This is a genomic window from Brachyspira hampsonii (assembly GCF_001746205.1).
In the GTDB taxonomy this organism is placed as follows: Bacteria; Spirochaetota; Brachyspiria; order Brachyspirales; family Brachyspiraceae; genus Brachyspira; species Brachyspira hampsonii_B.
The window spans coordinates 346,027-403,697 of record NZ_MDCO01000012.1; the positions used below are offsets into that span (position 1 = coordinate 346,027).

The following is a 57,671-nucleotide window of genomic DNA, read 5'->3' on the forward strand; positions in this document are numbered from 1 at the left end:
AAAAATTAGGGAGGTTACAAAAATCTCCCTTTTTTATATATTTTTAAGAAAATAATATATTAGACTTGTTTAAAAGTACTTGGCAAATAATTTTACGAGTTTGTTATTTTATGCTAAATTTATAATATTAGTTATTACATAAATTGCATGTGTTATATGTTGTATAATTTATCATTTTAATATATGAGTATGCAGTCTTTCACGTATGTGGGCTGTGCCTGCTTCTTTGGGTCAGCAAAAGAAGTGGGGCTTTACGAAGTACGCAGAGCGGACACGACTGTGTACTTTGTAGGGCTAGCACCCGCAATTATAAATAAAAATAGTTTTGAAACAAGTCTATTGATAAAAAATCAAAAAATAATATAGCATTATTATTAATAGTAGTGTATAATATATAACAAATTTTTTAAATGGATATTATTATGAAATTAAGATTATCAAAAAGAGCATTAAAAGAAGATTTTCAAAGCAGTTTTGTAAAAATTATGCTTGAAGTAGCAGCTAAAGGTGATTTAATATCATTTGCCGGCGGTTTGCCTAATCCCGAATCATTTCCTGTAGAAGAGATTAAAGCAGCAGCAAATAAAGTTTTAGAAACTAAAGGTGCTTATTCTTTGCAATATAACAGTACTGAGGGATACGGACCTTTAAGAGAGTTTATTGCAAATAGATACAAAAAACAAGGTATTGATATAGAAGCTTCAGACATACTTATAGCAAATGGTTCTCAGCAGGCTTTAGATATTATTTCTTCATGTTTGATAGATCCTAATGATGATGTTCTAGTTGAAGATCCGTCTTATTTGGCGGCTTTACAATCATTTCATCTATATAATCCTAATATTCATACTGTCAATTTAAATGAAGATGGAGCAGATGTAGATGAGTTTAAAGATGCTATGAATAAATATAATCATAAGTTTTTTTATTCTGTACCTAATTTCCAAAATCCTACAGGAATAACATATACAAATGCTGTAAGAGAAAAAATATCAGATATCATGAAAGGTAAAGATACATTTTTTGTTGAAGATAATCCTTATGGGGAATTAAGATTTAAAGGAGAACATCAGAAATCTTTTGGTACATATTTAGGAGAGCAGGCTATATTAATGGGTACTTTTTCAAAGACAGTGGCTCCAGGTATGAGATTAGGCTGGATTGCATGCAGACAAAAAGAATTGTATACTAAAATGAAAGATTATAAACAGCTTATAGATTTGCATACAGGAACATTTGCTCAGGTAGTTGTAAGTCAGTATCTTGAAGACAATGATTATGATGCTCATATCAAAAAAATAATAGATTTATACGGCAGGCAATGCAATTATATGCTTGAGGCTATGGATAAATATTTGCCTAAGGATATGCATTGGACTCACCCTGAGGGCGGTATGTTTATATGGGCTACACTTCCTAAAGGAATAGATGCTGTAGAGCTTTCAAGAAAAGCTGCTGATGATGGTGTGGCTGTAGTAGCAGGAGAACCTTTCTATGAGGCTAAGAGAGGTTTAGGTACTTTGAGATTAAATTATACTAATTCTAAACCTGAAGATATTGATAAGGGGATATCTATATTAGCTAAGGTTATTGAAAAAATGAGAAAGTAAAAATAATTTAAATAATATTTTAAAAAAGGCAGTAAATGTAAAATTTACTGTCTTTTTTTATTTTATATAATTATTTTTTAAATTTAAAGTTAGTACTTGTTAACATTATTTTAGTATATTGTACTCTTTTTGTAAAAAAAATGTTTTTTTATTTTACTTTTTTATTGTATTATAGGTTTTATAATCTATATGTCGCCTCTGCATATAAAAAATAAAAAACACTATATTAAAAAAGGAAAAAACATGATAAAAAAATTTACTTCATTATTTATTCTATTTTTATTTATTTTTGCTGGTATTGTATACGGACAAACAGCTAAATCTACTTTAGATGGTATGATGCAGTCTTATAACGGAGAAATGAATGCGTCTGCTACTTATGCTGAGTATGCTAAAAAAACTCAAAATAAAAGTGTTGCTGCTATGTTTAAAGCCGCTTCTGCAGCAGAGGCTTTACATGCTAAGCTTCTAAATGATATGGCTTTATCTTCTAAATTATCTACTAAAGCATTAACAGCTACAATCAATACTGTTAAAGTTGGTACTGATGTTGATAATTTAAAAAGCGGTATAGCAGGTGAAACTTATGAGTATACAAAAATGTATCCAGCTTTCAGCAAAGTTGCTTCACAAGAAAATAATAAAAATGTTTCTGATTTAATGAACAGAATAGCTTCTGTTGAGAAAACTCATGCTGCATTATATAATAAAACTATGCAGGATTTAAATGCTAACAAAACTTTACCTACAGTTTATTATTTATGTCCTGTTTGCGGATATGTTGAAGCAGGTTCAGCTCCAGCTAAATGTCCTTTATGTAATGCTACAGCTAGTTCTTTCCAAGCTTTTAATTAATTAATAACTAATCAAAAATTATTATAGAGGCAAAAGCATTGATAATAATATTATTATCAATGCTTTTTTATTTTATATAATAACAACTTGAAAAAATATTAATAGCCTATATAATATTTTTAATAAATTTTTTAATTGGAGAAATGAGTAAAATGAATTCTATGAATATTATAATAATAGCATGTGCTATTGTAATTATTTTAATTATACTTCTTATTTTGATAAAAAAATCTAAAAGCAAACCTAAAGTTTCATTAACAAGTTCTAAAAGTAAATTTTCATTATCATCATTATTTAATACTTCATCAATCAATGATGAGTTTTTTGCAAGTTTAGAAAATACACTAATAACAGCTGATGCCGGTGTTGAAACTACAAAAGATATTATTTCAAAACTTAGAGATGTTATAGAGAAAGAGAATATAAAGGAGCCTTCTGAAGCTAAAAAACATTTAAGAGAAATTTTAATATCTAAATTCATTTCAAAGAAAATAGAACTTAAAGATAAAACAATACTTTTTATAGTTGGTGTTAATGGGGTAGGTAAGACAACTTCAATAGCAAAGTTAGCCAATATCTTAAAGAAAGATCATAAAGTAATATTAGCGGCAGCAGATACATTCAGAGCGGCAGCTATAGAACAATTAGAAGAGTGGGCTAATAGGCTTTCTGTTACTATAGTTAAAGGACAGCAGGCTGGAGATCCTGCAAGCGTATTATTTTCGGCATTGGATAAAGCCAAGGCTACTAATGCTGATATAGTTATAGTTGATACTGCCGGAAGATTTCATAATCAGGAAAATTTGGTGAGGCAGCTTGAGAAGATGAAAAAAATAGCTACAGAGAGATTTACTGAGTTTAAATTTATACCTATATTGGTATTAGATGCTAATGTAGGACATAATGGAATAGAGCAGGCTAAGGTATTTACTAATGCTTTGGATATACAGGGGGCTATAGTTTCTAAGTTAGACAGCACTGCTAAGGGCGGAGTTGCAATAAGTATAGCTCATTATTTATCACTGCCTATATACTATGGAGGATTTGGAGAGAAAGTTGATGATTTCAGAGAATTTGATGCTGAAAGTTTTGTTGATTCTATATTGCAGTAATTGATAATTATTGGAGTTATATTATGTTATTGACTGTTAAACCTTCAGAAATTTTCGGATCTATTTATATTCAAATGAGTAAGAGTGATGCTCATAGAGCTTTAATAGCATCATCATTAGCTAAAACGCCAAGTATAATAAAGCATTGGATTGACAATGTGAGTGTTGATGTAGAAGTTACAAAAAATGCTGTATCTAATTTTGCTGATTTAGAAGTAATTGATGATTGTCTTAAAGTTTTTCCTAAAAAAGAGTATAAAAAAGAATTGACTATAGATGTTAAAGAGTCAGGAAGCAGTTTAAGATTTTTGATTCCCATAATGTCAGCATTGGGAATAACTTGCACTTTTACAGGGTCTAAAAAATTATTTTCCAGACCTATTAAAGTTTATAAAAAAATATGGAAAGAGGAGGGATTAGAATTTATTCATTTAGAAGACTCCATTAAGATATCAGGTAAATTAAGAGCTTCTAATTTTAAAGTGCTTGGAAATTTAAGCAGTCAGTTTTTAAGCGGACTTTTATTTGCTTTGCCTTTGCTTGATGGGAATTCTAATATTATCATAGACGGAGAATTAGAGTCAGAACCTTATGTTATGATGACTTTAAAAACACTTAAAGCAGCAAATATAGAAACACTAAGGCATGATAATAATATAATAGAGGTATACGGTAATCAGGAATATTCAGGTATTGATTATGAAGTAGAATCAGATTGGTCGCATGCTGCTTTTTTTGCTGCTGCTGGTGCTTTGGGCGGAGAGGCTACATTATATGGGCTTAATAAATATTCTATTCAAGGCGATAAGGAAATACTCAATATATTAAAGTTTATGGGAGCTTCTGTTTCTTATAATGATGATAATTCCATTACAATAAAGAAAGTAAACAGATTAAATGCTCTTGATATAGATATGGCTAATATTCCGGATTTGGGTCCTATAATTACTACACTTGCGGCTACAGCAAAAGGTAAAACCAGATTGTATAATGCCGGAAGATTAAGATATAAAGAAAGCGATAGAATGAGTGATTTGATGGATAGTTTCTTAAAAATAGGAGCGAAGATAGAAGTAACTGAAGATGAAATATTGATAGAGGGAGTTGAAAAACTTACAGGAGGAAATACTACTTCTCATAATGATCATAGAATAGCTATGGCACTTGCGGTGGCTTCTTCTGTTTCAGATGGTAATATAATTATAGATGATGCTGAATCTATAAATAAATCATCTTTTAATTTTATAGAGCAATTTAGAAGCATAGGCGGTAAAATTGAATTATAAACTATACAGTACATTAGTAAGAATTGATAGCTGTATATAATTTGTTACAGGTACAGTTTCTTTTATAACTTTAGAATCTAAAAAGATATTTTGCTGTGTTTCATACCATTTTAGAATCTCTCCTGAACTGCAGGCATTTTTTATATCTGATGATGTAAAAAATATTGCTGTATCTATTTCTTTTTCTATAGATTCTATATTATTTCCTGTAAGTTTTGATGTGAATTCTATTGCTTCATATAGATGATTTTTTCTATAATCCATAGCTTTTAATATTGCTCTTGAAAATTTTTTTACTGTATCTTGATTATTATTTATATATTCTAATGTTGATACAAAACTGCTTGTTAATGCAATTTCATCTATGTAATTTATTATATCTGACAATAGAATATAATCATTTGGAATCTTATCAGTAATTTCTCTTGCATAAGGCTCCCATGTTGATACGGCATCGACTTGCTTGTTTATTAAAGCATTAGCAAGATTGGTAATATTAATATTGGTTAAATTTATATCTTGTAATTTTATATTATTATTTTTTAATGCTATATTAAGCATAGTTTCACCTGAAGTACCCAAGTGAGTTGCTACTATTTTTCTTTTTAAATCAGAAATACTTTTAATTCCAGTCCATTTTCCTGTTATTATTTTTTCGCCTTTGCTTATTGCGTTTGGTATTAATATTTGTACATCTCCATTTATAATCAGAGAATGTGCTGCATGACCTATATATGTAAAATCAAGTTCTTTAGAAATCATAGATAAAATAGCAGCATGTCCATTAAAAAATTCATATAATTCTGCATCCAAATTTTCTTCTTCAAAAAAACCTTTTTCTTTTGCTATTGCAACAGCTGAAGCTCCAGCAAATTCATATAAATATCCTATTCTTATTTTTGTATTTGCAGGTTTATCTTCTTCTTTTGTCTTGCTGCATGATATTAATATAATTATAATAAAAAAAATATAAATAACTTTATTCATAATATATATCCTAATTATATTATAAAAATCAAAATACAATAATATTTATTTTGATTGATTATTAAAATATTTTTTCTTATTTCTAAATCTTAATCTCACTACTCTAAATAATGCTTCTGCTATAATATTTTTAGACATTTTTGATTGTCCGCTTCTTCTTTCATAAAATATTATAGGTTCTTCCTCTACTTTGTAGCCATTACTTTCAAAAGAATAATTCATTTCTATTTGAAAAGAATATCCTGCTGAAAGTATATTATCAAAGTTCATATTTTTTAATACAGATACTCTGAAACATTTAAATCCGCCTGTAATATCCATAATTTTAGATCCCAATACAAATGATGCATATCTATTTCCATAGTATGAAAGGAAAAGTCTTCTTAAAGGCCAATTTACAACACTTATTCCATTGCAATATCTTGATCCTATCACTAAATCTAATTTTTCATTTTCCATTCTTTCTATAAATTTAATTACAAAATCAGGATCATGAGAGAAATCAGCATCCATCTCTATTACATAATCAGGATTGTACTGAAATGAATGTTTAAATCCGGCAATATATGCAGGTCCTAATCCCTCTTTTTTCTCTCTTTTTAATAAATGTACTCTATTATTGGATAAATACTTTTCTACGATATTTGAAGTACCATCAGGACTATTATCATCTACTACTAAAATTTCTATATATTCAGGTAATGATAATACTTTATTAAGCATTTTTTCTATATTATCTTTTTCATTATATGTTGGTAATACTATTATAGCTTTCATTTTATATATAAATTTCTCCTATTTCTTTTTTACTGTTTTTTGTTCTTTTTTAATATTCTTTTTAATATAATTATCTATATTGAACATAATATACTTTACATATCTTATATATGAAGTTCTAGGATCTATTATATTTTTATATGAGAATACCTCATTATTATCTATAGCATAAAATACAATATCTCCAAATAAAATAATGTCATTATCATCTATTGCATTGTCCATTCCCATTAAATTAATTTTTACACCAACAGATATAGATGTGTCTATAATTTTATATCCGACTATATACGAATTTTCATAATCTAATTCCATATCAAGATAATCAATTAAAGTTTTAAAAGTTTTTAGTTTTACTTCTTTATTTCTATATTTGACTATAATGTTTTCTTTTATATCTTCATCTTCAAAAGAGAAATTAATATTCTGCATTTGATTAAAAGGCTGTTTTATTTTTAAATCTTTTAATAATTGCTTAGCTTTTTTTATTTCTTCATTGCTCATTTCTACAGGACTTGCTAATGATAATTTATACTGCTTATTTAATTTATATTCTTCATTATTATCTAATGTTCTTATAGTATTTGATTTCCTATCATATTTCACATGCTTTAATATTTTATCATTCTTATTATATATAGTCCATATAAATATATCTGCTAATATACTCATAATATAATTTTCTGTAAATATTTTTTTCCAATCATCTGCTGACCATTTTTTTCCTGTCATTAATGCTTTGCTTAATCTTGATGTTTGAAATTTATATGTAGCTTTTATATTATTTTTTATACTATAAAATTCATCTAATAAATCTTTATTTATATTATAATATTTATCTATTTTTGATATATATTCTTTTTTATTATTGTCAAATATTTTCTCAATATCTAATTTTTCATTTATATATAAAGTGAAAGAAGAAGAATCATCTTTTAATAATCTTTTTCCCTCTCTATCTATTGCAAAATCAAGTATTATTTTATCAGATAATTTATCTTCAGAAATATCCAATTTTTTTGCAGCAGCTTTAAATGCTAATTTTGAAGTATTTTTTATTTGATAATATTTAAAATGATTTGATATATAGTCAATAAGAATAAGAGAATAAAGACTTCCATTGAAAGCTAATGTTGATATGGCATAATTAGCAAGAGATATCCTTCCTGATTCACACCATTCTTTCAAATTATGAGACACTTTTTCTATTTTATATTCTGGTTCATATACTAAATATGGAATCATTACATATTTATAAGTTGTATTAGCACCTTCAAATATCCATCTTTCATATATACTTTTTATTACATTAATAAAAGAATTAAAATCAAAATATGAAATTATTTTATCTAAATCTTTTATTTTTGTAGGAGATTTAAGTTTTGAATATTCTAAATATATATATTTTATTATAATTATAGGTATAGATTGATTAGAATTTTTACTCTTTACTCCGTATAGTAAAGATTCATCTAAACATAATAAATTCTTTTCAAATTTTTTATCATAGTTCTTATTTACAAAATTAACTATACTATCAATATCTTTAAAACCTGAATTAATTATTTTTTTATTTTTCCATTTTTTTAATATATCTCTAGCCAAATCGCTATTTAAACTTTTTAAATATTCATAAGATTCTTTTTTCTTACGATTAATTATTTTGATTGCAGCTTTTCTAATATTTGAAGATTCACTTTCTAAAAGTAAACATAGTATTTTGCTTGAGCCGAAATCTATTTCTTTACTATAAAGTTCATTTAAAAATGGTATAAAATTTTTACTGTTTTTAGTAATTTTTCTTACGAAATTTTTATTACTGAATAAACTTTCAAAATATTCTGAATTCTTTTTAATAAGAGAATAAAAGAAATTATTAAATTCTATATTTTTTATTTGAACTGCAAACGAATCATAATATGATATCCTATCATTATAAGAATAAAAGAATATATAAGAGATAAGAATATCAGCTAAAGTTACATCGAGATTAATTAAATAATCTAGGCTCTCTTGATATGTTGTTGCAAATCCTTCTTTTCTTATTAAAAGTAAATAAATTAATGCTTTATAACTATTAGTTTTTAATATTATATTAAGAAGTTTTTTAGCTTTTTTTGAGTAATCTGATAATAATAAAATGTAATATATTCTATAATTATTTAATATTGAGCTTTTTATAAATTCTATATCATTATTACTAGGTGCCATTCTTATATGATATGGGGCATAAGGTTTTAAAGCACTGAAATAACCAAATGCTGATTTTTTTACATGGAATTTTTTTATTAGATCATATCTTTTGTCATCTTCATATATTATATCATCACTTATCACTGTAATGCTGTTAGGAGTTCCTATATGTTCTACAATATTATATTTAACATAATATGAGTCATACATTTTATGCATTAGCAAATCTATTTTTTTATCAGCTATTTGTAAATTAGCGATTTTATCTTCATTTTTTAATAAGATTGCTGTTAATATTAGGTATATTCCGCAATTATTGCTGCTTTCTAATTTTTTATATAATGAATAAAAATATTCTTTATCTCTATTATAAGTATAATTAGCTTCTCTTAAGAAGTCCAATGCATATATATCATTTTCTATTATTCCTCTATTGATGATGCATATTTCTTTTTCTAAATTGTATCCTTCATATTTTTTACTGAATAGAGAACTATTAAATTTTTCCATAAATTATTACTCTTTAATTTGCTAGAAATAAGTTTTATTATACTATCATTTAAATAAATAATAAATACTATATCAATTTACATGTTCTTTACAGCTAATTGTCCGCATCCCGCTAATATTTCCTGACCTTGTTTAAATCTTTCAACAACTTCTATTCCATTGTCTTTTAGTATTGATTTAAATCTTAATATAATATCTTTATTCGGTCTTTGTAATTCAGTGGCATGTTCCACAGGATTCATAGGGATAACATTAACTTTGAAAGGAAATTCTTTTTTTAAATTTACAAGTCTGTATGCATCATTAACTGAATCATTAATATCTTTTATAAGAACCCATTCAAAAGTAATCATTCTTTTACCATTTCTGCTGTATCTTTTAAGTATCGCCATAAGATTTTCTATAGGATATCTTTTATTAATAGGCATAATCTTATCTCTGACATCATTTTTTAATGAATGCAAAGAAACAGCTAATCTGCAGTCTAAATCTCTTTCTATTAACTGCTTTATACCGGCAACTTCTCCTGAAGTTGATATTGTAATATGTCTTATTCCTAAATTAAATCCTTTAAATGAATTTATGGTATCTATTGCTTTAAAAAGGTTTTTTGTATTTGCTAAAGGCTCTCCCATACCCATAAATACTATAGAATTTACCTTTTTAGTTACAGCCCTCATAAGTAAAAATTCGGCAAGTATCTCATCAGCGGTAAGATTTCTTGAAAGTCCCATATTTCCCGTAGCACAGAAAGCACATCCATATCCGCATCCTACCTGAGATGATAAGCAGAAAGTTACTCTGTCTTTTTTATTCAATATCACCGATTCTATTTTTTTCTTATCGTATAGAGAAATAAGTAATTTTTGTGTTCCATATTCATCTTCTGATATAGTTTCTATTTTTGAATTATGAATAAAATAATATTCATCTAATAAATTTCTTAAATTCTTAGGTATATTGCTCATATCATCAAAACTTACAGCATATTTTTTATATATCCAATTAAGTATTTGAGATGCATGAAATTTAGGGAAATTATTTTCTATACAGAATTTAGATAATTCATCTTCTGAAACATTCATTATAGATATTTTTTTAGCCATATTATAATAATTAATAACCTTTTTTAATATTATTAAAATAATAATAGCTGATAACATTATTTTTAATAAGCTATCAGCTAATTATTTTTTTTAATTCATTGTATCATAAAATGTATTTTGTGCTTATAACCTATAAGCAATTATTTAACTCCTCAGCAGCTTTTAGTAGGGGAGCTGTCGGAATTACTGCTTGATGAACTAGAACCGCTTTTATTTTTATAATCATTAACATAAAAGCCTTTTCCTTTAAAAATGATACCGCTATTTAAAGATATCATTCTTTTAGCTTCACTTCCGCATTCAGGACATACGGCTTTAGCTTCAGCAGTTATGGATTGAAATTCTTCAAATTCATGTCCGCATTTTTCACATTTATATTCATAGGTAGGCATAATGTTTCCTTTAAAAATTAAATTATAATTTAATACTATATTATTTAAATGAAAATCTGTCAAGTGAATTTATTTCTGCATTTGTTTAAGAGCCATAGATATTGCTTTATTTTTTTCTCCTTGTTCTATACCTTCTTTTATTCCTAATCTTCTTTCTTCTTAAAGCATTATTTGATTACCGTATAGCCAGCTTCTCTTTTAGCATATTCATTCATAATTAATCTATTTTAATAAAGATATTGTATATTTTTTGTACTTCTTATATTATAGGTTTTTCTTTTATTAGAAGAGTTAATAAAGTCGAGCAGTATTAAATTACTGTCTGGCGATGAGAATAAATATCTCACAAAATAGAAAAAATCAATCCAAGATAAAAGTTTATTTCTATTATATTCATCTATGCTAGCATTTTTTAATATTTCTGCAAATCTTTTAATCTCTACAAAATGTATCTGAAAATCACCAAGTCTAAGACTAGGGTTATTAACATCTCCCAAAAAATAAAAAACTTGTGAGCATCTAGTAAATTTATTTACTAGATGATAAAAGCGAGCAAGTTTTTTATATATAAATACATAAAACATTTATGCTCCCTTTTTATATCAGTTTTGCTTCCTATATCTAAATTAAAATTGATAAAACTAATACTAATCATTTGACTTATATTAATATATAAATCACTTTCTTTTAACTCAGAAGTTATATTTTTAGCTATGTAGTATAATATTCTTTTTATAAAATTATTATTTCCAATTAACTGTATTTCAACAAGTATTTTTTTACCATCTTTAGTTTTTGCTTTAACATCGAGAATAGACTCTTTTAAATTCTCATTTTCTGCTAAGTTATAAGGATTAATAATTTCAAGATTACTCACAGATTCAAAACCAACATCATTTAAAACAGCATTAACAATATTTTCTATTTTCTAGTTAATTTCCAATTAATTAAGAGCAGGTAAATACCAAGTTATACCTGTAGTAGTTTCAAAGTATACAGGAATACCGCTTCCTACAAAACCACTAGCTGTTGTATAACCTTGTTTTGTTCCGCTGTTATTAACATCCATCTCAAAGTACCATTCTAAGTCTTGAGTAGGTCTGATATAAAGCTCTGTATAAGCTCCCCAGTATAATTTATGAGCTACAGTAGGATCAATGATACTACCTTTTACTTTTCCGCTTCCAGCAGCTGTATAACCTAAAGAAGGCTCAACATAAAGAGAAACTATATCGCTGTTAGCAGTGATGCCTAATACAGCAGCAACAGTTACCTCATAAGGAATTTGATCCCATTCTGTCTGATTATTACCTCTAGCCCAACCTATACGACTATCTCCAGCTCTTACTTTAAAACCATCACCAACTAAAGCTGTATCAAATGCAACTTTCAAATAAGGATTAACAGTTACATTTCCAACAGGAGTATTTAGGAAATAGAATCTAGTTTCAAAACCAAGTGACTGAGAAAGATAATCAACATCAGTAGCAGAATTTTTATATCCATTTTGTCCATATCTGAAGTATACTCTTATGGCATTGAAAGCATCTATGCCTGTATAGTATCTTATTTGAACATCAGTACTTATACCTAAATAATCTTTTTTAGTGCTAACTGCCTCATTATCAGGATTTTGAGAAGAAGCTATTTGTATAGGAATAGCTATTCTTAAATTGTTGTTTAAAGCATTAATCATAAGTACAGGAGTATGAACACCTAATCTTTGATTTACATAAGTAAAGTTATAACCAAGACCTATACCAAAAGGCTCAGAAGTGTAGCCTATACCAGCAGAAATAGTAGCTGTTAGATCTACATTATCTGCAGCACCTGTTGTAAGTATGTTACCCAAAAGAGTTGAAGCTGCCTGAGATCTAAAACCGAAAGTACCTTTAATAGTACCGTTACCCAAAACAAATCCTAATTGATCCATTCTAGCTCTGCATTGGTTGCCATTAAAATTAGTAATGGTATTTATTCGGATATGGATAAAATTAGTAATGGTATTTATTCGGATATGGATAAAATATTGGAAAAAACTCAATCTAATATTAATTGGATAAGATTATTTGGAATATATAACGATAAAAAATATATATATTTATATTTTTTTGGAATAAAAATAACTATTAATATTGTCAATAAATTAGATAAAATAGCATGGTGGATACCTATAAAAAAATGGCGTGATAACTTTAGAAATAAATTTAATATAGAACAGAATAATATGTAAAGAATACATATACTCGAATAATAATATAATAACAAATAAATTCCAACCTATGTCGCAATACAAAATCGCAGCATAGGTTTATTTTTATATATCAACTAATTATTAAATATTTTACACATTAAATAAATTCATTGTTTTTTAAAGTATTAATTTAAAAAAGGATAAAAAATGAAAACAAATTTAAAAATTATAATTTGCAGTTTATTGGTATTAGCTTCATGCCGTAATTCAAATAATATAAAAGCAGATATTAATATACCTTTGTCTGAGAATGAAAAATTATACGATTATGAAGCAGTATATTTAATGTCAGATGAAGGAGAGTATATAAGTTCTGCTTTGACATATAATACAAATAATTTAGGTACTATTGTTTATACAGATTCCAATCAAAACTCAGTAACATTTAATGTAGAAAGAATAGGGGAGCTTGATGAAGGAAGCATATCAGCTGTTTCTTATGATAATAATACTTTAGAAGGAAATCTTCCAAGTGTATTGTATCCGTTTAATGCAAAAATAGATAATAAAGAAATAACTTTCAAATCAGTAAAAAGCCCTATTACAGGAGCAAGAATAATTGAATATTCATATACAAATGTTTCTCCTAACAGTGATAATATATTTGAATACAAAAACTCCATATTTATATTAAACAATGAAAAAAACTCTGAAATTATAAACAAAATAAATTTAGATATAAATAAAGAGTTTGGTATAACTGATACTGCTTCTTTTAATGATTTAGGAGCTTTATTAGAAAAAGAAAATGTAATAAGCAATAAAATGAATGCTTCTTATGATGAATGGCTAAACTCAGATTATATAGCAAACACATCAGAGGATTCTAGTAAATATGGCATAAATTATTTAAGTGAAAAATTCATTTCAATAAGTAGATTTTTATATGAATATACAGGAGGAGCACATGGAAACTACGCTACAATATACAGTGTTTATTCATTAGAAAATGGAAATAAATTAAAAATAGAAGATTTAATATCTGACTTAAAAAATGAAGACTTACTTAATCTAATAAAAGATAAACTCTTAAAAATAGAAGGAAGAGATGAGAGATCTTATTTTGATTTGAATGAACTTTCATTAGAAAATAATAATTTTTATATTACATCAAACGGTTTAGTATTCACTTGGGGAATATATGAAATAGGACCTTATGCTATAGGGGAAACTAAAGTATTAATATCAACAGAAGAAATCAAACCTTATTTAAAAGACGAGTACAAAACAATATTTGAATAATAAAAATATTTATTTATAAAATTTATAAGAGGGTAGTTATTAGTTTAACTATCCTCTTTATTTTTATATAATCTCAAAGAATTTATTTCTTTAGAATTTTCAATATTTACTTTAATGCTTTTTATTTGTAAAATCTATGATATTATTTTGTATATTCTTTATCATTTATTATTATAGTTTCTGTATCTACGTACTCTAAATTAAAAACTTCCCAATCATCATACCGATTATCCCATAATCTTGAATAATATATTTCTCCTTCTTTTTTCCATTCATATGCCAAGATAATAGGTTCTTCTCTGTATCCGTAATATGTTTCTACGGAATAATAAACATATTTATTTTGATTTGTAAATGAATAGCTTATATACTTATACCATCTTCCACTGTCCGAATAGTAAGCAATTCTTGAATAATTACCCATAAATCTTTCATCTGGAGATGCTCCTAATTTACTTATACCATTTTTAGAATATGGATCTGTTATATCATTATTACTGCATGAAGATAATATAAGTAATAATGTAAATAATAAAATTTTTTTCATAAAATAACTTCTTAAAAAATACTTATTGTACAAATATTATAATAACTTTAAATTTATTAATCAAATGTACTTCCAAGTATAGCCTTTTTTCATTTCTAAAATCTCTTCAACAGTACCTTTAGCAATTATCTCCCCACCGTTAATTCCACCTTCTAATCCTAAATCTATTATATAATCAGCAGCTTTAATAACATCAGGATTATGTTCTATTATGATGACACTATGTCCTTTTTCTACCAATTTGTTTAAAGCTATAAGAAGCTTATTAACATCATCAAAATGAAGTCCTGTAGTAGGTTCGTCCAAAATATAAACTATATGCTCATCACCTTGTTTTTTTGCTAACTCTGTTGCAAGTTTCAAACGCTGCAACTCTCCGCCTGAGAAAGTATCAAGCCTTTGAGAGAGTTTTATATAACCAAGCCCAACCTCACTCATTATTGATAAAGTTTTAGTTATTGATTTGTCAAAGTCAAAAAACTCTATTGCCTCATCAACTGTAAGTTCTAATACTTCGGCTATGTTTAGAGATTTGAATCTTACAGATAAAGTTTCATCATTGTATCTTTTACCTCCGCAAGCCTCACAAACTATTTCCATGTCAGATAAGAAGTGCATAGCTATTTTTCTTATGCCTTTACCTTCGCATATATTGCATCTTCCTTCTTTTCCGTTATATGAGAATCTGCCAGCTGCGAATGCTTTCGCTTTTGCTGCAGGAGTTTTTGCAAATATATTTCTAATTTTATCAAACACTTTACTATAGCTTACTAATGTACTTCTGATGGAACCCACTATTGAAATTTGGTCAACTAATATAGTGTCTGAAACAATGCTAGGTATTTCAGCACTTTCAAATTTAGAGTATTGATTGAGTCTGCGTTTTTTTAGAGCAGGGTAGAGTGTATCTATTATTAAAGATGATTTACCGCTTCCAGATACTCCTGTAACAACAACTATTTTTTTTAAAGGTATATCAACACTAATATTTTTTAAATTGTTTGTGGAAACATTTTTTAATTTTATGCATTCAGTCTCTTCATTTCTTACAGCAGTTTTCTCGAATACTTTTTTTCTCTCGCTTAAATAATCTCCTGTAAGTGAATTATTAGAGTCTAATATATCATCATATTTACCTTCAAAAACTACTTCGCCTCCAAAAGCACCAGCAAAAGGTCCCATATCTATAATATTGTCTGCAGACTTCATAGTATCTCTGTCATGCTCTACTATTACAAGAGTATTTTTTAAATCTCTTAATTCTTTTAATGTATCAAGCAAATGACTTGTATCTCTTGGGTGAAGCCCTACAGTTGGCTCATCTAATACATAAAGCACTCCTGTAAGTTTAGAACCCAACTGACTTGCAAGCCTTATTCTCTGTGCCTCTCCTCCTGAAAGTGTAGCATATTTTCTGCCTAATGATAAATAATTTAATCCTACTTTATCTAAAAAGCTAAGCCTTGTATTTATTTCTTTTACAGCTTCTTTTGATATTGTATTTTCTCTATCTGTTAAAAGTTTAGGAAGTTCATCAAAGAAATTAATTGCACCTTCAACTGTCATAGCACATACTTGGCTTATATTTTTATCCTGTATTGTATATGCTCTCATTACTTCGTTTAATCTTTCTCCATGACAAGAACTGCATTCCTCATCAACAAAAAATTTGCCAAGCGATTTATCTTTCCACTCTGAATAATCTTCGCTTGTAACATCATTATTAGAATGCCAAGAAGTGATAACATTTCCTATAGCATAATCCCCCCCGAAGAATACTGTATCTATAACTTTTTTATCAAGTTCATTAAAAGGAGTTTGATATAAATCTTTTTTTGTTATACCGTTTCTTTTTAATAATCTGAATAATGAATCTGTATAATGCTTGCCATGAGTAGAAAACATATTATGAAGAGAAGTATCTAATGCCCCATCAAATAAAGGCTTTGTACTGTCTTTTATTGCCAAATCTATACTGAATGTAGGCTTACTTCCAAGTCCTTTGCACTCTTCACAGTATCCCCAATGCGAATTAAATGAAAAATGCCTTGGAGTAACTTCAAAATCAAATAATATACCATGCAGAAGACATGCTGGAAACTTTGTATGGAAACTTTCTTTTATAATTATGCCATGTGAGGCCTTTATATGCACCACTCCATTTGACAAATCCATAGCCCTTTCAATAGCATCAGCAATTCTAGCTCTTTTATCCTTTCCAACAACTATTCTGTCAATAACTATACCTACAGAATATATCTCTTCTTTTGATAAAGAATCAATTTCTTCTTCCGTAATATCATCTATAACATAATCATTATTATTAATCTGCATTCTCACATATCCAGCTTCTCTTGTTTTTTCTATAATCTTTTTAATATCTGTTGCATCTTTATCATCAAAAGTAAATCTATGATTAAATGAACTATGATATAAAGGAGAGATTATAATAAGTTTATGTAAGTCCATAGTATCAACTATTTCAGTTGCAAGTATAGAAGGAGTTTCAGCTTTTAGAGTATCTTTATCATTGCAATGCGGACAATGAGGCTTTGAGACTCTTGCAAAAATTAGTCTGAAATAGTCATAAATCTCTGTAACAGTGGCAACAGTAGAGCGTGGATTTCTGCTGACATTTTTTTGATCTATTGCTATGGAAGGTGCAAGTCCTTCTATTTTTTCAACATTAGCATCTTCAAATCTTCCTAAAAATCTCCTTGCATAAGTAGAAAGTGATTCAACAAATCTTCTCTGACCTTCTTTAAATATAGTGTCAAATGCAAGAGAGGTTTTTCCGCTTCCAGATACTCCTGTTATAACATTAATTTTATTTTTTGGTAATGTTAAGCTGATATTTTTAAGATTATGTTTATTAGCACCTTTTATAATAAGAGAAGTATTTTCTTCTTTTTTTGTTTCTTCTGTTTTTATAATTTCTTTTTTCTTTTTTGAAGGCTTTAATATTTCCTTAAGTTCTTTTGCAGTTAGAGATTCTTTTACTTTTATAATATCTTCTGGCTTTCCTTTAGCAACAACTCTGCCTCCTTTATCTCCGCTTAAAGGTCCCATATCTATAATATAATCAGCACATTTAATAACGTCCAAATTATGCTCTACAACTAAAACAGTATTTCCCTTTTCAACAAGTCCGTCTAATGCTTTTAATAATTTTTTTATATCCTCAAAATGAAGTCCTGTAGTAGGTTCATCTAATATATATAAAGTATTTCCTGTAGATATTTTATGAAGTTCGCTTGCTAGTTTTATTCTCTGAGCCTCTCCTCCAGACAAAGTAGTAGAAGGCTGTCCCAATTTTATATAACCAAGTCCTATATCTTCCATTATTTTTAATATTCTTGTTATTGAAGTTATGCCGTCAAAAAAATGAATAGCTTCTGAAACACTCATCTCAAGAACATCATAAATAGTTTTATCCTTGTATTTAACATCCAAAGTTTCTGCATTAAATCTTTTGCCGCCGCATTCCTCACAAGGCACTAATACATTAGATAAAAACTGCATTTCTAACTCTATAACTCCAGCACCCTCACAAGTAGGACATCTTCCTGTTTTCACATTAAATGAGAATCTGCCTTTATCATATCCTCTCATTTTTGCAAGTTTAGTAGCAGCAAATAAATCCCTTATAGGAGATAAAACTTTTGTATAAGTTGCAGGGTTGCTTCTTGGAGTTCTTCCTATAGGAGACTGATCAACTTCTATAACCTTATCAATATTTTCAAGTCCTTCTATTTTTTCATGACTGCCTGCTGTTAAAGTCTTTCCATAAAAATGATTATGCAAAGCACGCATTAAAATATTTTCAACTAAAGTAGATTTACCGCTTCCAGAAAGTCCTGTAACTACGATAAATAATCCCAAAGGAAACTCTACATCTATATTTTTTAGATTAAATTGATTAGCTCCTATTACTTTTAAAAATTTTCCGTTTCCATCTCTTCTTATTTTTGGTATTTCTATATCATCATCGCCGCGTAAATATTTTGCAGTGTAGGATCTGTCAGACTTTAAAAACTCTTCATAATCTCCAATGCCTACAACCTCTCCGCCATTAACTCCAGCATTAGGACCTATATCAATTAAAAAGTCAGACTCCTCCATAGTTTCTTTATCATGCTCTACAACTATAACAGTATTATTTTTATCTCTTAATGTTTTTAATGATTCTATTAATTTTTTATTGTCAGACTGATGAAGTCCTATTGAAGGCTCATCAAGTACATATAATACACCTTCAAGTCCGCTTCCTATTTGAGATGCTAGCCTTATTCTTTGAGATTCTCCGCCTGAAAGAGTAGGGGAGGAACGCTCTACTGTTAAATATGTTAATCCTACTTTTACCAGAAATGTTAATCTGTAAATAATCTCTTTTACTATAGGAGCACCGATTATCTCTTCATTAGGTTTCAATTTTAATTTAGTAAAATAATCGTATAAATCTTCTATAGTCATTGAAGAAAAATCGGCTATAGTCTTACCATTAAATTTAACTGACAATGCATCTTCATTGATTCTTTTACCATTGCATTTAGGACATTCAACTTCGTCCATAAAATTAGCATAATAACTATTTTTATAAGTTTCATAATCGTATTTTAGTCTGTCCAAAATGCCCGGCACTCTCTCTTCTACAAGTTTACTATGATACCAAAATCTTTTTCTCCATTTAACTTCTTTATCAGTACCGTAAAGCAAATATTTTTTTTCTGTTTTAGTTAAATCTTTCCAAGGCTTTTTTAAATCTATTTTATAAGTTTTAGCAATAACTTCTAATTCATCAATACCATATTCCATGTCAAAACCAATATGATCATCTACAAAACATGATAAAGCTCCATCATAAATATTTAAATTCTCATCTCTTACAATATGCTTTTCTGTAAACACATGTTCAACTCCAAGCCCTCCGCAAACAGTACATGCACCCATAGGGTTATTAAATGAAAATAAATTAGGCTCAATATCTGCAATAGAGTGTCCGCAGTTAGCACAGGATCTTTCTGTAGTATAGAGTTTATAATATTTATCTATTTCAAACTGCTTACTCATTTTTATTTTTTTCTTTTTAGCTTTTGTATCAACTTCATTTGTTTCAGGTATTTCTATATCATTATTAACTTCAATTGCCTCATTACTTTTTTCATGCTCTTCATAAAATGCTACAAGTCCTTTTGTTATTCTTATAGCCCTCTCAATATCATCAGTAATTCTTGACAAGTATTTATCTTCAACTTTTATCCTATCGATAACTATTTCTAAAGTATGCTTCTCATATCTTTTAAGTTCTGGTATTTCATCTTCATCGAATTTATAAACTATATTATCAATTCTTATTCTAGGATATCCTGCAAGTTTAACTTCTTCAATTTCCTTTCTATACTCTCCCTTTCTATCTCTTACAATAGGAGCTAGAACTAAAATTCTTTTTTCTGCAAACTCTCTTAACACACTATGAGCTATTTGATCTTCGCTTTGTTTAGAAATTTTATGTCCACATTTAGAGCAGTAAGGAACACCAAGCCTTGCAAAAATAAGTCTAAAAAAATCATAAATCTCTGTAACAGTGCCTACAGTAGAGCGGGGATTTTTATTAACGCTTTTTTGGTCTATAGAAATAGTAGGAGATAGTCCTTCTATATGTTCAACATCTGCCTTAGCCATAACGCCTAAAAACTGTCTTGCATAGGCTGATAATGATTCTAAATATCTTCTTTGTCCCTCTTTAAAAATAGTGTCGAATGCCAGAGAACTTTTTCCGCTTCCTGATACTCCTGTTAAAGTGGTGAGTGTTTTATGCGGTATTGAAAGCGATATATTTTTAAGGTTATGCTCCTTAGCTCCTCTTATTTCTATAGAATTGTTAGCCATTAATCTATCCTCAACAAAAAATAAAAAAGTCAAACTATTATAACATGAATTCTATATAAAAAAAGGTTTTACTAATATTAAATATTAATAAATAATTTTTACTACATATATCGCATTTAAAGCATACAAAAATGACTGTTAATTTTATTATTTTATTTAACGCACACAGAATAAAGCTAAAAAATAAAGTTAATTTATAATTCAAATTTAGTAAAATAAAATAATTCGTTAACCGTGCGTTAATGAGATTATTAATATAATCAAAGCTAGGGTGGGTAGCTAATAATTTGTAATTAAGCTGTAAATATAATTTTGATTACAATATCAAAACAAAGTTATAAAATCTAATGGGCGGGGAATTGTAAATAAAATAACCTTGAAAAATATAAATAAATATACTATAATAAAAATATAATAAAATCTCAGGATATCTAATGACATTAACAAATGTAGTAACAATCAAAAGTAAAAATGGAATGCATCTAAGGCCGGCAGGAGTTCTGTCTCAAATATCAAGTAAGAATGAATATTCTAATATAGGAATATTTTTACTTTATAATGGTGTAAGAGCAGATGCAAAAAGTGTATTTAATATTATGGGGCTTGGAGCATTTCAAGGAGCCAATCTAATATTAGAAATAGAATATGATGAAGGAATGGAAGAAATAGCTAAACAAGCTGAAAAAGAATTAATAAATTTCTTTGAAGAAGGATATATTCACGCTGAAGTTCCAGAAGATGACTAATATTTTGTGTATTTTCAATATAAAAATAAAACATAAGGATATTTAATGATTAGTTATTTTGTAATAGCTATGTTGGCAATATCTATTATTGTAGTTATGATTTTAACAATCAAGTTTAAAGTTCATCCATTCATAGCTATGCTGTTAGTAGCAATATTTCTAGCTTTCACACTTCATGTTCCATCTAATAATGATACAAACTATATAACAGAAATATCTGCTTTAATTGGAAAAGGTTTTGGCAATGCTTTGGCAAGTGTTGGTATAATAATCGTTTTAGGAAGTGTTATAGGTAATATATTAGAAATGTCCGGTGCTGCTTTAAAATTGGGTGAGATAGTGTTAAGAATAGTAGGTAAATCCCATCCGGCTTTAGCTATGAACATATTAGGTTTTATAGTATCAATACCTGTATTTTGTGATTCGGGATATTTAATACTTACACCTTTAAGAAAAGCTGTTGCCAAGAAAAGCGGAGCATCTCCTGTTGCATTATCAGTTGCATTGTCTACAGGACTTTATGCCTCTCATGCCTTAATTCCTCCAACTCCAGGTCCGGCTGCAGTTGTTAATCTATTCGGACTTGAAGCACATTTATTAACTATAATAATTATAGGCTTAATAGTTGCCATTCCAACCTCTTTAGTTGGAGCAATATATGGAATATTTATTTCAAAATATATAAAAAAACCAAATTACCCTGATAAATCTCCAACTTATGAAACTTTAATAAGCGATATCGGAGGACTTCCTTCTGCTTGGAAATCACTAGCACCTATAGTAGTACCGATAATATTGATGGCAATTGGAAGTATTGTTAGATTTGATTCTTTTAGATTTGGAAGCGGAATATTAAGAAACATATTTATATTTTTGGGTGAGCCGTCTATGGCATTATTTATAGGTTTTTTATTTGCCCTATTGCTAACCCATAAATTTAATAAAGAAGAAATATCTATGTGGATAGGTGATGGTATAAGAGCTTCCGGAAGTATATTGGCTATAGTTGGTGCAAGCGGTGCTTTTGCAGAAGTATTAAAATCTACTGAATTGGCAAAAATTATACCTGAATTGGGACATATATTCGGAGAATTAAATATGGGGTTAATACTGCCTTTTATTATGGCATCAGCTTTAAAAATAATATTAGGCTCATCTACAATAGCAGTTGTTACTGTAGCTACACTTTTTGCTCCTCTTCTTGGAACATTGGGATTTAATACGCCTATATCACAAATTTTAGTATTGATGGCTATAGGAGCAGGCTCTATGATAGCATCCCATGCAAATGACAGCTATTTTTGGATAGTAGTAGAATTATCTGGTTTAAAAATAAAAGATGCATATAAAGCTAGAACTTTAGCTACTTTTGTACAAGGTATTACTGCATTAATCATTATAATGATACTAGCTTTTTTATTCAGATAAAAATATTGGAGGAATAATGCTCAAAATAAAAATTATTAATAAATCTAAAAATCCTTTGCCTAAATATCAAACATCTGGTTCCTCGGGACTTGATTTACATGCTAATATAGAGAATCCTATTACTTTAAATAAAAATGATATAGTGTTAATACCAACAGGACTTTTTATAGAAATACCTGAAGGCTATGAAGCCCAAGTTAGAAGCCGAAGCTCTTTAGCATTAAAAAATGGTATTTTTTGTTTAAACTCTCCTGCTACAATAGACAGTGATTATAGGGGAGAGCTGAAAATAATATTAGCATCTTTAACTGATATACCATTTACTATAAATAATGGAGATAGAATAGCTCAAATGGTTTTTGCTAAAGTTGAAAAGATATCTTTTGAAGAAGTTGATTCATTATCTGATACAGAAAGAGGAGAAGGCGGTTTTGGAAGCACAAATAAATGACTATTGATATAATTGCTCTTTTAGTTTATAATAAATTTATGAATGTAAATAAAATGCTTTTATATATTGCAATATCATCATTATCAGTAATTTCCTGCGGACTTCCAGATGTTACAGGTGTAACGCTTGAATTAAATCAGCCTTATATAACAAAAGTTATACCAGGAAATCAGAAAATAACAGTAGAATTTGAAGCCCAAAATAATGAACCATCTTTCAGTGGATATAACATATATTTTGGAGATAATACATATCCTAGAAAATACAGATTATATAATCAGCAAAAAGCATTGCCTACTTTATTAGAAACAAAATCTACAGTTACTAAAAAGTATTCCTTTACTATTGAAACAGGAGCTTATTTTTCTACTAATAGTTCGGATATATCTACATTAAAAGATTCTGATTTAAATAATGGTATACCTATATATATTTGGGTATCTGCATATCAGATAACTCCTCAATTAGAAAGCTATTATTATTATGATAATTTTGTACAAATGGGAACACCAAGACCAGATGCACTAAATCAAACTATAAATACTGATACAACTATCAATTTAGAAGGAAGAGATTTAGCAAGATTAATAAATAATAACGGAGTATTATATTTTCAAAATGTCAATAATACAAGTATGATGATGGTATCAGGTACTTCTTTAGATGATGTTGTAGTTCCTCCGGAAAATGGATATGGAAATATTGATTTACAAGTTAAAGCTAACAGACTTTATTTAATAAAAATAACAGAAGGAAATAATGCCTATTATGGTAAAATATATGTAAGGAGTGTTAATGGTACTAGCAGTATTATAGCTGATTATTGCCGTCAAATTTCTGCTAATATCTTAAGTTATTAATTATGAAAAAAATTATCATATTTATCATACCAATTATTTTTTTATTTCTTTCTTGTAATGAAGAACTTATAACCATAGTTGATGAATATAATATTCCATATAATGTTTATGCTATACCAGGTAATAATAAAGTAAGTATAAGTTTTTGGTCTGGTATAATAGCTTCAGATTTTGCAGGTTTTAACATATATGCTAGTACTTCTGAAAATTTAGTGCAGCCTAATGATGCTATAAAAAATGCACAGCAGGCACTTCCAACTGTAGCAAGCAGCAATCATACCAGAACAAATTTTATAATAGAAATTCCTAATTATACTTTTAATAATAATACTTTATATTATGTATCAGTTACTGCTTATGGTACTAACAATCTAGTTGATAATAAATATATAGAAACTACAATTAATTCTGTACTTCCTGTAATACCGAGACCAGAAGGTACAGGAACTGGAACAACATTAACAGCAAATGCGATAGGTGTTGGTATAATGGATCCAAATACTGGAAAAGTAACACCTAGTTCAGGTTGGAAAGTGCAATATTTTGGATATCAAACTAATTTCAATACTGTAGTTAATGTTACAAATAACACAGATGACTCATTTGATAGCGAAGCCGTATACTCTATTAACGGGCTTTATATATTCAAAAATGGAAATCAATTAGCAAAAATTTGGATTACATCAGATAATTCTTATCAGTGGGCATATCAGTCAGATGCTTCAAAATGGTGGGGAATTTAAATTTATTACAATTTCATGTTTCTAATATTAAATATAAATATATATCATTTGATTAAATACAATATTTTATATTTTTATATAATACTATTATTTTAAATGTAATATAAAAAATATATAAAAATACTGTCTTTCTTTAGAGAATCTGTACTTCGTATAGTTCTCAGAACAATGCACTTTATTTATATATGATACAATCCAGCAATAGTATTCTATTGGTAAAAGAACTAATTTTTAATACGACTTTGTGCTTCATATCAAATCAACAATTATTAAAATTATAAATATTACATAATAATACAACTATATACATGTATAAGTTATACATGCTGATATATATTTTTTGAAATCTAATATAAAACCATATTATTAAAATATAGCCATTACTGTTAATACCAAAAATAAGGGTCTATAAGTTATTCTTACAGACCCTATTTAACAAAGATAATAATCAAACTATTTAAAAATTATCCTCTTGACTGCTTATCCTTCCATGCTTTTATAATTCTTTCAACTTCATCTCTTGAATATGAACTATTTTTAACTATCTCATCTGGTTTCCAACCTTCTTTATACATCCTAATTATAAACTCTTCTTTCTTGCTATCTATTTTAGTTGTTCCTTTTTTAGAAGTTTTAGTACCTTTATCAGACATATATTTATCAGCACTATCAAGTAAATCTTTCAAATATCCAGCAACATATTCAGCTCTCTTTAAATTCTTAACGATATTATTATCATAATCATCATACTGATTTTTCATACGAACAAGATTTTCTCTCTGATTTTGTATTTCATCTATTATGACATTAAGCTCTTCTAATTTAGAAATAAATAGCTGAACTTTCTTATCATTCTTATCTATTTTAGCCATATCTCTTTCTAAAGAGTAAATCTTATCCATGAAATTCTTTCTAGTATCTTCAACTTCTACCATAGCCTCTTTTATGCTATCAATTCTTTCTAAAATAGTTTTAGATTCTATCGCTGATTTTCTTATTTGCTGTAATATATCATCAGCATACTCTTCTTTATCTTTAATAAATGAAAGTTTATTTTCTATTTGCGATGCTATATCTATAACAACCTGTATTCCTTCCTCAGTCTGCTCTATAATAGCATTATTTTCAGCTATATTAACAAATCTGTCTTGAATCTCACCAGACATTTCCATTAACATATTTACTTTTTCCTGAGTATCCTTTAAGCTGTCTTTTTCTTTTTTAAGACTTTCAGCATAATCTAATATATCATGATGCATTTTCTTTAAGCTGTCAAATTCAGACATAGTCTTGTTCATTTCAACGGTTACCGCTTTAGTATCTTCAACCAAAGCATTCAATTTAGAAACATCATTTTTTATAGACTCTGCCATTTCTTTAGCATTATTAAATACTTTTACAGTATTCATATATTTTTCCATATCTTTAGCTATACCATCTATTTTAGATTTCATAGCTTCATATTCTAAAGAAATATCATTTGTTTTTACATCAAGCATTTTGTCAATAGATTCAACTGCATCATTTAATTTTAATTTTAAATCATCAGTTCTATTATCAAAATCTTTAAGTATAATATTTGTCTTTTCATCATAGCTTAAATTAATACTTTCAAGTCTTGCATCTATTTCAGAAGAATATTTAGTTATATCTTCTTCTAAAGCAGAAACAATATCTTTCATATTTGTAATTCTTTGATCATACTCATCTAAATTATTAGTATGAGCTTTAATTATCTCTTCTTTTGCTTTCTGTATATGTTCCTTAGCATCATTCATCAAAAGCGATAATGTCTGCTCTAAATTAGAATTTAGTCTTGCTATATATTTTTCATATTTCTCATTAGCAGACTCTTCTATAGAATGAACATTTTCCTCTATGATACTATTTGCTTCAGATATTCTTTCATTAACTGCTTCTGATATAGAATCTCTTAATGCTGTTAATGACTCTGAAAGCCCTTCATAATGTGCTTTCAAAGCATCAAACTCTGAATTCTTTTCTTCTAATAAACTATCCATTCTACTAGAAACATTCTCTATTATAGAATCAAATTCAGTAACTTTATTTTCTATAGTAGATTTAGCATTATTAGATAACTCTTCCAATCTGGAATTGAATTTCTCTCCTTGAAGTTCTATATCCTGAGAATATTCATTGATTTTATCTTTCAATTCTAATGCTTTCTCTTCTATCATAATTTTTAATTTTTCTACTGAAGGGGCAAACTCATTTTGTAAATTGTTCATTTGCTCTTCAACAGCTTCAAGTTTTTCTTTATTATCTTCAACAGAAGTTAAAAACTCATCTTTAATACTTAAAGCCTGCTTCAAATCAGAAACAACATCTTCAACAGAATTAGTTATTTGAAGTTTAGTATCATCTAATTGAGTATATAAAGATTCTATTTTTTCATTATAGTCTTTATACGCTTCTTCAAATAATTTTGAGAAATCCTCATGATTTTTCTCTTGTCTGTCAGTATAGAACTTTTCAGTAGTTAAATACATCTCTTTTAATTTAGCAACCTCATCATCATGTATTGTTCTAATTTCATCAACTGCCTTTTCACCTTCCATATTTACAGACATTTTTAATTCACTGATAAACTCTTCCTGATATGTATCTATTTTCTTTCTAAATTCAATAATATTATCTTCAAGCTCTTTATTCATATTATTGAAAGCATCAGTTATCTTGTTATTAATATCATTTTCAATGCCTTCTATAGCACTTCTTACATCAGAGAATTTTTCAAATTTTTTCATCTCATTATTAATAAAATTCTGAACTATAGTCATTATATGAGGTGTCAAATCATTAGTTTCTTTTACTATAGATTCATTGAAAGAAGAAACTAAATTATTAATATCTTCTCTCGCTTTAGCCAAATCACTATTATTTTCCTCAGTCATTTTATAAGACAATGAATTAATATATTCTTCAACTTCTTTTACTTTATTGCTGAATGCTTCTTCTTTCTCAGCTATCTTTAATGAAGCAATATCTGCAGCTTCTGATACAGCACTTGTTAAACTTTCAAGTTTATTTTTTATATTTATATCAGAATTTTTAACCATATCCATAAGAACTTCTCTCTCTCTGCGAACAGTTTCTACTTCCTGAGATATATGTTTCTGAGATTGGCTTAACATTCTAAGCTCATTTTCCTGCTCTTTAATATTGGCTTTCATAGTATTTATGAAAGAATTTATATCATTTTCTGCTTCATCTATTTTACTGATTATACCTTTTAATCTATCATTTTCCAATAGATCTATTTCATCTTTGGTATTTTCTACTTTGTTATTTAAATCTATAAGTATTTTTTCAGCATCACTCCTTAAACTATCTACCTCAGAAATTATAGCATCCTTATAAAAATCTTTTATTCTATCAGCTGAAGCATAAGCATCTTCAAAATGAACTATTCTAGCTTCTATACGCTTTCTGAATTCATCATTAGATTCTTCAAATACTTTTATAATATCATCTCTGAATGAATCTGTAAGATATCTCAAATCAGTATCCATAGAATCATTTTGTATGCTTTCAAACATTTCTGCAACCTGTTTTCTCTCATCTTCAATCATAGCAATAACATCATCTCTGCTTATAGTATCAAATGAAATTTTATTTTTCAAAGCTTCTATACTGTCAATGATATTAATTTTCTCCTGATTAAACATATTCATAGTTGCATCTTGTTCTTTTAGAAGTTCAATTATTGATCTTCTAAAACTAATAAACTCATTCAAAAGTCTGTCTCTGTCGCCTTCTATGGTATTTAAAGCTTCATCAGAATATATAGTTCCGCTTTCATATTTGAGTTTAATATCATCTATTTCAGCCATCAATCTATCTCTTTCATCTTGCAAAGCCTCTGCTAAATCTTTAATATTGGCTATTCTTTCATTAAACTCATTTCTAAATCCAAGCATTTCATTAGATATATTTTCTTTATATCTTTTTATGCTTTCAGAAAAATCCTGCTCCAATATTTGGAAGTCATCTCTAATCTTAGCTCCATATTGCTGAGCCATATTAGCCAAATCATTATTATTAGGAACAGAACCTAATATTTCATTTCTCAAAGAAACAAATTCTTCTTTAAGTTCATCTTTCAAAGTCTCTTTTTCTTCTACAAATATCTGGCTTACATTCTCTAAAGTAGGCATATCACTAAGTATATCTTCTTTCATCTTTAAAAGCTTAGCTTCAACAGAATCCTGTTCTTTAGAAAGAACTTCAGCAACAGCTTCAACAGTAGAGTAGTTTTCTTCTATATTCTTTCTGAATGATTCTAATGTTTCATTTATTCTAGTTCTTTCTTCCTCTATCAATTTTTCTACATAAGAACTATCTACTTTTATAGCTTCTGCATTTTCAGAAATTTCTGCTTTTTTATTATCAATAGAAGATGTTATTTCTTGTTTATAACTATTAATAAGCTTCTCTATTTCTTCTTTTGATACAGAAACATCTTTTATATTATTAATTTCTTTTCTTATCTCTTCAAATGAAGATTCCAAATCTGACTTTTCCACATCTAAAAGATTATTTAAGTTGTTCAAATAATCTTTTTTAAGTTCTTCAAATCTCTCTTCTGCAGATATATACTCAACTCTTACAGCTGATTTGAAATGGTCAAGTTCATCTATTAATTTTGCTTTTTCTTCCTCAAACATTTTAGCAAAATTTCTATTATTTTCTTGATTATTAAGCAGTTCATATCTTAACTCATAAAACTCATTGGTTATCTCTTCTTTTTCAGATACGAAAAGATCAGCAAGCTCATCCATATTAGGAACTGAGTTTATTATTTGATTTTTAAACTCTTCAAAACTATTCAAAAGCTCTGAATCTTTACTTGATACTTCCTCAGCTATTCTAGAATAAACCTCTTTTCTAAGCTCATCTATTGTATTAAGAAGTTCTTTTTTATCTTTCGCCAATTCATTAGAAAGTTTCAAAGTATTGGTATTAAGCTCATTATTTATCTTACTTATATAAGATTCCAAAGCTTTTATTTTTATATCTACACCTTTACTAGAACTGCTAATATCATCTTTTATAGAACTAATATTATTTTCTATATAATCTAAAGCATTTTTTTCTTCTGTTTTTAAGCTATCTTGAAGATTAATAATTTTAGATTTTACTTTATCATCATAATCATCTAATATAGAATATAATTTTTCTCTGTATTTAGCTAAATCATCTGTCAAAGATCCTTGATTATACTCTAAGTCTTTTATTCTATTATCAAATGAATCTATTTTTGAAATACTTTCTTCTAATTTAGAATCAAGATTATTTTGTAATTCTAATTGTTTATTATATATATCCTCTTTAAGAATTTCTATCATAGATTTTATTTCAGAATAATCAGTATTATCAGATGTTATATCTTTAGCATTATCTAATGTATTTGTTATAGAATCAAGGCTGGAAGATTTCCAACTATTCAAATCATTTTGCATAGTTTCTATTTTATCTTTAAATTCTGCAAATGAGTCATTAAATTGAGATTCCAAACCTCCTTTTAATACATCAAAATTATCAGATATTATATTTCCATACAATTCTACGAGTTTCTCCTCACTAGACCATGCATCCTCAAAGAATTCTATTCTTTTTTCTATTCTATCTTTAAACTCTTTAGTATCTTTTTCTATATTATCAGATAAATCGTTTTTAATAGATACTATATTGTCATTGAAGCTATTAAATATATTATCAAGTTTTTCTTCTAATATAGATATCTCTTCCGCACTAACATAAGATTTAGGCAAAGAATCCATTATATCATTTAAATCTCTATAAATTTCCTCTTTGCTGTCCAATATTTTATCTTCTAATTTACTAAAGTTAGATAATTGAGGTATAACTGTTTCTTTAAATGATTCTAAACTTTCATTAAGGTATCTAAAGTTTTCATAAACATCATTAATATTTTCATGAGTTATATCTGAATTATATTCATTTGATAATTTCTCTTTTAACTCTCTCAACTCACCAGAAAGTCTTATAACTTCATCATTTAAACTAGTATCAACACCTTTTACCTTATCTTTTATAACAGATAAATCTTTTTCTAAATCCTCTATTTTTAAGAAATCATTTTTAAGAGAATTGAAGGACTCTTCTAATCTATTTCTCTCCTCAATTAAATCATTATAACTATGATTATCTTTTATAGAAGAAATTTCATATTTAAATTCATCTATAGTATTTGATATAATAGATTTATATTCCAATAAAGAAGATTCTAAGCTGGAAATACTATCTTCATTGTTGCTGATTTTAGCACTTAAAGTTTCAAATACATCATCTATTGCAGATTGTATACGCAATTTTTCTGAATCAATAAAAGCCTCAACTCTTTCATCAGTGCTGATCAATATGTCATCTTTCAATGAAGCAAAAGAAGATTTTAATTCATCAACTTCTTTCAATAATAATTCTTTTTCATTGACATAGAACTGAAGTATATTATTTTTATCCAATACTGCATCTTTTATCTCATCTATTGATTTATCAAAATCTCTAGTAAGAGTTGAATACTTATTATCTATTTCTTCTTTAACTTTATTTATCTCGTCGATAAGAGATACTTTAACATTTTCTATATCTTCTAATATATCTGTTACTGAAGAAATTTTCTCACTGTACTCTCTAAATAAAGACAATATATGCTCATTATTAGATATAAATTCGCTTACTTGAGTTTTAAATCTCTCATCTATACTAGATTTGAAATACTCAAATTCTGAAGACAATTTATTAACAGAAGTATATAATTCTTCTTTTTCTAAATCTATTCTATCAGAAATATCTTTTGCCTTATTTTCTAATTGAGTATTAACTACTAATAATGAATTTTCTATATTATTTAATTTTCCTCCTATCTCTTTTAAACCATCATAATTAACATTATCTCTAAATTCATTATAAAGCTCTAATAACTCATTTCTAATATCTTCTAATGAAGAAGCCTGATCCTCTTTAAGTTCAGTTTCATAAGCTGATATCTTATTAACTATTTCTTCTTCCTTATTAGATATAAGATCATTTATCTGCGATTCCAAACTTTCTATAACATCTCTTAACTTATCATCAGAATCCTCAATCATTTTAGATACAGCATTATTGATGCTTTGATTTAACATATTAAGTGAATCGTTTATCATAATATCTAAATCATATTTATTTTTCTCTATATCTTCTAAAGTTTTTGACATTTTATCATTTGAATATTCTTCAATTTTAGTAATAGATTCATTAAATTTTGTTTCTAAATTCTTAAAAGAAGATTTAAATATATTATCCAAATCTATTTTAGATAAGTTCATTTTATCATATAATTTAGATTCTAATTCTGAATAATATTCTTTCAAATATTTTTCAAGATATTCTCTTCCGCTCAATAAAATACTATATACTACTTCTTTTCCTTTTATCTCTGAATCATCTAAATAATTAGATATACTTTCTCTAGCTTCTTTTAACTGTTTAACTAATTCTTCAATACCATTTTCTTTCCAATGAGATATATCATTATCTATAGACTCTATTTTATCTTTTAAATAATTAATAGAACTGTCTATTTTCATATTATTGGCATTTCTAATGTCATTCAATTCTTCTTTTATATCAGCTGAGAAGATATTTTTCAATTTACCGCTGTCTGACCAAGTATCCTCAAAATAGCTGATACGCTTTTCTAATCTATATCTAAAGTCTTTATTATCTTCTCTTATTTGATTGAAAAGATTAGTTAATTCTTCTTTTTCTTTAATAAATGTCTGCTCTATTACATCGCTATTTTCAGATTTAGAAATTAAATCATCTCTAATAGAAGATAGTTTATTATCCAATTCTTCTTTTTCCTTAGAAAGAAGATTTTCTAATTCAGAAGATTTATTAATGCTGTCTTCTATCTGCTCTTTAACCTCATCAATTCTTGCATTCAATTTACCAACATTAGATGTGAGATTATTTAATTCTATAGAATACTCATCTAAATCTCTTACTATATCATCTTTTATTCTATCCTCAAAATCAGATAATCTGTTTGATAAAGCCTTAACCTCATCTTTTAATAGTATATCAACATCAGACATATTCTCTTTTAATTGATATAAATTACTTTCCAAATTTCCTAATTTAGCAAAATCTTCTTTTATAGTATTAAAAGAATCTTCCAAAGCTTTCTTTTCTAAAGCTAACTGTTCTATTGTATTATCCTTCTTAACAGTTTCTATCTCAACTTCTAAATTATCCATTTTTTCTAATAAATTGAGCTTATCAGAAATAATAGTATCTTTTAATTTGCTAACCTCATCATCAGTCATATTTAATCTTTCAAGGACTACACTTGTAAACTCTTCAAATATATGCTCTATCTCTTTTTTCTTATCATCAAATAAAGCAGGAACATTTTCATTGTCAAATTTCAATGATGATTCTTTGAAAGTTTGGAAATCATCTTTTAGTTTTTCAAGTTTCTCTATAATAGTATTATTTTCATTATTATGTAATGATATTAATTGATCTTTATCTATTACAGAATTTTTCATAATATTAATTGCATTATTTAAATCAGAATTTAAATCTGCATATTTTTCTTTTAAATTAGAAGTCTCATTATCTAATTTTTCATTTACAGAATGAATCTTTTCATTTAAAACTGACATATATTTTTTGAATAGTACAGATTCTGTTTCTTTACCTAATTTGTCAATAGCATCTAAAACTTTATTGCTTGTTTCTTCTTCAAATCTAATTACAGCATCATTAAAACTGCTTTCCAAATTATCAAAAGATTCTCTTACCATATCATCTAATTCTTCTTTAGCTTCGGTAAGGATATTCATTTTTTCTGCTATTTCAGTATTCAATTTATCAGAATATTCTTTTAAATATTTATCTATATAGTTTTTCTCATTATTTAAATGCTTAGATTCTGATTCTTCTCTGGCTCTTTCTATTTCTTCTTCTACTAATTTAGAGTAATCTTTCAAAGAATTCAAAGAATTATTATAAGTATCATTTATCAAATTAGAATAATGCTCATAACCTGATTTCATATCATCAATAAATTTTTGATAATCATCTGACAATTTATTCTTTTCATCTTTTCTATAATTTTCTATATTTTTTATTTCTTCATTATATCTATCTGAAGCTTCATTAAGCATATTATACAGATTATTAAAATTAGTATTTATTTCATTATTAAGTTTTGAATCTGTATCAGATAATTTATTTTCTATATCTCTTATCTTTTCATCTAACTTATTATATATGCTTGATTCTTTTTCTTCTATTTTTGAAAAAATATCAGATAATATTTTTTCAGCTTTAACATCTGAATTATCGATATAACTTGAAATACTATTTTTAGCTTCTTCTAATTGTGCCAATAGCTCATTGATTCTTCCATCTTTCCAGCTTATAATATCGCTATCCATAGAATCTATTCTTGATTTAAGTTCATTCAAATATTCATCTCTGAAAGAAGTTAAATCAGAATTCATAGAATCCATTTTATCTTTTAATTCATTGATAGAATTTTCAAATTTTAATTCTGTATATGATTTAATATTTTCTATCTCATCTCTTATATCAGAAGAGAACAAGCTTCTTATTCTAGAATTATCAGACCAAGAATCTTCAAAATATTCTATTCGTCTTTCAAGTCTTTCTCTAAACTCTACATTATCATTTCTCACTTTATCAAAAAGACTTTCTAATTTTTGAACTTCATCATTAAATAATGTTTCTATATTATCATTTTTTCCAGATATTGAAATAATATTATCCTTTATTGAAGATAACTTACTTTCTAATTCTTCTTTATCTTTCAATATAGTATTTTCTATCTCAGAAGATTTATTCAATGAGTCATGAATATTTGATTTTATAGATTCTATATAATCATTCAATGTGTTTACATTAGAGCTAAGAATAGTTAAATCATTTGAATAATCTTCTAAATCTTTAGAAATATCTTCTCTGATTTTAGAGTCGAGTTCTTCTACTTTTGAAACTAAACTTTTAACTTCATCTTTTAAATTTATATCAACATCTACCATATCATCTCTTAATTGATATAAATTATTCTCAAGATCTTCTAATTTAGAGAAACTATCCTTTATAGAATTAAATGACTCTTCTAAAGCATTCTTTTCTAAAGTTAATCTATTAATAGTATCATCATCTCTTAGAGAGTACAATTCATTTTTCAAATTATCTATTTTCTCTAAGATGAAAGACTTATCTTCATATATTATATCTTTAATATAATTAATATCGCTTTCTGAATTATTTACTCTGTCTAATAATGCCTCACTGAATTCCTCAAAAGCATTTTCAATTTTTTTCTTCTCTTCATCAAATAGAGAAGGTATAGATTCCTTATTAGTTTTTAATATATCCTCTTTAAAACTTTCAAATTCTTTTTTAAGTTCATCTACTTTTGAAACTAAAAACTCTTTTTCAGCAGACTGCATTTCTAACAATTCATTTCTATCTAATATTGAATCTTTTAATACCTCTAATGAACTATCAAAATCTTTACTCAAAGATTCATATTTTTCAATTATAGAATTAATATCACCATAAACTGTATCATTCAATGAAGTTATATTAGAATCCATTTTTTCTGTAATATTTGACAAATTGCTATCCATTCTTTCATTGATTTTAGATACCTCATCTTCTATCTTTTTAGATATAGAGTTTAACTGTTCATTTAGATAAACATTGTATTCATCTTTATCAAATATAACTGCTTTAGAATCTTTTTCCAATTTTTCAATGACTTCTAAAAGTTTATTATTAGATTCTTTTTCAAATTTAGATATAGCTTCCTGCATATTCAATTCTAAATTATTAAATGAATCTTTTATGATATTATCCAAATTATCTTTAGCAGCATTCAAAGTATCAATTTTTTCTGAAACCTTAGAATCTAATTTATCAGAATAGTTTTTCAAATAATCATCAATATAGTTTTTCTCATTATTCAAATGCTTAGATTTTGACTCTTCTATTGATTTCTCCATCTCTTCTTTAACTAAATCAGAATAATCTCTCAAAGAATTGACAGAGTTATTATAAACTTCATTTATCAGATTAGAATAATGATTATAACCAGATTTTATATCTTCAATAAGTTTTTTAGAATCTTCTAATAATTTATCTGATTCTATAGTTCTATAATTTTCAATATTTTCTATTTCTTCATTATACTTAACTAAAGCATCATTAATCATATTATGAAGATTATCTAAATTTACCGCTATATCATCATTAAGTTTAGAATTTGTTTCTGATAGTCTATTTTCTATTTCTGCTATTTTTTCATCTAATTTACTATAAATATTATTTTCTCTTTCTTCAATTTTAGATAAAACTTCAGTGATAAGTTCATTCTTTTTATCTTCTGTAGTATCCAAATAAGCAGATATATCTTCCTTAGCAGTTTCTAATTGAGCCAATAAATCATTGATATTATTTTCTTTCCAAATAGAAATATCATCATTCATGGCATCTATTTTATTATTCAAATCATTAAGATAATTTTCAAACTTGATTTCTGTTTCTTTTTTTATTTCTTCTAACTCATCTCTCATTTCAGAAGCATACAAACTTCTTAATTTTGTACTATCTGACCAAGTATCTTCAAAATAAGTTATACGCTTTTCTAATCTGTCTCTGAACTCTATATTTCCATTATGTACTTTATCAAATAATTTCTCCAATTTAGAAACTTCCTCATTAAACAATGTTTCTATACTTTCATTTCTTCCAGTCATTGAAAGAAGATTATCTTTTATTGAAGACAATTTATTTTCTAATTCTCCTTTATCTTTTAATATAGTATTTTCTAATTCTGATGATTTGTTTATAGAATTAAGTAGATCATTCTTAATATTATCTATATCAGAATTAATATTATTCAAACCTGAAGCTAATTCTTTTTCTATATTTTCAAACTTATCATATACACTAGATGCATCATCTTTCATATTATCTCTTAATTCATACAAATGTTTCTCCAAATCTTCTAATTTTGAGAAATCATTTTTTATTGAATTAAATGATTCTTCCAATGCTTCTTTTTCTAAAGTTAATTGGGTCAATATATCATCTTCTTTTAAAGAATTTATATCAGTTTTTAAATTATCTATTTGTTCCAATAAAGTAAGCTTATCTTCTGCAATAATATCTTTTATATAATTAATATCGCTTTCTGAAATATTAACTCTATCTAATAGATTATTTGTAAACTCTTCAAATGCCTCCTCAATTCTTTGTTTCTCCTGTTCAAATAAAGCAGGTATACTATCTTTATTAGCATTTAAAACTTCTTTTTTGAAATTATCAAATTCATTTTTAAGTTCATATAATCTGCTTTCTAATAATTCCTTTTTAAAATTATCAAGTTCTATTTTTACTTCATGTATTCCGCTTCCCAATAATTCTTTATCTGAATTATGAAACTCTGCAAGTTCATTTATTCTATTTTCTAGAAGTTCTTTATCTGAATTATGAAGCTCTGTAAGCTCATTTATTCTATTTTCTAGAAGTTCTTTTTCTGAATTATGAAGCTCTGTAAGTTCATCTCTATCTAAAATAGAACTCTTAATCAAATCTAATGTCTCTTCAAAATCTATATTCAAAGCATCATATTTATTTCTAAGCTCTGATATACCATTATCAAATTTAGAAGATACATTATATATTTCATTATCTATTTTACTGTTTATTGAACTTAAATGATTTTCTAATTCTTTAATATATTCATTATAATTAAGCAATTTATCTGATTCTAATTTTCTTATAACTGAATTTACTTTATTATCTGCATTTTCATTTATTTTAGCTATAGCATCATTAAAATTGCTGTTTAATGTAGCAAACGAATCTCTAATCATATCATCTAATTGATTCTTGCTTTCATTTAATATATTTATTTTATCTGCAATTTGATTTTCCAATTTATCAGAATAATTTTTCAAATACTCATCTATATAATTTTTATTTATATTATTATCTTGTACAACTTCTTTTCTGGCATCTTCTATTTCAGCTTTTATTTTATTTGTATATTCTGACAAAGAAAATATAGAATCTTTATAAGCTGAGTTTATCAATTTAGAATAGTAATCATATCCTGATTTTATGTCTTCTAAAAGTTTGCTTCCCTCTTCATTTCTATAATGCTCAATATTTTGTATATCTTCATTATATTTAATTATTGCTTTATCTAGTTTTTCTTTTACTTCTTCCAACTTATTATATGCATCATCAGAAACTTTAAGATCTAAAACTGATAATTTATTTTCAACATCAGCTATTTTAGAATCTATTCTGTTATAGATAGCATTTTCTTTTTCTTCTATTTTAGAAAGTAAATCAGAAATTAATTGCTCTTTTCTATTTTCTGTTGAATCTAAATAATTTGTTATATTATTTTTTGCTGATTCTAATTCTGAAAGAAGCTCATTAATTTTTCCATCTTTCCAACCAGATATGTTTTCATCAATAGTTTCTATCCTGCTTGATAAATCATTAAGATAATTTTCAAACTTCAATTCAGTTTCTTTTTTAACTTCTTCCAATTCATTTCTCATTTCAGCAGCATACAAACTTCTGATTCTTGTACTATCAGACCAAGTATCTTCAAAATACTCTATACGCTTAGCCAATCTGTCTCTAAACTCTATACTGTCATTTTTGAAATTATCAAATAAATTTTCTAACTTTTTAACCTCATCATTAAATAAAGTATCTGAAACTTTATTGTTAGATGATATTAATGCCAAATTCTCTTTTATAGAAGATAATCTATTCTCTAATTCCTCTTTATCTTTTAATATAGTATGCTCTAATTCTGATGATTTATTTATAGAATTATTTATAGCATCTCTAATTACATTAATATCAGAACTTAAATCTCCAATATTATCGCTTATAATATCTATATTAGAAGATATATCTCTTATATTATCATCATTTTCTTTGATCTTATTTTCAAAAGAATTAAATTTATCAGATAAACTTTTAACCTCATCTTTCAAATCTAAATCAAAACTATTAACATTATTTTTTAATTCATATAAATGATTTTCTAACTCTTCTAGTCTTGAGAAATCATTTTTTATAGAATTGAAAGAAACTTCTAAAGCCTGTTTATCTAAAGCTAATTGAGTTATAGTATCATCTTCTCTTAAAGCTTCAATTTCTGATTTCAAATTGTCTATTTTTTCTAATAATGAAATTTTATCTTCAGAAATTATATCTTTTATATAATTAATATCTCTTTCAGAATCATTTACCCTATCTAATAAAGCATTAGTAAAATCTTCAAATGCTTTTTCTATTCTATCTTTTTCCTCATCAAATAGGGCAGGTATATCATCTCTATTTGCAGTCAATATCTCATCTTTGAAACTTTTAAACTCATTTTTAAGATCATCTATTCTTTCTGATAGAAGTTCTTTTTCAGAAGTTTGTAATTCTATGAGTTCATCTCTGTCAAGTATAGAGCTTTTTATTATATCTAATGATTCTTCAAAATCAGCATTTAATTCTTTATATTTGTTTTTCAAATCAGATATATCATTATCAAATTTTGAAGATACATTATATATCTCATTATCTATTTTAGCACTAATAGCTCTTAAATTTTCTTCTAATTCAGACACATAATTTTTATAACTGAAGAATCTTTCTGATGCATCTTTTTCTATTTTTTCAAGAGCACTATTGATTTTAGAATCAGCATGCTCATTAAATTTTAATATAGCATCATTTAAATTAATATTTAGAGTATTAAATGACTCCTTTATCATATCATCTAATTTATTTTTACTGTCATTTAATATATTAATTTTTTCATTAACTTTATCATCTAATTTAGCAGAATATTCTTTTAAATACTCATCTATATAATTCTTTTCATTATTTAAATGTTTATTTTCAGATTCTTTTCTAGCTTTTTCTATATCAGCTTTTATTCTATTAGTATAATCAGCCAAAGATGATAATGAATCTTTATATGTAGTATTTATAAGTTTAGAATAATAATCATATCCTGATTGTATCTCACCCAATAATTTACTGCCTTCTTCAGATCTATGATGTTCAATATTCTTAATATCTTCATTATATTTATTTATAGCTTTATTTACTATATTCTCAACCTCTTCCAACCCTCTAGCTATATCATTAGATACTTTTCCATCAACTGCAGATAATCTGTTTTCAATATCTTCTATTTTGGCATCTATTCTGTTATAAATAGCATTTTCTTTATCTTCTATTTTTGATAATATATCAGAAAGGAATTCTTCTTTTTTTCCTTCAGAAGATTTCAAATAATCTTTTATGCTTTCTTTAGCATTTTCCAACTGTTCTAATAGGTCATTAATTTGTCCATCTTTCCAGCTGGATATGTCTTTATCTATAGCATCAATTTTTTCTTTTATGCCATTAATATATTCATCTCTCCAAGCAGAAGCATCATTATTAACAGCCTCTATTTGAGATTTTAAATCATTAACATAATTTTCTAATTTTATATCTGCTTCTGATCTTATGCTCTCCAATTCATCTCTTAAGTCAGCTGCATATAGATTTCTAATTTTTCCGATATCAGACCAAGTGTCTTCAAAATAATCTATACGCTTCTCTAATCTGTCTCTAAATTCAGCATTATCTACTTTAATATTATTAAATAAAGAATCTAATTTTTTTACTTCATCAGCAAATAAATTTTCTATATTCTCATTTTTGCTCAATGCTTTTAAAAGATTTTCTTTTATAGATGAAAACTTATTCTCCAATTCAGAAGATTTATCTATAGAGTTTTTCAAATTATCTCTAATTTCATCTATATTATAAGATAAATTATTAAACCTTTCATCACTTACTGCTTTATGCTCAAATTCTTCAAATCTGTCAGATAATGTTTTTATATCATCTTTGAAATTTAAATCTATATCTTCAATATTATCTCTTAATTGATACAAAGCAGTTTCTAAATCAGATAATTTAGCAAAATCATCTTTAATAACATTGAAAGAATCCTCCAATGACTGTTTATCTAAAGCTAACTGTGCTATAGTATTATCTTCTTTTATAGATTCTATATCTCTTTTTATATTCTCAATCTTTTCTAAAAATACATTTCTATTTTCAGATATAACATCTTTAACATAGTTTATATCATTTTCAGAATTGTTCATTCTATCCAAAAGATTAGAAGTAAAATCTTCAAATGCTTTTTCTATCTTTTGTTTTTCTTCTTCAAATAGAGTAGGTATATCTTCCTCATTTGCTTTTAAAAGTTCATCTTTGAATGAATCAAATTCTGATTTCAAAGTTTCTATTTGCTCGGATAAGATATCTTTTTCAGAATTATGTAATTCCATAAGTTCATCTCTATCAAGTATAGAAGACTTTATCATATCTAATGCCTCATCAAAATCAGCACTCAAATCTTTATATTTTGTTTTGATATCAGATATTTCATTATCTAATTTTGAAGAAATATTATATAGCTCATTATCTACTTTAACACTTATAGCTCTCAACTGTTCTTCTAATTCAGATATATATTTATTATCATTATTCAATCTTTCTGATGCTTCTTTTTCTAATCTATTAACAACAGAATATATTTGAGTATTAGCTTCCTCATTAAATCTGCTCATAGCATCATTCAAATTGGTATTGAGAGTATTGAAAGACTCTTTTATCATATCATCTAATTGAGCTTTGCTTTCTGTTAAAATACTTAACTTATCATTAACATGGGCTTCAATTTTTTCTGAATAGTTTAATAAATAGTCATCTATATAATTTTTCTCATTGCTTAAATGTTTTTCCTCAGCTTCAGTTCTTGCTCTCTCTATCTCTTTTTTAATATTTCCAAGATGAATTTCTAATTCAGACACAGCATCTTCATATATCTTATCTATCATAATAGAATATTCTTCATAATCTTCTCTTATGCTATTGCCTAAATCCTCCAAGTCAGATATTATATTTTCTGTTTCAGTTTCTCTATGATGTTCGATTCTTTTTATTTCTTCATCATATTTTGCAACTGACTCATTTATTCTATTATGTATTTCTTCTAAACTATTTCCTATTGCATTATTTAATTTTTCATCTACAGAAGAAAGTTTATTTTCAGCTTCTGAAATTTTTTCATCTATACGAGAATAGATTTCATTTTCTTTCTTTTCTATATCATTAATCATATCAATGATAAATTGATTCTTTTTACCTTCTGAAGTATTAATAAATTCTTCTATTCCTTTTCTAGCTTCATCTAACTGCGAAAGCAAAGTATTTAAATTACCATTTTTCCAATCATATATATCCTGCTCTATTAACTTCATTTTTTCTTTCAATTCCGAAATATGATTATCATATTTAATATCTGCTTCTTTTCTTATATTTTCAACTTCTTCTCTTATATCAGCAGCATATATACTTTTGATTTTAGTATTATCAGACCATACATCTTCAAAGTAAGACATACGCTTTTCTAATCTATCTCTGAAACTTTCATTATTAGAAGTTAAACTTTCAAATATAGAATCCAATCTATTTTTTTCTTTATTAAGCAATTCTTCTATTTCATCTTTATCCAAAAAAGAAGACATATTCTTTCTTACAGCTTCAAAATTATTATTAAGTGATTCTAAATCTCTATATAATCCGCTGGAATCTTTTTCTATTTTTTCTTCCAAATTATTTTTAAAATCTCTTAATTTATCTGATAAATCTTTAACATCATCTTTTAATCCGCTGTCTATTCCTTCCATTCTATTTTTAAGAATGATAAAATCTTTTTCTAAATCAATTATCTTATCAAAATCATCTCTTAAAGCAGTTACTGAATTTTCAAGCACAGCTTTTTCTTCTGATAAAACTGTAACTGTATTATCATCTTTTATATCATCAACATCTTTTCTTAAAATCTCTATCTGTGATATTAAATGACTTCTTTCCTCAGATAAAACATCTTTAATATAATTTATATCGCTTTCATTATCTGTGAGTCTCATAAGTAAATTTTTACTAAACTCATCAAACATGTTTTCTATTCTTTCTTTTTCCTCATCAAATAATGCAGGTATTTCTACCTCATTAGTTCTTAACATTTGATCTTTGAAAAGTTCAAATTCTTCTTTTATATCTTCTATCTGGTTTTTCAAAAATTCTTTTTCACTGTTTTGAAGTTCAATCAATTCATCTCTGTCTATTATAGAAGATTTTATATTATCTATAATACCATTAAAGTTTTCATTAGTATCAGACAAATGTGAATTTAAATCATTAATCTGCTCTAATAGAGTTTCTTTAATATTTTCTATAGTATTGCTTAAATCATTAATCTGCTCTAATCTATTATTATGATCATCTAATATAGCAAGTACATTTTCATTATTAGAAATTAATTTATCAGTTTCTTCTCTCAATCTATCATCAACATTATCTTTCAATGATATAAACTCATTTCTTAGATCCTCTAATGTTAAACCTATACTATCTCTAACTTCTGCTGCTGTATTAGATATAACTTTATTAGCATGCTTTTTAATTTTAGCAATATACTGTAATGCTTTTTTATTATTAGCTTTTCTTATTTTAGCCAATATTTTAGAGAATCCGCTGTACAAAGTATTGAAAGAACTATTTAATTCTTCATTCAAACGATTAACTTCTTCATCTATTTTAAAAGATGCTTTATTTAAATACTCATCTATATAATTAGCTTCATTAGAAAGATGTTTGGCCTCAGATTCCTCTCTTGCTTTTTCTATTTCATCTTTTAGACTATTAGCATAATCATTTAAAGAATCTTTTTCTTTGTTATAAAAGTCCTCAAGCATATTAGTATACTGCTCATAGTCTTTTCTTATACCAGCACCAATATTTTCTATATCATGAATTATATTCTGACTTTCTTCAAATCTGTATGTTTCTATTTCTTTTATTTCATCTTGATATTTATTTATAGCATTGTCTATTAATTCTCTAAGCTCATCTAACTTTTTAGATGCATTTTCCTCTACACCAGCAAATATATCTCCGCTCTTTCTATCTATCTCCTCTTTTTTAGAAACTATATAAGAATCTATTTCTGATGCTTTAGAATCAATAATAGACTGCATATTATTAGCATTATCAATTATTTCATTGATTCTTTCACCTAAATTCTCTATGCGAATTTTATATTCATCACTCATTAAAGAGGCATGATGTTTTAATTCTTCATAATCATCTTTTAAATTATTAGAATACTTTTCAAGCATAGCATTATATTCTGCACTTATAGCATTCAAATCAGCTCTTCTTTCATCTAGTACGCCATCTATTTTCTTATCTAAAGAATTATATTTATCTTCTATATCAGACATTAATGCTTTTTCTTTATCCTCAGCATTTTCATATACTTTATTTATAGTTTTTTCAAAAGTATCTCTGCCGTTTTCTACTCTATGCATTATGTCTTCAATTTCATCTTTTATTTTATTCATGCTATCTCTTTTTTCATTCAAAAGAGTATCGAATGCATCTGTAGCCTGACGAAGTTCATTATGAAGCATGTCAACAACTTCTTTTTTACTTTCCTCATTGAATTTAACATTTTCATTTATAGCTAAATCCATTTTATTCTTAAACTCATCAATAGAGTTTTCTATATTGCTTATTAATTCATCATGTCTTTTTTCGCTTTCATCAACCTGATTTATAACAGAATCAATACTGTCAGTTATAGCTTTCATTTTTGTTTGTTCATAATCATCTAAAACATTTTTTAAATGAGATTTCAAACTTTCTATATATGCATCGCTGTAATCTGATATTTCTTTTTTTATACCATCGATTTTTTCTTCAGTATCTTTTATTCCTGTGTCTAATTTTTCATTAGCTATTCCTACTAAATCATTGATTTCAGCAGAAGATTTTTCCAATATCTCTAAACGCTTTTCTAAATTTTCTTTTATATTATATTCTGTATCTTTACTTAAAGTATCTATATCAGAAGAGGCTTTATCATATTGCTCTTTTAAACTTGATAATTTCTCATCAATAGCACTCAAATCAGAAGAAGTATTTTTGATATATGAATCAATATTTTGTTCTAATTCACTTTTTACAGAAGAAAATAATTTTTCTATTTCATTAACTCTATCATTAGCCTGTGCTTCTAAATCTTTATACAAATATTCTTTTTGTAAGTTTAAAGAATCAAGTATTTCTTCCTGCTTATTATTAAGAATAGATATTATCTCAGAAGTTTGATAATGAGTTTCATCTATTTTATCTTTTAAAAGATTAGTTTCAGTTTCAACATCATTTCTAAGCTCATTGATTTCAGCTATTAAAGAGCTTCTTGCTTTATCTATAGAATACTCCATATCATCTTGAGCTCTAGTTAATATATCATCTTTCAATTTATCTATATCGTTAACTATATCCTCAAATCTGCTTTCAGCTTTAAGCATAGTTTCTTCACTCATACCATCTATAGATATGATTAAATCATTAAGCTCTTTAGTTTTATTTCTGTAAAGAGTTATTACTCCGTCATCTTCATTTTCAAGTACATTCTTTATATGATTAGAGAAATTTTCTACTTCAGCTATAAATCTATTATTTATATCGTCTTTTAATACAGAGAACTCACTTTCTAATTGATGGGCTTTTTCTGCATAATCTTTACTTATATAATCTGCTTTATCTTTTATATCATCTATAGATTTTTCCAAAGAATGTGCTTTCTGTTCTATAGAATCCAAAAACTCCTCTTTATCCTGACTTATTTTTTCAAGTCCTTCTTTAAGGGTAGAGTAGAGCATCTCTTTAGTTTTTTCCATTTCATCTTTGAATTCTAATACGCTTGACTCTGTTATAGAATTAAGTCTGTCATGTATAGTATCTCTCAAATTATTTAATTCTGTCTCAAGTCCGTCTTTAGACTGACTTAAAGTTTCATAGCGATTTTCTATATCTTTAGATTTAGTATCTATCTCATCAGCAAATGATGAATACTTATTTATAAGCTCATCTCTGCCTTTTTCAAATAATTCAGCTAATTGTTCTATATTATGACGGGCTGTTCTTTCAGCAAGCTGAGTAAGCTGATTAGTAAATAATTCCTCTTTTTTAGCAACATGAAGCTTGAATTCTTCTGTAAGAGCAGATATTTTTTCTTTTTCCTGTTCTGCCATAGTGCTGTAATGGGCGTCACGGGCTAAAAGATTAGTAGTAAGAGCATCAAATCTCTTATAAAGTTCGCTTTCAAATTCATTTAATTTAGAATTATAAGATTCAATTAATTTATCTTGTATAGATCCGACATTCTTCTCTAATTCTGTCATCTTTGCTTTAACATCGGATATTCTTTTATAAGTTTTTTCTATAGTATTTCTTTCTTTTAATACAGTATCTACTTTGTTTAATATTTCTAAATAAGCCTCTTCAAGAGAATCAACCTGCTCCTGATACTGGGATACTGCAGCTTTATAATCTTTATATGACTCAATTCTTTTATTTAATTTGGCAAGGTCTTCTTCCATAGATTTGCTTATAAAACCAGCTTTTTTAACTGCTATCTCTAAGTCTATAGCATTATCTCTCACCTCGGAAATCTTTTCTTCTACAATACCTTCCAAAACAGCTTTTTCTTCAGCAAACATTTCATTAAAATTATTATTGCCGTAATTTTTTTTTCTATTGACTACGCTATATATACCGATAAGTAATAGAGGAACAACAAATGTTAGTATTAATTGAAGAACAGGGGTCATAAAAAAACTCCGTAAATATAGTATATTAACATAATTCTATATTATGTTAATGTATATGTCAATAGTATTTAAATGTTTTAATTTACCAAGATGCTAAAATTCGCCTAAAATTCTAATTTTTTATATATTATCATAATATTTTCTTATGTAAACTGCAAATTTAAATTATTTATACTTATCATTTCACTATACAAATTAATATTTAGTTTAACAATATACAAAAATATTTTATTACACTTGATATTATATTTTTTTATAGTAAAATATCTTAAGTTTTTTAACAGATGTCGATATTTTAAAGAATAGTTAAAAAATATTCGGAGATAACAATGAAAAAAGTTATTGCATTTTTATTGCTGCTATATTTCCCGCTATTTTCTCAAAATGGCATAACATTCCCAGATTATATAGAAGATTTACAAAATAAATCTCCTAAAAAATCTATAGATTGGTTTAAGAAAAATTCTTATTCTGATGAATATGGTGTAAATGAATATGTATTTGATTTCTATAGGGGAGTAAGCAGATATTTATCATTTGTAAAATTTGGAAGTGCCAGAACAGAAGTTAATAGGGCAGCAAGCGATTTTAGAAAGGCTTTAGAACTTCCTAATGACCCTGTATATTCTTATAATGATAGAGCTTTCCTATATTTAGGCGGAATACTTACTATATTACCTGGCGACAAAGAACTTCCTGCAAGGATATTTAAATACTATGCTGATAATTGTACAACTTCAAATCCGCACTATCCTACAGCAATATATTGGAGCATGTATTTAAGTTATATTACTCCGATGGTTTATGAAAGCTATTATGAAACTTTGAATATACTGTCAAAAAATCCAAATAATAAAATATATGACTATTTTTCAGGTGAAAATAAAACTATAAATGAAATGATGAAAAAATTGCAATCTCCTGAAAATATGACTCAGAAAGTTTATGAATGGACTACTTCTAATATGGATGTTTATACATTAATTAAAAACTCTATTCCTATACTTCCGGAAGAAGAAGGTCTTTCTGTATTTACTGCACAGAAATTCGATACTTTTGAAAGATATTCTCCTGCCAAGAATATTGATGAAATAGAAAAAGAAATAGAAAAAAATGAAAATGCTGAAATGGATTTAGTACAAACTGAAATAGAACCGGAGGAAAAAGAGGAATTAGATGAGCTTCAGGATATAGCTAAAAGTGAAATAACTCCTGAATACCCTTCAAATAGAAAAATACATTCAATAGAAAAAGAAATAGTAGATGAAATAGTTATAAATGATCCTGAAACTATTGAATATAAAACTAATATACTAAGAGGAACAAAGGAACAAAAAGATATTCCAGAACCTACAAATATAGAAACTAGAAATGAAACCTTATATCCATTAACTATTTTAATAGATAAAAATCCTAATAATGGTCCTATAAATGTTAATATAGAAGATTATTCATTTAATACTGAAGTTTCTACTAATTTTGTTATAGAGGTTTCTGAAGGGATGTATGAAGCTTATATATCTTTTGCTGATAAATTATATACCAATGCTGTGAAAGTTGAAAAGGATAAATATAATCTATTTTCTATAATAATAGAAGATCATAATACAGCAAATGATATAAACGAACTAAAAGAAGAAATAAAAGAAGAATTAGTCAAAGAGGAAAAGAAAGAAGATGTTTCTTTAACAGTAGGAAAAGAAAATACTCCTGTTAATAAATATGATGGGAATGCTGAAAACACAAGAAACATAATAAGAGAAGTATTATCAAGACCTGCCAAAGTAGCAACAGAATGGTTTAATACAAATCCTTATAATGAATATATGGGAATATCTGTAGAAGAATACGCATACTATAGAGGAGTTGCATATTATTCAAGATTTTTAAATGAAGGAAGAATATCCTCTGAATTTGCTGCTCAGGCCAAATCAGATTTAACATTTGCTTACAATAAAAAAGATAATTCTAATCTCTTAATGAGAACAAGACTTTATTTAGGTGCTGTTAATCTATTTGCTTATAATAATTTATATGAAGCTGATAAAATGTTTGCTGAAGTAGGTTCTTCTTTAACTGAAGATCATAGATATTATCCTACTGTTATTTATTGGAGAAGCAGAATAGGTACGGCAGATGATGCTAAATTAGCTGAATTTTCAAAAATACTTTCATCAAAACCTGCCGATACTCAAATATTAGATTATTCTTCTACAATGTTTAAAGATTTGTCAGTTATGCCTTCTTATGAGGAAAGAATAACAGGAATTAGAGCAGTTAGGAATTCAAAACCTATATATGATCCGCCAAATAATGTATATAAAGCAGGAAGCAGCAAAACTCAGGAAGTTTTAAATTAAAAAATAAAATAATTAGGATTAGTGAATATGTTGGAGATAAAAAAACCTAGAGGTACAAACGATTTTTTCTATGATTCTTCTAAAAGGCTTGAATATATAGAAAATAAAATAAAAAATATAGTAAAACTTTACGGATACGGCAGAATAAGAACGCCTTTATTTGAGTATACAGATCTTTTTACAAGAGGAATAGGAGAGGGTACTGATATTGTAGGAAAAGAGATGTTTACATTTGAAGATAGAGGAGGAAGATCTCTAACATTAAGGCCTGAAGGTACTGCTTCTGTGGCTCGTGCTTATGTTGAAAACTCTATGCAAAATGAGTTTGCTATAAATAAATTATTTTATTTGGGAACTATGTATAGAGCAGAGCGTCCTCAAAAGGGAAGATACAGGGAATTTAATCAATTTGGAGTTGAGTGTATTGGAAATTCATCTCCTTTAATAGATGCTGAAATTATACTTCTTAATATAAATGTATTAAAAGAATTTGGTATTAATAATGTAAACCTTCTAATAAATACTGTAGGCTGTTCTAAGTGTAAGCCCTCTTATAATAATGCATTAAAAGAGGCTATTGGAAGCAGAAAAGATCATCTTTGCGAAACATGTCAAAAAAGATATGAGGGTAATATATTAAGAATATTGGACTGTAAAAATGAAAAATGTAAGGAAACCATAAAAGATATACCAAAATTCTATGATTATGTATGTGATGAGTGTAAAGAGCATTTTGATAAATTATGTGAAGAACTTACAAGAATAGGGCAGCAATTTACTGTTGATAGTATGCTTGTAAGAGGACTTGATTATTATACAAAAACTGCTTTTGAAGTTCAAACAAATGCTTTAGGTGCCCAAAGTGCTATACTTGGCGGCGGAAGATATGATAATCTCATAGGTATATTTAATAATGGAAAAGATGTTCCTGCTGTAGGAAGTGCTATGGGTATTGAAAGGCTTTTACTTGTACTAGAAAATCAGAGTAATATTATAACTGAAAGGCTTGATGCTTTTATTGTGGCATTTAAAGAAACTGAAAATGAAGTTTTAAAAGTAATGCAGTCTTTAAGAGCTAATAATATAAGCTGTGATTATGATTTCGCTGTTAAATCCATTAGAAGTCAATTCAAATCCGCTAACAAAAGAAATGCTAAATATGCTGTTGTTCTTGGAGAAGATGAATTCAAAAGAGGAATGTGCAAATTAAAAAATATGGATAGCGGAGAAGAAAAAGAAATATCTATAAATGATATACATACAAATATAGAAAAATAATTATATAACATAAAATGAGAAAATTATGAAAAAGTTATTTATTATATTAATTATTATTGTTGCTGTGATATCAGCTTCATCTGCGGCATTCATTCAGTATATGATTAGTCCTGTCGGCGGAGATGATGAAAAAGTATACTTTGAAATAAAACAAGGTGAGGGTGCTTCTACAATAGCTAAAAAATTAGAATTGCAGGGACTTATTAGAAATTCTAAAATCTTTGTAGTATTTGCAAAATATTTAAAATATGACAGAAAACTTCTAAGCGGATATTATGAAGTTAATAGAAATATGAGTATGATAGACATCATGAAGCATCTTAATAGCGGAAAACAAGCTATGGTAAGACTTACTATTGCTGAAGGAAAGAATATTTATGAGATAGGTACTTATCTTGAAGATCAAGGCTTTACTACAAAAAAAGAATTTTTAGAAGTATGTCATGACAAAGAAATATTACAAAAATACAATATTCCTTCTGACAGTGTTGAAGGCTACATATTCCCATCTACATATTATATAGTTAAAGGCAATCCTACTAAAGTATTAGTTACTTATATGATAGATTCACTTTTTAAACAATTTCCTGACTTAGAGGAAAGAGCAAAAAAAATTGGCAGAAATGTACATGAAGTGCTTACTATGGCATCAATAGTAGAAAAAGAGATGGGACCTTTAGATGATCCTAAGCTTATATCTTCAGTATACTATAACAGATTAAATATTGACAAAAGACTAGAGGCAGACCCTACAACAATATATGCTATGACATTAGTAAAAGGTGATTATATAGAAAAACCAAATCTTAAATATGCTGACCTTCGTATGGAGCATCCTTATAATACATATAAAAACACAGGTCTTCCTCCAGGACCTATATGTTCATCTGGTGCTAAGGCTATAGAAGCAGCATTAGATCCCGCTGATACTGATTATATTTTCTTTGTTGCTGATGGAACAGGAAAACATGCATTTTCGGTTACTTATGAAGAACATGTAGAAAACATTAATAGATATATTTTAAAAAGATAAGCGATTAAGTTTTTAAAAAAGGGACTTATATATAAGTCCCTTTTTTAGATTATTTTCTTTTATCGTCAACTAAACCCATTAAATTTCTTACTTCATACAATGTTTTTTCAGCCACTTCAGAAGCATTTTTTGCTCCTTGTTTAAGTACATCATAAACATAATCTTTATCATTAGAGTATTTATTGATATTTTCTCTTATAGGCATTAATTCATCATTAATGTTTTTAGCAAGCATTCTTTTACATTGTACACATCCTATAGAGGCATTTTTACAGCTTTCACATATTTCTTTTTGCTCTTCTTCGCTTGAAAATATTTTATGATAACTGTAAACATTACATATATCAGGATTACCGGCATCAGTTTTAAGCTTTCTGTTTGTATCTGTCATAGCTTTCTGCATTATCAATTTTTCTGTTTCTTCAGCAGTTAAAGATAATGCTATATGATTATTTAAAGACTTACTCATTTTATTTTGTCCGTCTAAACCCAATATTCTTAATACTTTTCCATGATAAGTATTAGGCTCTTTAAAATATTCACCGTATCTGTTATTAAACTTTCTCACTATCATTCTTGTAAGCTCTACATGCTGTTCCTGATCTTCTCCAACAGGTACTATATCGGGGTGATAAAGCAAAATATCAGCAGCCATTAAAGAAGGGTAGGTTAATAATGCTGCATTAATATTTTCAGCATTCTTTCTTGATTTATCCTTATACTGAGTCATTCTTTCAAGCTCTGCCACAGGTATAATAGAATTAAATATCCAAGCAAGTTCTGTATGTGCCCTTACATCAGATTGTACGAATATAGAACATTTATTTGGATCAAGACCGCATGCCAAATATTCAATAGCAGCCTCTATTATTCTTTTTTGCATTTGAGAAACATCATATTCAATAGTTATAGCATGATAATCAACAATACAAAAGAATCCATAATAATCATTAAGTATATCAACCCAATTCTTTAAAGCCCCAAGATAATTACCAATATGAAGAGAACCTGTCGGCTGTATCCCGCTTAACATAACTTTTTTTGACATATTTTAATCTCCATTTAATTTTTTATTATTTCTAGCAGGTAAGTGCCTTACTTAAATAAATTAAATTACCTGCCTGTACATATTAGCTTAGTTAAAATTATAATATTATAAAATATTTTTATTCTGCTTTAATATTAGCTATTAAGAAACCTTCCTCATTTGCTTTTAAATCACTCACACTAATATATATAAGCCTTTTATCCTCTGTTTCTATTAATAATTTTTTATTTAAAGGATTTAATTCCTTTATAACAGCCGGTACATTATTAAATACTAATTTGGTTCCTACTTTAGGCAAATCTTTTTTAAGAGAACAATAAGCCTTATACTCATGAGCAAGACAGCACATAAGCCTTCCGCATTGTCCTGATATTTTCATTGTATTTAAAAGCATACCCTGTTCTTTTGCCATTTTTATTGTTATAGTTTCAAATTTTCCTTTTATTACTTTACAGCATAATTCTCTTCCGCATATTCCGCATCCGCCTATAGACCTAGCCTCATCTCTTACGCCTATTTGTCTTAATTCTATTCTAGTTTTGAAATGTGCTGCCAGATCCTTAACTAATTCTCTAAAATCTATTCTCTCCTCAGCTATAAATTCAAATAAAAGTTTAGCTCTGTCCAAAAAATAATAAGAGCTTATTAATTTTAAATCTAAATTATGATTATTTACTTTCTCTTTACATATCTTGAAAGCTTCAGCTGCATCTTCCACATTAATTTTATATTGTTCTAAATCTTTTTCATCTGCTATTCTTAAAATATTAAATATTTTATTTTTATTATTTTTAGTTTTTATATGATTATTTTCTTCTTTAGCAGCAATGTCTTTTAATTCTTCAGATATCTCATCTTCATTAATAGTTTCATTTTCTTCTTGTATATCTTCATTATTTTCTGATGCATTATCAGAATTTGTATTATTATCCTCTTCCAATAAATCTGAATCTATATCCTCAAAATTTAGTACATGTCCTATTTCTATTCCTTCATCTGTTTCTATAACACATGTATCTTTTACTTTTATATTTTCTATATGCAAATGCTCAAATTTACCTATATTGGATCCTCTGAACTTTATATGAGCTATATTTTTTATCATTTATATAATACTCCGATTAATTACAATAAATTATAATATTTAAAGTTACTATATTTTATTTTTAAGTTGATATTATTGCAAGTATTATTTTTAATAATAATGTAAAAAATATCAATTATTAAATTCTAAAATTAGTTGCTAAATATTTCATATAGTATATGATATAATCTTAATAATATATATGCAGTTCATTATGAAATTATTTTTATTCTTTCCATTGTTTTTTTTTATGATATCATGTTTAACTGCACCGGAAATTTACCTAAATAATAATGCATCATATTGGAAAGAATATGTAGCTAATAAATCATCATCAGATATTTATCAAAATATTTATAGATTTGATAAAAATGCCGACTTGGCTTATATTGTATATGGTTATAAATCAAAAATAAAATATAAATTATTTCTGATGAAAGATCCAGATGAAGCATTTTATTATAAAAATTCTACATTAAAAAGTTATATTATAGAAAGTCTGCCCTCACTCAATTTATATGAAGATGCTTTAAAGAAAAATGATTACTCTATACTATATATGAATTATTATTTTAATAGTACATTTTCTGACAGAAGTATTTATTTGCCTATAGGATTAGCATTCAAATCAGGTAATTTATATATAGCAAAAACTTATGGAGAAGATTATAAAGACAGATTATCCCATTGGCTTAGAAAAAATGGTTACGGAATGGGTAAAGAATGGATACCAGCTATAAATGTAGATTGGAATTCATATCCTATACCTATGGAGCATGAAATTGATTGGAATAATTTAGAGATTATAGGAAGATTATTCTAATATAAGTATTAAATGTATTATTAATTTTATTGAATAGTTATAATATGCTAGTAATAATATAATAATATAGTTATTTTTTTCCATTTATATTTTTTATTTATTCATTAAAATTATAAATATATAAATTAGGAGAATGTATATGGAGAAAAGTGCTGTTTATATTGATATACAAAATAAATATCATAAATCAAAAAAAATAGGGGAGTTGTACTCTGCAATATCTCATGGAATAGGTGCTTTGCTTGGTATTGCAGGACTTATTCTAATGCTTATTAAAATAAAAATGAATCCTATACCAATAATTATTTATGGAGTTGGAATAATATTTTTGTATACATTCAGTTCTTTATATCATTTCTTTCCTAACGGCAATGTCAAACAGATATTCAGAAAATTTGATCATATAGGAATATATGTCTTTATTGCTGCCACTTATACTCCTGTTTGTATATTTTCACTGCCAAAAAATATAGGCATACCAATATTATCAGTTATATGGTCTTGTGCTTCAATAGGAATATTATCTAATACGGTAATAAAATATAAAAATATAGTTTTGAGGCTTATTTTATATATATTGATGGGTTGGATAATTATATTTGCTTTCAAACCTTTAATGAATAGATTTGATATTATGCATTTAAATTGGCTTATATGGGGAGGAATATTCTATACTATAGGAGCTTTTCTATATGCTTTGGGTAAAAAATGCAATGATAAAACTAAGCAATTTACTCATGATATTTTTCATATATTTGTATTAATGGGTTCTTTTTCTCATTATTGGTTTTTATATAGTTATGTCATAAATTAATGTCTTTACTTTTTTAAGTTTTTCTATATGATATTCATCATAATAATATAAGAGGTTATTATGGTTAAAGTTATTGATATAGAAGAATTTTTAAAATTGGCAAATTATGATGAATTACCTATTATAGATGTACGCTCTCCAATAGAATATAATCATGCACATATTCCAAATGCATATAATGTATACTTATTCAATGATGAAGAAAGAAAAGATGTAGGCACTATATATAAAAAAATAGGAAGAAAAGAAGCCATATTAAAAGGATTGGAGTATGTATCAGTTAGAATGACTGATATATTAAAATCTATAGATGAAATAGGAAAAAAATATAATTCTACAAATAAAATACTTATGCATTGTTTCAGAGGCGGAATGCGAAGCGAATCTACAGCTTGGCTTTGTTCAAATTATGGATACGATGTTTATATGCTGAAAGGCGGATATAAAAGATATAGGAACTATGTACTATCTTCATTTGAAAGAGATTATAAAATATATTTGCTTACAGGAAAAACAGGAAGCGGAAAAACATTGATATTAAATAAATTAAAAGCTATTGGGTATAATGTAATAGATTTAGAAAAAATAGCAAAACATAAAGGTTCTGCATTTGGGTGGATAAATGAGGGAGAACAGCCATCTCAGGAACAGTTTGAAAATAATTTATCTTATGAACTATTAAAGTATGATATTAATTCTACAATTTGGTTTGAAGATGAAAGTCTTCTTATAGGCAGAAGGGCAATACCTAAATCTTTATTTAATAAGATGAGAGAAGCTCAAAAAATCATATATTTAGATATACCAAAAGAATACCGAGCTGAATATATTGTTAATACATACGGAGAATATGATATTGAAGATCTTAAAGAATCTATTATAAAAATAAGAAAGCGTTTAGGAGGAGAAAGATTAAAAGAATCTCTAGAGCTGCTTAATAATGGAAAGATATATGAATGCGTACTTAATATGCTTTACTATTATGATAGGGCATACAGACTTAGTATAGATGAAAATAAAGTAGTATCTATAAAATGTGAAGATAATAATTTTGATAATATAGTACAAGAAATAGTTAAAGCAATTTGAAATATTAAAATAAAAAAGCGATAGAATTTTTTCTATCGCTTTTTTATTTTTATTTAATAAAGATTAAAATGATTCAAAACCATCGGAAGTATCTTTAGAAGTATCAAATGTATTTCCAAATTCATTGTCTTTTACTGTTTTAGGAGGAGTTTGAGGCATTTTTTCTTCATGATGTTTTTTAATAGGGCTTTTTAACTCTGGTTTTGAAGCCTTAGGAGCAGAGCTTGATTTTGATGAAGCAGGTTTATTTTCTTGAACTGCTTTTGTATCTGTAGTTGGAGAAGATTTTTTTCTTTCTACTTGTGTTATATTCTTTTTAGTATTAGAGCCTCTTAATTTGAAGAATTCCATAGCAGTTACCAATTCTTCAGCTTGTGAGAATAAAGCCTCAGATGCAGCAGTAGATTCCTCTACTAAAGCAGCATTTTGCTGAGTAGTCATATCCATTTGAGTAATAGCTATATTAACTTGATCAACACCAGCCTGCTGTTCCATAGCAGTAGAGCTTAAATCCTGCATAATTTTTGCTGTTTCCTCTATTTGAACTCTCAAATTTTGGAATATTTCTTTAGATTCTCTTGCAGTCTCTGTAGCAGCAGCAATTTTTTCTTCGGAATCAGCAACTAAAGTAGTAATATCTTTAACTGAAGTTTGAGTAGTTTGAGCTAAGTTTCTAACTTCAGAAGCAACAACAGCAAAACCTCTTCCTTGTTCTCCGGCTCTGGCAGCTTCTACTGCAGCATTAAGAGCAAGTATATTAGTTTGGAACGCTATATCTTCAATTATTTTAGTAATAGCACTAATTTTAGAACTTGATTCATATACTGCTTCAATATTCTGTGTACTTTCTTCTATAATTCTTCCAGCCTCTTCAATAGCTTTTTTAGAAGTGATCATCATATTATTACCTTCTAAAGTATGTTCAGCAGAAGATTTTATTGTAGAAGCAATTTCCTCCATAGAAGAAGCTGTTTCTTCAAGTCCTGAAGCCTGATTTTCAGTTCTATTTGATAAATCTATATTACCTTGTGCCACTTCATTAGCAGATGCTTTTACAGTATAGGCACTGTCATATACTATTCTAACCTTCTCATTTAATTGATCCAAAATATTTATTAAAGCAACAGCAATCTCACCAAATTCATCTTTTCTTTTTTCAAACCCAGGAGGAGTAGACCAACTAAGATCACCTTTTGAAAGACTAGTTAAATCTACTGATAAAACATGAAGTATAGTTGTTATTTTACTTATGTAGAACACTATAACTATAGAAGCTATAACAAGTATAGCTATTGTACCGATAATG

28 protein-coding genes and 2 pseudogenes (1 of these 30 running past the window's edge) are annotated in these 57,671 nt (G+C 26.8%); 17 read left to right on the forward strand and 13 right to left on the reverse strand.

Annotated elements, in window-relative coordinates:
* The first annotated feature begins 422 nt into the window (after positions 1-422).
* The 4 genes from BFL38_RS10610 (at position 423) to aroA (ending at position 4,863) form a co-directional block, all read left to right on the forward strand.
* On the forward strand, positions 423-1,610 hold the full coding sequence (locus BFL38_RS10610; RefSeq protein ID WP_069727012.1) for an aminotransferase-like domain-containing protein: 1,188 nt from the start codon (positions 423-425) through the stop codon (positions 1,608-1,610).
* 243 nt (positions 1,611-1,853) lie between these two features.
* On the forward strand, positions 1,854-2,465 hold the full coding sequence (locus BFL38_RS10615; protein WP_069727013.1) for a rubrerythrin family protein: 612 nt from the start codon (positions 1,854-1,856) through the stop codon (positions 2,463-2,465).
* Between the two features lie 152 nt (positions 2,466-2,617).
* Positions 2,618-3,577 carry a signal recognition particle-docking protein FtsY gene (gene ftsY / locus BFL38_RS10620; RefSeq protein WP_069727014.1) on the forward strand — a complete coding sequence of 320 codons (960 nt, stop codon included), beginning with the start codon at positions 2,618-2,620 and terminating at the stop codon, positions 3,575-3,577.
* 23 nt (positions 3,578-3,600) lie between these two features.
* Positions 3,601-4,863, forward strand: coding sequence for a 3-phosphoshikimate 1-carboxyvinyltransferase (aroA, locus tag BFL38_RS10625; RefSeq protein ID WP_069727015.1), 1,263 nt, complete (start codon positions 3,601-3,603; stop codon positions 4,861-4,863).
* Here aroA and BFL38_RS10630 read toward each other — a convergent pair.
* The 7 genes and pseudogenes from BFL38_RS10630 to BFL38_RS10660 form a co-directional block, all read right to left on the reverse strand.
* Positions 4,858-5,850 carry an ABC transporter substrate-binding protein gene (locus BFL38_RS10630; RefSeq protein WP_069727016.1) on the reverse strand — a complete coding sequence of 331 codons (993 nt, stop codon included), beginning with the start codon at positions 5,848-5,850 and terminating at the stop codon, positions 4,858-4,860. The genes aroA and BFL38_RS10630 overlap by 6 nt on opposite strands.
* Before the next feature lie 45 nt (positions 5,851-5,895).
* On the reverse strand, positions 5,896-6,627 hold the full coding sequence (locus BFL38_RS10635; RefSeq protein WP_069727017.1) for a polyprenol monophosphomannose synthase: 732 nt from the start codon (positions 6,625-6,627) through the stop codon (positions 5,896-5,898).
* Positions 6,628-6,645: 18 nt separating this feature from the next.
* Complete coding sequence (locus BFL38_RS10640; RefSeq protein ID WP_069727018.1) at positions 6,646-9,330, reverse strand: DUF4132 domain-containing protein; 2,685 nt, start codon at positions 9,328-9,330, stop codon at positions 6,646-6,648.
* Positions 9,331-9,407: 77 nt separating this feature from the next.
* Positions 9,408-10,436 carry a dual-specificity RNA methyltransferase RlmN gene (rlmN, locus tag BFL38_RS10645; RefSeq protein ID WP_069727466.1) on the reverse strand — a complete coding sequence of 343 codons (1,029 nt, stop codon included), beginning with the start codon at positions 10,434-10,436 and terminating at the stop codon, positions 9,408-9,410.
* 152 nt (positions 10,437-10,588) lie between these two features.
* On the reverse strand, positions 10,589-10,828 hold the full coding sequence (locus tag BFL38_RS10650) for an FmdB family zinc ribbon protein (protein WP_069727019.1): 240 nt from the start codon (positions 10,826-10,828) through the stop codon (positions 10,589-10,591).
* A gap of 353 nt (positions 10,829-11,181) precedes the next feature.
* Positions 11,182-11,753: pseudogene (locus tag BFL38_RS10655) on the reverse strand (PD-(D/E)XK nuclease family transposase); the annotation flags it as partial.
* Between the two features lie 18 nt (positions 11,754-11,771).
* A pseudogene (locus tag BFL38_RS10660) lies at positions 11,772-12,785 on the reverse strand (cell surface protein); the annotation flags it as partial.
* A gap of 27 nt (positions 12,786-12,812) precedes the next feature.
* Here BFL38_RS10660 and BFL38_RS14685 point away from each other — a divergent pair.
* Together BFL38_RS14685 and BFL38_RS10665 are read left to right on the forward strand one after the other, a co-directional pair.
* Positions 12,813-13,061: a hypothetical protein gene (locus BFL38_RS14685; protein WP_083249417.1), complete on the forward strand. Its 249-nt coding sequence runs from the start codon at positions 12,813-12,815 to the stop codon at positions 13,059-13,061.
* Positions 13,062-13,229: 168 nt separating this feature from the next.
* Positions 13,230-14,324 carry a DUF3298 and DUF4163 domain-containing protein gene (locus BFL38_RS10665; RefSeq protein WP_069727020.1) on the forward strand — a complete coding sequence of 365 codons (1,095 nt, stop codon included), beginning with the start codon at positions 13,230-13,232 and terminating at the stop codon, positions 14,322-14,324.
* Between the two features lie 142 nt (positions 14,325-14,466).
* Here the strand turns inward: BFL38_RS10665 and BFL38_RS10670 are convergent, their stop codons facing one another.
* A complete protein-coding gene (locus BFL38_RS10670; RefSeq protein ID WP_069727021.1) occupies positions 14,467-14,871 on the reverse strand; it encodes a hypothetical protein in 405 nt (134 codons plus the stop codon).
* Positions 14,872-14,931: 60 nt separating this feature from the next.
* On the reverse strand, positions 14,932-20,760 hold the full coding sequence (gene uvrA, locus BFL38_RS10675; RefSeq protein ID WP_069727022.1) for an excinuclease ABC subunit UvrA: 5,829 nt from the start codon (positions 20,758-20,760) through the stop codon (positions 14,932-14,934).
* Between the two features lie 434 nt (positions 20,761-21,194).
* Here uvrA and BFL38_RS10680 point away from each other — a divergent pair, with 434 nt between their 5' ends.
* Genes BFL38_RS10680 through BFL38_RS10700 form a run of 5 tightly spaced genes read left to right on the forward strand, consistent with a single transcriptional unit; the run spans position 21,195 to position 24,988 of the window.
* Positions 21,195-21,506 carry an HPr family phosphocarrier protein gene (locus BFL38_RS10680; RefSeq protein ID WP_069727023.1) on the forward strand — a complete coding sequence of 104 codons (312 nt, stop codon included), beginning with the start codon at positions 21,195-21,197 and terminating at the stop codon, positions 21,504-21,506.
* Positions 21,507-21,551: 45 nt separating this feature from the next.
* Complete coding sequence (locus BFL38_RS10685; RefSeq protein ID WP_069727024.1) at positions 21,552-22,934, forward strand: GntP family permease; 1,383 nt, start codon at positions 21,552-21,554, stop codon at positions 22,932-22,934.
* A 16-nt stretch (positions 22,935-22,950) separates the two neighbouring features.
* A complete protein-coding gene (dut, locus tag BFL38_RS10690; RefSeq protein WP_069727025.1) occupies positions 22,951-23,385 on the forward strand; it encodes a dUTP diphosphatase in 435 nt (144 codons plus the stop codon).
* A 38-nt stretch (positions 23,386-23,423) separates the two neighbouring features.
* Entirely contained in the window at positions 23,424-24,245 is an 822-nt protein-coding gene (locus BFL38_RS10695; RefSeq protein WP_069727468.1) for a hypothetical protein, read from the forward strand.
* A gap of 2 nt (positions 24,246-24,247) precedes the next feature.
* Positions 24,248-24,988, forward strand: a complete 741-nt coding sequence (locus BFL38_RS10700; RefSeq protein WP_069727026.1) for a hypothetical protein — start codon at positions 24,248-24,250, stop codon at positions 24,986-24,988.
* 464 nt (positions 24,989-25,452) lie between these two features.
* Here BFL38_RS10700 and BFL38_RS10705 read toward each other — a convergent pair whose 3' ends face one another.
* The gene (locus BFL38_RS10705; protein ID WP_069727027.1) at positions 25,453-46,836 is read right to left on the reverse strand and encodes a SpiroCoCo family coiled-coil protein; all 21,384 of its coding nucleotides are present in this window, start codon (positions 46,834-46,836) and stop codon (positions 25,453-25,455) included.
* Between the two features lie 329 nt (positions 46,837-47,165).
* On the opposite strand from BFL38_RS10705, the gene BFL38_RS10710 reads away from it, so the two are divergent.
* The 3 genes from BFL38_RS10710 to mltG are packed head-to-tail and all read left to right on the forward strand — an operon-like array spanning position 47,166 to position 51,507.
* The gene (locus BFL38_RS10710; protein WP_069727028.1) at positions 47,166-49,196 is read left to right on the forward strand and encodes a hypothetical protein; all 2,031 of its coding nucleotides are present in this window, start codon (positions 47,166-47,168) and stop codon (positions 49,194-49,196) included.
* 27 nt (positions 49,197-49,223) lie between these two features.
* Positions 49,224-50,474: a histidine--tRNA ligase gene (gene hisS / locus BFL38_RS10715; RefSeq protein WP_069727029.1), complete on the forward strand. Its 1,251-nt coding sequence runs from the start codon at positions 49,224-49,226 to the stop codon at positions 50,472-50,474.
* 25 nt (positions 50,475-50,499) lie between these two features.
* Positions 50,500-51,507 (forward strand): endolytic transglycosylase MltG, encoded by a 1,008-nt coding sequence (gene mltG / locus BFL38_RS10720; protein ID WP_069727030.1) that lies wholly within the window; start codon positions 50,500-50,502, stop codon positions 51,505-51,507.
* Positions 51,508-51,556: 49 nt separating this feature from the next.
* Here the strand turns inward: mltG and trpS are convergent, their stop codons facing one another.
* Together trpS and BFL38_RS10730 are read right to left on the reverse strand one after the other, a co-directional pair.
* The gene (gene trpS, locus BFL38_RS10725) at positions 51,557-52,555 is read right to left on the reverse strand and encodes a tryptophan--tRNA ligase (RefSeq protein ID WP_069727031.1); all 999 of its coding nucleotides are present in this window, start codon (positions 52,553-52,555) and stop codon (positions 51,557-51,559) included.
* A 118-nt stretch (positions 52,556-52,673) separates the two neighbouring features.
* Positions 52,674-53,660 carry a PSP1 domain-containing protein gene (locus BFL38_RS10730; RefSeq protein ID WP_069727032.1) on the reverse strand — a complete coding sequence of 329 codons (987 nt, stop codon included), beginning with the start codon at positions 53,658-53,660 and terminating at the stop codon, positions 52,674-52,676.
* A gap of 193 nt (positions 53,661-53,853) precedes the next feature.
* On the opposite strand from BFL38_RS10730, the gene BFL38_RS10735 reads away from it, so the two are divergent.
* From BFL38_RS10735 to mnmH, 3 genes are all read left to right on the forward strand, one after another.
* A complete protein-coding gene (locus BFL38_RS10735) occupies positions 53,854-54,462 on the forward strand; it encodes a hypothetical protein (RefSeq protein WP_069727033.1) in 609 nt (202 codons plus the stop codon).
* 139 nt (positions 54,463-54,601) lie between these two features.
* Positions 54,602-55,276 (forward strand): PAQR family membrane homeostasis protein TrhA, encoded by a 675-nt coding sequence (trhA, locus tag BFL38_RS10740; RefSeq protein ID WP_069727034.1) that lies wholly within the window; start codon positions 54,602-54,604, stop codon positions 55,274-55,276.
* 60 nt (positions 55,277-55,336) lie between these two features.
* The gene (gene mnmH, locus BFL38_RS10745; protein ID WP_069727035.1) at positions 55,337-56,365 is read left to right on the forward strand and encodes a tRNA 2-selenouridine(34) synthase MnmH; all 1,029 of its coding nucleotides are present in this window, start codon (positions 55,337-55,339) and stop codon (positions 56,363-56,365) included.
* Between the two features lie 63 nt (positions 56,366-56,428).
* Here the strand turns inward: mnmH and BFL38_RS10750 are convergent, their stop codons facing one another.
* Positions 56,429-57,671: the 3' portion of a methyl-accepting chemotaxis protein gene (locus BFL38_RS10750; RefSeq protein ID WP_069727036.1), read on the reverse strand. It continues 887 nt past the right edge of the window; only the last 1,243 of its 2,130 coding nucleotides appear in the window; the start codon falls outside the window, past its right edge; it ends in the stop codon at positions 56,429-56,431.

What these genes read in the sequence shown, in the direction of transcription:
- rlmN (WP_069727466.1), bottom strand. Translation starts at nt 10,436, where the DNA reads ATGGCTAAAAAAATATCTATAATGAATGTTTCAGAAGATGAATTATCT.
- BFL38_RS10630 (WP_069727016.1), bottom strand. Translation starts at nt 5,850, where the DNA reads ATGAATAAAGTTATTTATATTTTTTTTATTATAATTATATTAATATCA.
- BFL38_RS10705 (WP_069727027.1), bottom strand. Translation starts at nt 46,836, where the DNA reads ATGACCCCTGTTCTTCAATTAATACTAACATTTGTTGTTCCTCTATTA.
- BFL38_RS14685 (WP_083249417.1), top strand. Translation starts at nt 12,813, where the DNA reads ATGGATAAAATTAGTAATGGTATTTATTCGGATATGGATAAAATATTG.
- BFL38_RS10640 (WP_069727018.1), bottom strand. Translation starts at nt 9,330, where the DNA reads ATGGAAAAATTTAATAGTTCTCTATTCAGTAAAAAATATGAAGGATAC.
- BFL38_RS10710 (WP_069727028.1), top strand. Translation starts at nt 47,166, where the DNA reads ATGAAAAAAGTTATTGCATTTTTATTGCTGCTATATTTCCCGCTATTT.
- trhA (WP_069727034.1), top strand. Translation starts at nt 54,602, where the DNA reads ATGGAGAAAAGTGCTGTTTATATTGATATACAAAATAAATATCATAAA.
- trpS (WP_069727031.1), bottom strand. Translation starts at nt 52,555, where the DNA reads ATGTCAAAAAAAGTTATGTTAAGCGGGATACAGCCGACAGGTTCTCTT.
- BFL38_RS10615 (WP_069727013.1), top strand. Translation starts at nt 1,854, where the DNA reads ATGATAAAAAAATTTACTTCATTATTTATTCTATTTTTATTTATTTTT.
- BFL38_RS10650 (WP_069727019.1), bottom strand. Translation starts at nt 10,828, where the DNA reads ATGCCTACCTATGAATATAAATGTGAAAAATGCGGACATGAATTTGAA.
- BFL38_RS10635 (WP_069727017.1), bottom strand. Translation starts at nt 6,627, where the DNA reads ATGAAAGCTATAATAGTATTACCAACATATAATGAAAAAGATAATATA.
- BFL38_RS10680 (WP_069727023.1), top strand. Translation starts at nt 21,195, where the DNA reads ATGACATTAACAAATGTAGTAACAATCAAAAGTAAAAATGGAATGCAT.
- dut (WP_069727025.1), top strand. Translation starts at nt 22,951, where the DNA reads ATGCTCAAAATAAAAATTATTAATAAATCTAAAAATCCTTTGCCTAAA.
- BFL38_RS10665 (WP_069727020.1), top strand. Translation starts at nt 13,230, where the DNA reads ATGAAAACAAATTTAAAAATTATAATTTGCAGTTTATTGGTATTAGCT.
- BFL38_RS10670 (WP_069727021.1), bottom strand. Translation starts at nt 14,871, where the DNA reads ATGAAAAAAATTTTATTATTTACATTATTACTTATATTATCTTCATGC.
- BFL38_RS10695 (WP_069727468.1), top strand. Translation starts at nt 23,424, where the DNA reads ATGAATGTAAATAAAATGCTTTTATATATTGCAATATCATCATTATCA.
- BFL38_RS10610 (WP_069727012.1), top strand. Translation starts at nt 423, where the DNA reads ATGAAATTAAGATTATCAAAAAGAGCATTAAAAGAAGATTTTCAAAGC.
- BFL38_RS10735 (WP_069727033.1), top strand. Translation starts at nt 53,854, where the DNA reads ATGAAATTATTTTTATTCTTTCCATTGTTTTTTTTTATGATATCATGT.
- BFL38_RS10730 (WP_069727032.1), bottom strand. Translation starts at nt 53,660, where the DNA reads ATGATAAAAAATATAGCTCATATAAAGTTCAGAGGATCCAATATAGGT.
- mltG (WP_069727030.1), top strand. Translation starts at nt 50,500, where the DNA reads ATGAAAAAGTTATTTATTATATTAATTATTATTGTTGCTGTGATATCA.
- aroA (WP_069727015.1), top strand. Translation starts at nt 3,601, where the DNA reads ATGTTATTGACTGTTAAACCTTCAGAAATTTTCGGATCTATTTATATT.
- ftsY (WP_069727014.1), top strand. Translation starts at nt 2,618, where the DNA reads ATGAATTCTATGAATATTATAATAATAGCATGTGCTATTGTAATTATT.
- mnmH (WP_069727035.1), top strand. Translation starts at nt 55,337, where the DNA reads ATGGTTAAAGTTATTGATATAGAAGAATTTTTAAAATTGGCAAATTAT.
- hisS (WP_069727029.1), top strand. Translation starts at nt 49,224, where the DNA reads ATGTTGGAGATAAAAAAACCTAGAGGTACAAACGATTTTTTCTATGAT.
- uvrA (WP_069727022.1), bottom strand. Translation starts at nt 20,760, where the DNA reads ATGGCTAACAATTCTATAGAAATAAGAGGAGCTAAGGAGCATAACCTT.
- BFL38_RS10700 (WP_069727026.1), top strand. Translation starts at nt 24,248, where the DNA reads ATGAAAAAAATTATCATATTTATCATACCAATTATTTTTTTATTTCTT.
- BFL38_RS10685 (WP_069727024.1), top strand. Translation starts at nt 21,552, where the DNA reads ATGATTAGTTATTTTGTAATAGCTATGTTGGCAATATCTATTATTGTA.